Annotated in this window: 53 protein-coding genes and 1 other RNA gene (1 of these 54 only partly in view); 25 read left to right on the forward strand and 29 right to left on the reverse strand. The window is 33.9% G+C overall.

The window, feature by feature from the left end; translation table 11 throughout:
• Positions 1-233 precede the first annotated feature (233 nt).
• Together J3U23_RS06155 and J3U23_RS06160 are read right to left on the reverse strand one after the other, a co-directional pair.
• The gene (locus tag J3U23_RS06155) at positions 234-1,211 is read right to left on the reverse strand and encodes a hypothetical protein (protein ID WP_267338799.1); all 978 of its coding nucleotides are present in this window, start codon (positions 1,209-1,211) and stop codon (positions 234-236) included.
• A gap of 109 nt (positions 1,212-1,320) precedes the next feature.
• Positions 1,321-2,043 carry a hypothetical protein gene (locus J3U23_RS06160; RefSeq protein ID WP_267338801.1) on the reverse strand — a complete coding sequence of 241 codons (723 nt, stop codon included), beginning with the start codon at positions 2,041-2,043 and terminating at the stop codon, positions 1,321-1,323.
• 109 nt (positions 2,044-2,152) lie between these two features.
• Here J3U23_RS06160 and J3U23_RS06165 point away from each other — a divergent pair, with 109 nt between their 5' ends.
• The 6 genes from J3U23_RS06165 (at position 2,153) to J3U23_RS06190 (ending at position 4,292) form a co-directional block, all read left to right on the forward strand.
• A complete protein-coding gene (locus tag J3U23_RS06165) occupies positions 2,153-2,488 on the forward strand; it encodes a polymorphic toxin-type HINT domain-containing protein (protein WP_267338803.1) in 336 nt (111 codons plus the stop codon).
• A gap of 88 nt (positions 2,489-2,576) precedes the next feature.
• The gene (locus J3U23_RS06170; RefSeq protein WP_416379934.1) at positions 2,577-2,756 is read left to right on the forward strand and encodes a hypothetical protein; all 180 of its coding nucleotides are present in this window, start codon (positions 2,577-2,579) and stop codon (positions 2,754-2,756) included.
• 15 nt (positions 2,757-2,771) lie between these two features.
• Positions 2,772-3,209, forward strand: coding sequence for a hypothetical protein (locus J3U23_RS06175; protein WP_267330409.1), 438 nt, complete (start codon positions 2,772-2,774; stop codon positions 3,207-3,209).
• A gap of 144 nt (positions 3,210-3,353) precedes the next feature.
• Positions 3,354-3,638: a hypothetical protein gene (locus J3U23_RS06180; protein ID WP_267338804.1), complete on the forward strand. Its 285-nt coding sequence runs from the start codon at positions 3,354-3,356 to the stop codon at positions 3,636-3,638.
• Positions 3,639-3,802: 164 nt separating this feature from the next.
• On the forward strand, positions 3,803-4,087 hold the full coding sequence (locus J3U23_RS06185; RefSeq protein WP_267330411.1) for a hypothetical protein: 285 nt from the start codon (positions 3,803-3,805) through the stop codon (positions 4,085-4,087).
• 31 nt (positions 4,088-4,118) lie between these two features.
• A complete protein-coding gene (locus tag J3U23_RS06190) occupies positions 4,119-4,292 on the forward strand; it encodes a hypothetical protein (RefSeq protein ID WP_267337119.1) in 174 nt (57 codons plus the stop codon).
• Between the two features lie 150 nt (positions 4,293-4,442).
• On the opposite strand, the gene J3U23_RS06195 is transcribed toward J3U23_RS06190, so the two are convergent.
• The 3 genes from J3U23_RS06195 to J3U23_RS06205 are packed head-to-tail and all read right to left on the reverse strand — an operon-like array spanning position 4,443 to position 5,914.
• Positions 4,443-5,069 carry a hypothetical protein gene (locus tag J3U23_RS06195; RefSeq protein ID WP_267338805.1) on the reverse strand — a complete coding sequence of 209 codons (627 nt, stop codon included), beginning with the start codon at positions 5,067-5,069 and terminating at the stop codon, positions 4,443-4,445.
• Between the two features lie 23 nt (positions 5,070-5,092).
• The gene (locus J3U23_RS06200) at positions 5,093-5,629 is read right to left on the reverse strand and encodes a hypothetical protein (protein WP_267330414.1); all 537 of its coding nucleotides are present in this window, start codon (positions 5,627-5,629) and stop codon (positions 5,093-5,095) included.
• A 6-nt stretch (positions 5,630-5,635) separates the two neighbouring features.
• Positions 5,636-5,914, reverse strand: a complete 279-nt coding sequence (locus J3U23_RS06205) for a hypothetical protein (RefSeq protein ID WP_267338806.1) — start codon at positions 5,912-5,914, stop codon at positions 5,636-5,638.
• 323 nt (positions 5,915-6,237) lie between these two features.
• Here J3U23_RS06205 and J3U23_RS06210 point away from each other — a divergent pair, with 323 nt between their 5' ends.
• Positions 6,238-6,975 carry a carbonic anhydrase gene (locus J3U23_RS06210; RefSeq protein WP_267338807.1) on the forward strand — a complete coding sequence of 246 codons (738 nt, stop codon included), beginning with the start codon at positions 6,238-6,240 and terminating at the stop codon, positions 6,973-6,975.
• Positions 6,976-7,337: 362 nt separating this feature from the next.
• Here J3U23_RS06210 and ssrA read toward each other — a convergent pair.
• The 3 genes from ssrA to J3U23_RS06225 all read right to left on the reverse strand — a co-directional run bounded on the left by ssrA (position 7,338) and on the right by J3U23_RS06225 (position 10,913).
• Positions 7,338-7,702: a transfer-messenger RNA gene (gene ssrA, locus J3U23_RS06215) on the reverse strand.
• Between the two features lie 274 nt (positions 7,703-7,976).
• Positions 7,977-9,365 (reverse strand): MFS transporter, encoded by a 1,389-nt coding sequence (locus tag J3U23_RS06220; RefSeq protein WP_081303387.1) that lies wholly within the window; start codon positions 9,363-9,365, stop codon positions 7,977-7,979.
• Between the two features lie 144 nt (positions 9,366-9,509).
• Complete coding sequence (locus J3U23_RS06225) at positions 9,510-10,913, reverse strand: hypothetical protein (protein WP_267338808.1); 1,404 nt, start codon at positions 10,911-10,913, stop codon at positions 9,510-9,512.
• A gap of 278 nt (positions 10,914-11,191) precedes the next feature.
• On the opposite strand from J3U23_RS06225, the gene J3U23_RS06230 reads away from it, so the two are divergent.
• Positions 11,192-12,178 carry a LacI family DNA-binding transcriptional regulator gene (locus J3U23_RS06230; RefSeq protein ID WP_065734732.1) on the forward strand — a complete coding sequence of 329 codons (987 nt, stop codon included), beginning with the start codon at positions 11,192-11,194 and terminating at the stop codon, positions 12,176-12,178.
• Positions 12,179-12,623: 445 nt separating this feature from the next.
• A complete protein-coding gene (locus tag J3U23_RS06235; protein WP_267338809.1) occupies positions 12,624-13,520 on the forward strand; it encodes a DMT family transporter in 897 nt (298 codons plus the stop codon).
• A gap of 54 nt (positions 13,521-13,574) precedes the next feature.
• On the opposite strand, the gene J3U23_RS06240 is transcribed toward J3U23_RS06235, so the two are convergent.
• Both J3U23_RS06240 and mprF read right to left on the reverse strand, forming a co-directional pair.
• Positions 13,575-14,855: a virulence factor family protein gene (locus J3U23_RS06240; protein WP_267330425.1), complete on the reverse strand. Its 1,281-nt coding sequence runs from the start codon at positions 14,853-14,855 to the stop codon at positions 13,575-13,577.
• A gap of 1 nt (position 14,856) precedes the next feature.
• On the reverse strand, positions 14,857-17,460 hold the full coding sequence (mprF, locus tag J3U23_RS06245; protein WP_267338810.1) for a bifunctional lysylphosphatidylglycerol flippase/synthetase MprF: 2,604 nt from the start codon (positions 17,458-17,460) through the stop codon (positions 14,857-14,859).
• Positions 17,461-17,797: 337 nt separating this feature from the next.
• Between mprF and J3U23_RS06250 the strand changes: the two genes are divergently transcribed.
• Positions 17,798-18,454: an HD domain-containing protein gene (locus tag J3U23_RS06250; protein WP_220225657.1), complete on the forward strand. Its 657-nt coding sequence runs from the start codon at positions 17,798-17,800 to the stop codon at positions 18,452-18,454.
• Between the two features lie 23 nt (positions 18,455-18,477).
• Here J3U23_RS06250 and J3U23_RS06255 read toward each other — a convergent pair whose 3' ends face one another.
• The 5 genes from J3U23_RS06255 to J3U23_RS06275 all read right to left on the reverse strand — a co-directional run bounded on the left by J3U23_RS06255 (position 18,478) and on the right by J3U23_RS06275 (position 28,335).
• Entirely contained in the window at positions 18,478-19,401 is a 924-nt protein-coding gene (locus J3U23_RS06255) for an AEC family transporter (RefSeq protein WP_267338811.1), read from the reverse strand.
• A 19-nt stretch (positions 19,402-19,420) separates the two neighbouring features.
• Positions 19,421-22,105 carry a bifunctional uridylyltransferase/uridylyl-removing protein GlnD gene (gene glnD, locus J3U23_RS06260; RefSeq protein ID WP_267338812.1) on the reverse strand — a complete coding sequence of 895 codons (2,685 nt, stop codon included), beginning with the start codon at positions 22,103-22,105 and terminating at the stop codon, positions 19,421-19,423.
• A 737-nt stretch (positions 22,106-22,842) separates the two neighbouring features.
• Positions 22,843-23,973 carry a class Ia ribonucleoside-diphosphate reductase subunit beta gene (gene nrdB / locus J3U23_RS06265; RefSeq protein WP_065563756.1) on the reverse strand — a complete coding sequence of 377 codons (1,131 nt, stop codon included), beginning with the start codon at positions 23,971-23,973 and terminating at the stop codon, positions 22,843-22,845.
• 117 nt (positions 23,974-24,090) lie between these two features.
• Positions 24,091-26,376: a class 1a ribonucleoside-diphosphate reductase subunit alpha gene (gene nrdA / locus J3U23_RS06270; RefSeq protein WP_267338813.1), complete on the reverse strand. Its 2,286-nt coding sequence runs from the start codon at positions 26,374-26,376 to the stop codon at positions 24,091-24,093.
• Between the two features lie 624 nt (positions 26,377-27,000).
• Positions 27,001-28,335, reverse strand: coding sequence for a replication-associated recombination protein A (locus J3U23_RS06275; protein WP_065563670.1), 1,335 nt, complete (start codon positions 28,333-28,335; stop codon positions 27,001-27,003).
• Between the two features lie 168 nt (positions 28,336-28,503).
• On the opposite strand from J3U23_RS06275, the gene lolA reads away from it, so the two are divergent.
• On the forward strand, positions 28,504-29,097 hold the full coding sequence (lolA, locus tag J3U23_RS06280) for an outer membrane lipoprotein chaperone LolA (protein ID WP_220225662.1): 594 nt from the start codon (positions 28,504-28,506) through the stop codon (positions 29,095-29,097).
• 85 nt (positions 29,098-29,182) lie between these two features.
• Here the strand turns inward: lolA and exuR are convergent, their stop codons facing one another.
• The gene (gene exuR, locus J3U23_RS06285) at positions 29,183-29,956 is read right to left on the reverse strand and encodes a transcriptional regulator ExuR (protein WP_065734724.1); all 774 of its coding nucleotides are present in this window, start codon (positions 29,954-29,956) and stop codon (positions 29,183-29,185) included.
• 243 nt (positions 29,957-30,199) lie between these two features.
• Between exuR and J3U23_RS06290 the strand changes: the two genes are divergently transcribed.
• The 6 genes from J3U23_RS06290 to J3U23_RS06315 all read left to right on the forward strand — a co-directional run bounded on the left by J3U23_RS06290 (position 30,200) and on the right by J3U23_RS06315 (position 39,009).
• Positions 30,200-31,465, forward strand: a complete 1,266-nt coding sequence (locus J3U23_RS06290) for an MFS transporter (RefSeq protein WP_065734723.1) — start codon at positions 30,200-30,202, stop codon at positions 31,463-31,465.
• Positions 31,466-31,541: 76 nt separating this feature from the next.
• Positions 31,542-32,954 (forward strand): glucuronate isomerase, encoded by a 1,413-nt coding sequence (gene uxaC / locus J3U23_RS06295; protein WP_065734722.1) that lies wholly within the window; start codon positions 31,542-31,544, stop codon positions 32,952-32,954.
• A gap of 48 nt (positions 32,955-33,002) precedes the next feature.
• The gene (locus J3U23_RS06300; protein ID WP_267338814.1) at positions 33,003-34,466 is read left to right on the forward strand and encodes a tagaturonate reductase; all 1,464 of its coding nucleotides are present in this window, start codon (positions 33,003-33,005) and stop codon (positions 34,464-34,466) included.
• A 13-nt stretch (positions 34,467-34,479) separates the two neighbouring features.
• Entirely contained in the window at positions 34,480-35,979 is a 1,500-nt protein-coding gene (locus J3U23_RS06305) for a UxaA family hydrolase (protein ID WP_065734743.1), read from the forward strand.
• 90 nt (positions 35,980-36,069) lie between these two features.
• Positions 36,070-37,584: an MFS transporter gene (locus J3U23_RS06310; protein WP_267338815.1), complete on the forward strand. Its 1,515-nt coding sequence runs from the start codon at positions 36,070-36,072 to the stop codon at positions 37,582-37,584.
• A gap of 99 nt (positions 37,585-37,683) precedes the next feature.
• The gene (locus J3U23_RS06315) at positions 37,684-39,009 is read left to right on the forward strand and encodes a glycoside hydrolase family 28 protein (RefSeq protein ID WP_267338816.1); all 1,326 of its coding nucleotides are present in this window, start codon (positions 37,684-37,686) and stop codon (positions 39,007-39,009) included.
• 167 nt (positions 39,010-39,176) lie between these two features.
• Here the strand turns inward: J3U23_RS06315 and J3U23_RS06320 are convergent, their stop codons facing one another.
• The 5 genes from J3U23_RS06320 to J3U23_RS06340 all read right to left on the reverse strand — a co-directional run bounded on the left by J3U23_RS06320 (position 39,177) and on the right by J3U23_RS06340 (position 45,648).
• Entirely contained in the window at positions 39,177-40,694 is a 1,518-nt protein-coding gene (locus J3U23_RS06320) for a UxaA family hydrolase (protein ID WP_267338817.1), read from the reverse strand.
• 69 nt (positions 40,695-40,763) lie between these two features.
• Positions 40,764-41,780, reverse strand: coding sequence for a zinc-binding alcohol dehydrogenase family protein (locus tag J3U23_RS06325; protein WP_065734742.1), 1,017 nt, complete (start codon positions 41,778-41,780; stop codon positions 40,764-40,766).
• 27 nt (positions 41,781-41,807) lie between these two features.
• Entirely contained in the window at positions 41,808-43,247 is a 1,440-nt protein-coding gene (locus tag J3U23_RS06330) for a tagaturonate reductase (protein WP_267330435.1), read from the reverse strand.
• Between the two features lie 112 nt (positions 43,248-43,359).
• On the reverse strand, positions 43,360-44,277 hold the full coding sequence (locus J3U23_RS06335) for a GntR family transcriptional regulator (protein WP_267338818.1): 918 nt from the start codon (positions 44,275-44,277) through the stop codon (positions 43,360-43,362).
• Between the two features lie 93 nt (positions 44,278-44,370).
• Positions 44,371-45,648 carry an MFS transporter gene (locus J3U23_RS06340; RefSeq protein ID WP_267330437.1) on the reverse strand — a complete coding sequence of 426 codons (1,278 nt, stop codon included), beginning with the start codon at positions 45,646-45,648 and terminating at the stop codon, positions 44,371-44,373.
• Positions 45,649-46,004: 356 nt separating this feature from the next.
• On the opposite strand from J3U23_RS06340, the gene J3U23_RS06345 reads away from it, so the two are divergent.
• Genes J3U23_RS06345 through J3U23_RS06355 form a run of 3 tightly spaced genes read left to right on the forward strand, consistent with a single transcriptional unit; the run spans position 46,005 to position 49,439 of the window.
• Positions 46,005-47,249, forward strand: coding sequence for an oligosaccharide MFS transporter (locus J3U23_RS06345; protein WP_065563662.1), 1,245 nt, complete (start codon positions 46,005-46,007; stop codon positions 47,247-47,249).
• 58 nt (positions 47,250-47,307) lie between these two features.
• Positions 47,308-48,426 (forward strand): glycoside hydrolase family 172 protein, encoded by a 1,119-nt coding sequence (locus J3U23_RS06350; protein ID WP_065563661.1) that lies wholly within the window; start codon positions 47,308-47,310, stop codon positions 48,424-48,426.
• Between the two features lie 14 nt (positions 48,427-48,440).
• Positions 48,441-49,439: a LacI family DNA-binding transcriptional regulator gene (locus J3U23_RS06355; RefSeq protein WP_267338819.1), complete on the forward strand. Its 999-nt coding sequence runs from the start codon at positions 48,441-48,443 to the stop codon at positions 49,437-49,439.
• 14 nt (positions 49,440-49,453) lie between these two features.
• Here J3U23_RS06355 and smpB read toward each other — a convergent pair whose 3' ends face one another.
• Complete coding sequence (gene smpB / locus J3U23_RS06360) at positions 49,454-49,936, reverse strand: SsrA-binding protein SmpB (protein ID WP_065563659.1); 483 nt, start codon at positions 49,934-49,936, stop codon at positions 49,454-49,456.
• Positions 49,937-50,004: 68 nt separating this feature from the next.
• Here smpB and J3U23_RS06365 point away from each other — a divergent pair, with 68 nt between their 5' ends.
• The 5 genes from J3U23_RS06365 to J3U23_RS06385 are packed head-to-tail and all read left to right on the forward strand — an operon-like array spanning position 50,005 to position 51,902.
• Positions 50,005-50,433 (forward strand): type II toxin-antitoxin system RatA family toxin, encoded by a 429-nt coding sequence (locus J3U23_RS06365; protein ID WP_065563658.1) that lies wholly within the window; start codon positions 50,005-50,007, stop codon positions 50,431-50,433.
• A gap of 1 nt (position 50,434) precedes the next feature.
• On the forward strand, positions 50,435-50,707 hold the full coding sequence (locus J3U23_RS06370; protein WP_065563657.1) for an RnfH family protein: 273 nt from the start codon (positions 50,435-50,437) through the stop codon (positions 50,705-50,707).
• A gap of 27 nt (positions 50,708-50,734) precedes the next feature.
• A complete protein-coding gene (gene zur / locus J3U23_RS06375; RefSeq protein WP_065734711.1) occupies positions 50,735-51,169 on the forward strand; it encodes a zinc uptake transcriptional repressor Zur in 435 nt (144 codons plus the stop codon).
• Positions 51,157-51,513 (forward strand): EamA family transporter, encoded by a 357-nt coding sequence (locus tag J3U23_RS06380; RefSeq protein ID WP_065563655.1) that lies wholly within the window; start codon positions 51,157-51,159, stop codon positions 51,511-51,513. Before zur ends, J3U23_RS06380 begins: the two co-directional genes overlap by 13 nt.
• A complete protein-coding gene (locus J3U23_RS06385; RefSeq protein WP_065563654.1) occupies positions 51,513-51,902 on the forward strand; it encodes a DMT family transporter in 390 nt (129 codons plus the stop codon). Before J3U23_RS06380 ends, J3U23_RS06385 begins: the two co-directional genes overlap by 1 nt.
• 78 nt (positions 51,903-51,980) lie before the next feature.
• On the opposite strand, the gene J3U23_RS06390 is transcribed toward J3U23_RS06385, so the two are convergent.
• From J3U23_RS06390 to rpe, 7 genes are all read right to left on the reverse strand, one after another.
• Positions 51,981-52,205 (reverse strand): DUF4177 domain-containing protein, encoded by a 225-nt coding sequence (locus tag J3U23_RS06390; RefSeq protein ID WP_267338820.1) that lies wholly within the window; start codon positions 52,203-52,205, stop codon positions 51,981-51,983.
• A gap of 41 nt (positions 52,206-52,246) precedes the next feature.
• Complete coding sequence (mutT, locus tag J3U23_RS06395) at positions 52,247-52,651, reverse strand: 8-oxo-dGTP diphosphatase MutT (protein ID WP_065563652.1); 405 nt, start codon at positions 52,649-52,651, stop codon at positions 52,247-52,249.
• Between the two features lie 113 nt (positions 52,652-52,764).
• A complete protein-coding gene (gene secA / locus J3U23_RS06400; RefSeq protein WP_267338821.1) occupies positions 52,765-55,488 on the reverse strand; it encodes a preprotein translocase subunit SecA in 2,724 nt (907 codons plus the stop codon).
• An 85-nt stretch (positions 55,489-55,573) separates the two neighbouring features.
• Entirely contained in the window at positions 55,574-55,918 is a 345-nt protein-coding gene (locus J3U23_RS06405) for a hypothetical protein (RefSeq protein WP_267338822.1), read from the reverse strand.
• Positions 55,919-56,134: 216 nt separating this feature from the next.
• On the reverse strand, positions 56,135-56,674 hold the full coding sequence (gene hxlB / locus J3U23_RS06410) for a 6-phospho-3-hexuloisomerase (protein ID WP_267337090.1): 540 nt from the start codon (positions 56,672-56,674) through the stop codon (positions 56,135-56,137).
• A gap of 14 nt (positions 56,675-56,688) precedes the next feature.
• Entirely contained in the window at positions 56,689-57,444 is a 756-nt protein-coding gene (locus J3U23_RS06415) for an SDR family NAD(P)-dependent oxidoreductase (RefSeq protein ID WP_267337088.1), read from the reverse strand.
• An 18-nt stretch (positions 57,445-57,462) separates the two neighbouring features.
• Positions 57,463-57,671: the final stretch of a ribulose-phosphate 3-epimerase gene (gene rpe, locus J3U23_RS06420; RefSeq protein WP_267338824.1), read on the reverse strand. 448 nt of this gene lie beyond the right edge of the window; the window shows 209 of its 657 coding nt (coding positions 449-657); its start codon lies beyond the right edge, outside the window; its stop codon occupies positions 57,463-57,465.

The raw sequence follows: 57,671 nt of genomic DNA on the forward strand, positions 1-57,671 counted from the left end.
TAGAGTAGTGATAATCAATTTATTATTTAGGGATATCATCATAAAAAACACTCTAGTTACATATCTTTTGTTATCGGACTCTTGTTATTAAATTTCAAAAAAACTAACGCCATTATAATGATTAGTTTTGAATGATTATTCTTTTTAATTTACTCATTTATATCGGTTTACTTACCACCGTTCATAATTATGAGAGTGATAAGCATAATAATCGTTTGTTTACTACACAACCTTTAATTCAATTCATCAATTTGTTTATCCACAAATTTGCGTTCGACAAGCTCACCGTCTTTATAGGTTTCTGTGTACAAAAGTTTGCCTTTTTTAGCAGAAGAATAGGGAACATAATAGGGAATAGAGCCGTCTTTTAACTTATATTCTAATTTATAAAACTTGCCTTCACCCTGTATTAACCCATTTTTATATTCGGCTTCAAAATATGAAGTACCAATTAAATGGTTTACTTTCTTCTCAATCCATAAACCTTCGCGAGTATGGTTTTTAACTAAACCTTGCTCTTGATTATCTTTATAGTTACCATTTTTAGGATAGTAACGAATAAATTTGCCTTCGTCATTTAGTTGATATTGATAAAACGGTGTTTGTGTTATTCCGTCCTCAGTAAAGGAATAGTCTCGGGTGGAAATGATCAGGTTTTCATCTATATAAAAAATTTTACCATCTGTAAAACCCATTTCTCCTGAGCGATTATAATAAATTCTTCTAGAATCAACCTGTACTCCATTTTTTAAGGATAACAGATATATAGATAGATTTAGATAACTGTTAGATTCTGATTTTTGTATTGCTAATTTTAAGATTTTATCGCCTTTTTTGAGGTATTTGAATGAAATAATAAAAGGTATCGCTTCTTCTTTATATAAATTATATCTGCTAAAAACCTCATCAGAATCTGAATATTCTATTTTAAAAAGTTTAGGATTATAATTTACGGTTTCCTCACAACCAAGTAAGGAACAAAAGCTATCCCTACTCCCATATCTATGAACAAAATTATTGTACAACTCTGCAATTGAATCTTCGTTTTTTGCTTTATGGAGTATTGCCCGCTGCCCTAATGGTGGTGATATAAGTGCACCTGACAAATCTTTTGCTGTGTCGGGAGTGGCAGGTGTATAAGTTATTGTCGGTTGCCCATACGAACAACCCAACCATAGAGTCAATGTAAGTAAAATAATTATTTTATGCATAGATATTAGGGATTTCTCGAAAGTTATAAATAGATAAATGAATATTATATACGGTATGTATTTTATTTCTATTTAGTTAAACTAATACAATCCGCATAATCACTCATTTTTATTCAGGAACAAAATCACTAATATTATTAAAGACGATATGATAACCATCACCCATGTTTAACTTTATTTTTTTATAGGTAAATTCAACAAACAGGCTTTGTAATGAGTGAAAATCACGCTCTTTTTTAGATAAAAACTTTTTTGCATATTCAATATACTCAGGGCAACAATCCTTATATTTTTCTGGGTTATCGATTATTTCATTCTGATAGAACTGTTTTTGAACCAAATAAGACTCTTTTCGGATCTCATCAAAATATCTTTCATGGCAAATGGCTTCTAGCTGTGATGTAGTTTTAATCGCTGTTGATAAAATAAATTTACCTTTATTGTTATGTAGCAGTATATCTTCTTTAAAAGAAAATGGTAAAAATACATTTCCCCTATCAATATCATCAATTAAGTTTTGAGAAACCGCATATTCTATTTCACCAGTTAATAGGAAATCTTGATCCTTGTTATCTATAAATTCTATTTGGAGATCATCTATACCCAGATACAGCTTTTTAATGATAAAAAGCGTCTTACCTTTTTGTACCAGTGAAAAGTCTTCAGGGTTTAATCCTTTTAATGCTAATTTTTTACTGCCTAACTGAATTAAAACAGGATCATGGTCTAACACAATGACTTTGCTAGAGTTTATGCTTGTTTTTTCCTCTTTATGCGTATAAGCACAAGAAGTCAAAAAGCTAATGAGTAAAAGTATAGCTATCGTCTTCATTATTTTCCTAATTAAATAGTAGTATGTATAAAATCTATATTAAATCCCTAATGTTCATGATCATAATGATTTTGAACACCAGAGTTTAAACCGGAAAACTCTGCCAAAGTTGTCGGAACGCCTATTCACACGCAGTAAGGCATTAGAAAAATGGAACAAATTCGCGAGGGCGATCTGGTTTGGTCGCAGCACGAAACCATTGAAACCACCGCCGCCCCCCCCTTTTTACACCAAAGAAGGCTGGAAAGACGCCGCCGACCTTACCAAACAATACCACATACAAACCAAAAATAAAAAATGGTATTGTGTAAAAGGACAAAATTTTCTTTATACTAAGAAAAAAGTCTATAATTTTGAAGTTGAAGATTGGCATACCTACTTTGTCGGCAAACTCGCTTACCCGGTAAAAACAGCAAAATCGGCAGGGAGGTATTTGAAAGGATGATGCAAGGATTAGAAAGGCAGGAAATCAGCGAATTAAAGAATTTTGGGATAAACATTCTAATAAGTGGAGAAATATAAAAGATGCGGATATGTCCCATATAGAAGATGCCGTAAGTTGGTGGAACAGAGAAGGACGAAAATTTGGCCCCAAAAGCAAAGAAGTACGCGAATGGATGCTTGATAGTAATAATTATGAATTAGAATATTATAAAATTAACCGCAGCAGGGGTGGAAAGCTAAACGAAACGTATAAACCTCCGCTAAAATAAAAACAGAGATAAAATATGGCAAGTATAGAATTACCGGAAGAACTACAAAGTAAAATTAATACATTAGTTTTAAAAGCAAGAGATAGCATACAAAAGAAACACTATTCAGAATTTATCAAATTTCAATATGAAAAGTGGGATCTATTACCTGAACCTAAAAGTCAATGGGAAGAAAGTTATAGAATAGCAAAAACAATGATTACATTTTTCATAAAATATAATATTAATTTTTCAGAAGCTAAAAAATGGTTAATGACGTTAAAAAAACTAGATGATATCCAAAAACAACATCCAGGTGAATTTTTTTTAATGAAAGGTAAAATTGAATATGAGGAAAAAAAATATGATGAAGCTTTTGAATCTTTTTCTATTGCTTTTACAAAATCAGAAGGTCATTGTTTTGGACAAGAAGATAAAATTTATCAAGAGTTTTATTTAGAATACAAGAAGTAGTAACAAATATACCTACAAACCTCCGCTAAAATAAAATATCGATTTTTTAAAAATTTTTCCTTAAAAGAAGTTCGTAAATTAAAAAATATAAATATTTATGTCGATGTGGGATGTGATGCTTTTACATTCTATGAAAATGACGAAATGAACGAGCAACTTCAATCCATATTCGGAAGCAATTATAAAAACTATGTTACTGTTGCCAAAACAGAATTTTCAGAAAACGAAAGAATTAATGCCGATTATTTATCAATTAAATCTAGTAAAATATTGGGATATCCTCAACCAGAAGACTTAGATGGAAATGATGAATTGGAAAAATTTCCTTTTAATGTTTTTCCTTATTTAAATAACGTATTTGAAATAACAAAAAAAGTGAAAATTTTGGAATTATTAGAGGAAAGCAAATTGGAAGTATCTCATTATTAAGCGAACCTAAATGGAATAAAAAAGGTATAGGAACAATATATTGGCTTGAAGATACATTTTTTACTACACCTTCAATTTATGAAAATATATTTAAACCACTAAATATACAAAGCAAAAGTGTAATTGGGTATGGTAATCAAAAACCTCTAGTTACAGTAGTTCAATTGTTACCACAAGGAATATCCTCATCTAAATTAAATATAAATGATAATAATATAGATGAGAAAACACATATCCCAGAGTGGGAAATTACTAGGTTTCATTTAAACAATAAAGGATTTTTTCCGTCTTTTGAAAATCATCCTGGAAATTTTGATTTTTTTGTATCTCAAGAAAATTTTGGTTCCGGTCATGCAAATTATAAAGAAGTCTTTGTATCGCAAAAGCTATATCAACTTTTAAAAAATAATAATATAAAAGGACTAGATTATTACCCAATAAAGAAGTAATAAACCGAAAATTCCACCGTTAGGGAAAGTAATGGAGAAAACCGTGAAAAATTATATTGATAATACTGCAAAATATTCCAACGCAAAACTAAACGGAGCAGAACTTTCAGAAGAAATTTTCCTTCAAGTTCAAAATATGAAAGGAGTTTTCCAAAAAGTATTAGACTATGCCAAAAAGAAAAACGTGACTATTATTTTTTGCTAGTTAAGCTTTTAAGTAAAATATTTTCAGACTTAAAAGCATAGCAATGAATAAGAACAACATTATCCAGTAAACATTTTTGTGGTTGTTTTGATGATGTGTTTCTCATTTAATTCATTACATGGATTAGAAATATGTGATATCTCTTTCCTCTTATTCTTTCCAATTAAATTTTTCACCCGACTGTTTTTTTTGTAAACACTCTTCAGTAGTATATTGTTGTGGGCAGGCAAAGCAGTCTTTTGTATTTTCATTGGTAAAATTTAAATCATCAGGGATTTTTATGATGCCATTTATTGGTTTTATCTCTTGACTTAAGCAGATCAAATTTGCATTTGTATTATCATAATCATCTTTTGCTATTTCAAATTTATAAGATATACGATCCCAACCAGTTTGTTTGAAAATTTCCAACTTATTATTTCTTTCTCGAATAAATAGCTCATAGGCGCTAACACCAATTCTGTTTTGTATTTCGACAATGACATAATCCAATTTATTTATCAAAGAAATTTCAAATACTTGATCATAGGTATTTAGATAATCTATAAAAAAAACTTCGGATTGCAAAATTAATTTCTGTGAAAAAACATTGAAAATATCTAAAATATAAGTATTTCCGAAATTATCTTTAATAATGGGTGACTTTGTATTAGCTGTTTCATTTATATTCTTTTTTTCATTAATGAAACCAACTTCCGAATTTTCGTTATTTGATTGTTTATTACTACAACTACATAGTAATACTATAATAAAAAAGTAACTTATTTTATTTTTCATCACGTTATCCATCTTATTAAGTATCATATTTCATCGATACTTTTTATATCATTAATCGCCAGTAAATTATATCTAGCTCCGTTTGAATAAACCTTTAATAAAAATGCGTTATTTCGTGTTCGTATATTTGTTTTACTACAATATTTTGTAATTATTTCATGGTTAGTAACGGTTAAGTAAAGATTTGCATTATCTTGTTTAAAGTTAAATGCAGTGGGTTCTGTATTATTTTTTTTATATTGATAATAAAGGATAAATTTGAGTTTTTTAGGTAAAAAACCATCCATTTTTTCTTCATCATATATATAGTTTCCTTTCCCACAATAATCAGATAATGTTGCTTCAAATTGCACATTATCCACTTGTATAGAATCTATATTGTTAGGTATAGCATATATATTTGATAATGAGATTTTTTCACCATTAATTAGGGTGAGGGAATTACTAAGAATGAAGTTTACTTCTTCTGATTCTATATTTTTTTTAATGGCGTTAGACACATTTCCTTTGCTGCAATTAGCGATAAAGGGAACAAGTAAACAGAGAGCTATTATTTTCATTTTCTTTTAGATTTTCTTATTTGGGATACTATATATTTTTTTATATCCGGTTGGTGAAAAATAAGTATTTCTTTTATTAGCTACACCTTCAACTTTATATTTTTTGCATATAAAATACAATTTATTTTCATTGAAGGCACCTACGTTTTTATTTCCAATAGCATTATCATAAAATAATAAATATTTTCTAGCTGAATCATTCCTCATTCTCACTATTACAATAAAATGATCGGTGGTTTCATCCTTAATAAGAGAGCTAGGGTGATTATTAACTCGGTATTTCATTTTTAATTGAATCTTTACTTCATAAATACATGCATCAAGCTAAAACTATTTACCTTTTGGGTTTAGCCATACATTTTTCCAGTATTATTTTCATCTACAATTTTGATATTTTGATAAGACTTGCTCATTTTGATGAAATAAAATAAGAATATCTGCACTATCAATCACACTTAATTTATTGAAAATTAGCGGGAATAATACAAGAAGTATGTTCAAGGCTTTTTATTTAGATTTCGAGGCAAAAAAATATATTTTATTGAGACATCTTTATAAATGAGGTATAAAATTTATACACTGAAATTTAATTCTCATTGAAGGCAAACATGAAACGTAACGCAATTATCGCAATATTTATGCTAGCAAGCTTATCTTGCGCCGCAGCAGAACATCACCCACATTGGGGGTATGAAGGACAGGAAAAACCAGAAAACTGGGGAAAACTTTCACCGGAATATTCAACTTGTGAAAATGGTAAAAATCAATCGCCAATCAATATTGATCATGTATTAAAAACAGAACATAGCAAGCTTAAACTTACTTTTGAAGCCGGTCAGCAAAATATTATTAACAACGGCCATACTATTGAGATCGATGTTTCCGGAAATAACCAATTAGAAATAGACGATGAAATATTCACATTACAACAATTTCATTTCCATACACCGAGTGAAAACACCATTAAAGGCAAATATTTCCCAATGGCAGCACACTTTGTTTATAAAAACAAAGATAATGAATTGGCCGTAATCGCATTAATGTTTAATAAAGGTGAGGCTAATTCAGAATTAGCAAAAGCATGGCAACAAATGCCGACAGAATCAGGAAAAAGCGCCATTTTAGCAAACGCCGTTGATATTAAGGCGTTATTCCCAAAGGAATTGAATTATTACCGTTTTAGCGGATCGTTAACAACACCTCCATGTACAGAAGGGGTAAGATGGATCGTGTTACAGCAACAATCCCAAGCTTCAGCAGAACAAATCGAAAAATTCCACTCGATCATGCACCATGATAATAATCGCCCAATTCAGCCATTACATGGACGGGTTATTGTTGATTAAATAAAACTTTTTCTGCTCTAATAGATAATAAGTCAATGGGCTTTACTGACATTTTGAACACCATAATTAAGTTAGTTTAGCCCTTTAAGTATTATCAGAAATCGATAAAGTATTTGCGACATCTACTTCCCTATCATTCACATAATATATAAATTCATTTCTTATTTTCTTCTTTAGATATTTCTTACGGTAAGCAATCTATATAATTTAAATTAGTTTTACTTATTTGAATGCAGGCATATGTGAAGTTTGACATTAACATATGTAGATTTAGTCATATGATTAAAAGTTTTACTCAGATAATAGAGCATTTATGAAGTGATAAAATGATTTTAGGGATTTAATATTGATTAAAATTAAATTGGTGGAGCTGGCGGGAGTTGAACCCGCGTCCGAAATCTCTACATCCTTGGTACTACATGCGTAGTTTGTCTTTAAATTTCGCCTACCTGCTGCGGACAAACACGCTACCGATAGACTAGCTTGATTAAGTTTAATGCTTCCGCCCCAAGCAAGGCTTCCACACGATCTCGTTTGGGTTTGACTCCTCTTTATCCCCGTCCTACGAGCGGAGGCTAGGGAGAGAAGGCTCTATGCAGGTTATTAAGCTGCTAGTGCGTAGTTTTCGTCGTTTGCGACTATTTTTTTGCGGTTTATTTACGAGGCCTACCGCACCTCGGCATGCACCTTGGGTTTCGCAAATCCCGTCGAATCCAGAATCAGCCCCAATTGTGGTATAAGTAATATTAGGGCATTATAGGTGAATTCAAGTAGTAATACAAGTTAACCTATTTCTGGATTTATCTATCTTTCCATTGGTCTTGCAGGTTTTAAAATAGCGATATTAATGGTATGCTTTTTTTGTTTTCTCTGAATTGAATAGTTAATATCAAATAGTGAAAACTGTATATTATTTTGATTTAGGATTGTTTTTAAATATTTAGCCAATCGATGAAGTAGAGGGAATAATAACAGATTTATCAATCCCTCCGTTTAGCTGGTTAATAGACATTATGTGTTCTTTGAGCTAGTTCTTTGATGATATCAGGATAAATTTTTTCTAAGGTATAAAACCGTAATAATATAATGGTGATTGCGCTTAATACTAAGGGTGCATAAATAAATAATACTTGTAAAGTAGTTAATACACTTTCAGGTTGATTAGCAATATCTGTCGCAATATATCCTGCCATTCCTAATATCCAACCAATTCCTCCGGAAGCAATACCACTGCCTAATATCGCGCTAAAGCTTCCTCCACTATAGACTAGGCCATCATTTCTAATGCCAAATTTCCATTCGCCATAATCGATGGTATTGGCTAGCATAGAATATGCATTTCCCATAATAGGTGCAAAACCTGCTCCTCGTAAGATAGTTCCAATTATTGCAATATAGGTATCATGAGGTGCAATTGCCATGATAATACTACCTAATATAATGGTTGCCATACCAACAATTATAAATGTTAAACGGCTCATTATTTTTAAAATATAAGCTGAGCACATTAATACTACAACTAACGGTAGTGCAAAAGCCATATTGATTAAACCGATAAGTTGGCTATCGGCCAAAAGATATTTTGCGTAGTAAACACCCACACCATTGATTAGTCCTAAAATACTAAAACTTACTAACATGGTGAAGAACATTGTGACCCAATACTTATTTGCTAAAAGAGTTTTTAATGAAACACCAAGTGATGGCGCATTGTACTTAAATTGGTTAATTGGTTTAATCCGCTCTTTAGTATTAAAAAAAGTATAGAAAAAGGTAAAAATTAAAATTGCGGCATAAATTATCATGGTAAACTGCCAACCGCGTTCACCTCCACCAAAAAATTCGACTAAAGGTAGTGTAATATACGGAATGATTAACATGCTTGCAAAATAGCAAAGCATACGATAAGTATTTAATCGACTGCGTTGGTAAGAGTTTTGGGTCATTAATGCTGCTAGCGTGCCATAAGGGATATTGCTTGAAGTGTAAATAATCCAATGTATATTGAGCGTAATGGCAGCAAAAATTAATAATGCAAATTCACTCCAATTTTCTGGTGCACTAAATACCATTATCAAAGATAAACCAAATGGAATTGTCGACCATAAAATCCATGCTCTAGCTTTGCCATGTTTGCTTTTTGTTCTATCAACAATAAAACCCATAACGACATTAATCACAGCATCAAAAACACGTGAAAATAGTAGTACAGCTCCTAGTAAAGTAGCTGAAACTCCCACAATATCGGTATAATAGTAAAGCGCAAAGGTTCCAACGGTAACACCCGAAAAGCCTGTTGCAAAATCACCTAGTCCATAAGCGAGTTTTTCTTTAAATGAGATGTCATGGTCAGCCATATGACCATTGTTATCAATTACTGTTGTATTCATTATGATATCTCCAATGAATTTTCCATATTTAAATTACTGAAGATAATCGCCTATCTAAATTAAGGCTTTGATCATAAATAGTTGATGAAAGCCTTGATCATGATGATCATCTAACCTGATAGTTAAATGACCTGATAGGCACGATTACCATTTTTCTGGAAAACATCCTTCATTTGAAAAAGTATTATTTTTACAGCTTAAAGTTCCATCACTGACGGCGATTGCCAAGCTATTTCCTAATTGATCATAACCACGAACATTTAGCGCAGTACCATCTATGTATAAAGTAAATAGCGTATCATCAGCGATAATCTGTAACTCATATTCACGATCCGCTTCAAGATGAATAGGGCGCTCTAAACCTTTATTCATCACGCGATACCAAGGATAACAAGGGGTTTTATCGAAAGTTAATCGGTTATCAACAAGCGAAAAAATAAAATCATATGATTCGCCAGTATGTTTATCTTTCATCAAACGGATGGAAAAATCTCGAGTACCTTTACTGAATTTAACTGTCGTTGAAAAACGGAATGTTTTGCCTGTATTTTCAATTAATAATTGTTCTTGACGTGCGTAAGGAGAATTAATTGAAAAATCATCAATTTTTTTGGGATGAATAAAAGCATTCCATAAACTATCCACTACTTTTACACCAAGTGTATGATCAGCTTTTTGATAAACTTCATGAGGTACAAAAGTTCCTGCCCATTGGAAATTTTTTAAATCATCATTATCTTCTTTTGTTGGTACCCAACCAAAAAGAATACGGCGTTTACCGTCAAAAGCGGTTCTTGCTGCATAGTAAGCTCGCCCATCAAAGGCATCGTCGTTAGGGGTGATCCATGGACCTTCTAAAGATTGGCTCATGACGTAGCGAGTTTTACTTTGATCACTATATTCGGTATAAATCAAATACCACCAATTTCCAATTTTGAATAAGTCAGGCATTTCAATCATGGTATATTTACCCGCTACCCAAAAATCACCTTGGAATTGCCAATTTTTTAAATCTTTTGATGTAAAAGCAACAACTCGACCCGATTGTTCTGTTTTCGGTCCTTTTAATCTTGCGCCTAGAATCAATAAATATTCTTGCTTTTCATCATTCCAAATTACCCAGGGATCTCGCCAATCACTAATGTCATAACCAGGTTGTGGTGTTAGTGTTATAAGTTGCGAGGATTTATGCCATGTTTTAAAATCGTCGCTCCAAGCATGTAATAATACTTGTGATGTTTTTCCCTCTTTCTCCCAATTGCGGTTGTAACCTGTATAAAAAGCATGTCCTTTACCTTCTGCTTCGAAGACACATCCAGCATAGATAAATTGATCGACATCTTGTTCACCACCTTTTTTAATAGAATCTCCCAAATTTTGGTAATTAACAAAATCAGTCGTAGTGGCAAGTGACCATCCAAACGGTTCACCAAAAGGGCAAGGGTTGCGATTGTCGCGTTGATCATAAAGATAAAAAACCCCGTCTTTTCCAAATGGCATAATATCGCCAACCCAGAAGCCTTTTGGTTGATAATGTAATTTTTGCATTTTTTACTCCTTTTATTTATATGTGAATAAATGACATTTCTTTGTCATTCACTTTTGAATAATTTATTTCATTTCATGTCAACCGCGTTCATATGTCAACCGCGTCCACAATTAGAATGCAAAATTTGTGAGGGATATCACTTATTCCGAAGTGATTTTGTGATGAATGTCACTAAAAAATTTGATCTTAAAATTACAAATCAACTGAATGATTTACGTCATTATAAAAAGCATTATAATTATCTCGTTATAATATTAATGATAGTTAAAGGATGATTATGAAATTAAGCAGAGATGATGTTGCTAAACTAGCGGGTGTTTCCGCTACTACTGTTTCACGGGTATTAAATAATCGTGGATATATTAGTGCAACAACTCGTCAACGTGTGCAAGAAGCAATGGAAACGTTAGGATACTATCCTAATGAATTAGCACGTTCATTATCAAATAATAAAAGTAATTTAATAGGCTTGATTTTTCCAAGTTTAACTAATCCATTCCAAATGGAATTAATCAGTTATTTAGAAAGAATATTATCTCGCCAAGGTTATAAAATATTAATTTGCAACAGTCATCATAATCAAGAAGAGGAAAAAAATTTTTTATCGATGCTAAGGCGTCATCAGGTTGAAGGAGTCATAGTTAACTCTATGAATGAAAATTTAGCTGATTACCTAATACCCGATCTGAATATCGTCTCGATAGATCGAAAAATAAATGAAAAAATACCTGTTATTTCATGTGACAACTATGCTGGAGGACTTCTAGCTAGCCAACATTTAATAAAAAATGGTTGTAAGAAAATTCTTTATATTGGTTCGATTACAAATGATAAACAAGTTGATATGGATGCTAATAAACGGTATCAAGCTTACAAAGATAGCATTCAAGTTGCAGGTCTTAAGTCAATTACACTTGATATGGATTTTTCAATTAGCTATGAAGAAAAATATCAGTTAATTAAAAAACGGTTACAGTCCCAAACTATTGATGGAGTATTAGCTGATGATTCATCAGCGATTGCAACAATTAATGCTGCGCGAGATTGTGGATTATCTTTACCTTCGCAATTACAAGTAGTTGGATTTGATGGTGCTGAATTAACTCTACAACATATGCCGTTTTTAACTACAATCCGTCAACCAATTCTACAAATTGCCCAAAATGCAGTATCGATACTGTTAGCAATGATTAATGGTGAACCCTATCAAAGCATAACTAATTTACCAATTAGCTTGTATCAAGGTTATGATAATTCATTTTAAGTGATTTTATATATAAAAAAAATCAACAAATAAATATTTATAAATCAATTGCATACAATAATTTATATAAAAACTTTAAATTTTTTTGAAATTATTTGGAACTTTTTATGATTTAGTCTGTCTATATATTCAGATTACGTTAATTCATTTTTTGCCTTCCACTCAATTTTTGAGTGGATTTTTTTTATCTACTGCTTTTACAAATTCAATTGCACGCTTTTCTAATATTCAAATAATCTGCATAAATAATTGATGTATGGAAACATATTGAAAAAAGATTAGCAGCAAGTTAATCTAGCCGATCTTAAATTTCTATTAAAATAGTGATATTTTTATCATGATCAAGCCTTTTTCCTATATTTTTATTTTTTGTATGTCCAATCTGACAACCAAATGATAGGGAAATGATTAACATATAAATTGTAGATGGAGAGTAAGAACTTAAATGCTATTTTCATTGAGGACAAGAGGGCATCTGATTGCTTTAATGACAGTGTTTCTTTGGGGAACCACTTTTATTGCCACCAAAGTATTGTTAATCGATTTTAAACCTATTGAAATCTTATTTTACCGGTTTGGGTTGGGTTATTTAACTCTTTGGATTTTAGCGCCACGGATCTTTGCTTGGCAAGGTTTAAAACAAGAGTTGATGTTTTTGTGTGCCGGGTTTTGTGGTGTAACCTGCTATTTTTTATGTGAGAATATTGCCTTAACTTATACTACCGCCTCAAACGTAGGAGTGATTACCACATTATCGCCCGTGTTTACCGCACTTTTATCGATCTTCTTTTTAAAAACTGAACGGCCAGCTAAGCGATTTTATATCGGGTGTTTATTTGCAATCTTCGGCGTTGGATTAATAAGTTTAAATGGTAAATTTGTACTGTCACTTAATCCGTTGGGTGATCTGCTTGCGGTAGGTGCCTGCTTGTTTTGGGCATGTTATTCAATTTTGACTAAAAAATGCAGTCATTATGGATACAATACGATTTTATTAACACGACGCTTCTTTTTTTATGGTTTAGTGATGATGTTACCAGCGTTGTATCTGTTTGATTTCAAATGGGGACCGGATCGCTTCTCGCACACGGCTAATCTTTTTAATATTCTATTCTTAGGCGTTGGGGCTTCGGCTATCTGTTTTGCTTCCTGGAATTATGCGGTGAAATTAGTTGGTGCAGTAAAAATTAGTATCTATCTGTATTTAGTTCCAATTTTAACCATTATTGCTGCAGTCGTTATTTTAAATGAGCCTTTTACTTGGATCGCTGCTATCGGTACGTTATCAACCCTCATTGGGGTATTGTTATCAGAAGGAAAAATCAGAATCAGCAAGCATTGATCTTATAAATCAAGTGAATCACTAAAAGGGGCTATTGCCCCTTTTTTGCTTATTTTAAGGTGTTATACGTTTATCGATCGCTTCCATAATGATTTGACCGAGATGCGTATAGTTTTCATCAAAATGGTGACCACCAGGTAATTTATAAGCCTCTCCTTTCATCTCTGGTTGTAGACAACCGGTATCTTCTTTTTCTTCTTCACCATAGATGCAAAATAATTTATTTGCTGGAATCTGATTTACTTCCGGCGCGGTTTTCATTTCATCGCCAGATTGACCAAGCCAGCCACTGACTTCTATTTCGAAATTAGCGTCTTTTGAAAAGGCAATCATAATTAAAGCTTGTACACTTTCTTGATCGTCTTTGGATAATCGATTGTATAGTGCAGGTAAGATATCACCACCAAATGAATAGCCAGCTAAAATAAATTTATTAACGCCCCATTTATCCCGATATTCTTGCATTAAATGAGTAAGATCTTTAGCACTACGTTCAACGGAACGATGTTGCCAAAATAGTTTTAGTGCATCGACACCAACGACAGAATAACCATGAGAAGCCATATACTCTGCCGAAACCTTGTCTAAATCTCGCCAACCGCCATCACCTGAATAATAAAAAGTAACACTATTGGGATGCGATTGTTTACCTTTAGCGGGTAATTCTATTACTGGTAATGGTTCATGCTCACCAAATAAAATAGATGGTAAATGTAAACTTAACAGTTCAATTGGTGATGCTTGATATTCGCCAATTTTGGTGGTTACTTTAATCTGCTTTTGTTGTCGAGGAAAAATGGCAACTTGTTCATCTGGTGGATTATTCCAAATTACTTGCCATTCTCCATGGTTAGCCTGAGCGGGTAAAGGTGCATCACAATCTTTATGATCTAATGTAAATTCAATCGATAAAGCTTTGGCATCATCATTTTGTTGGGTTAACCACCGATAAGCAAAGGCGGCACCTTCTTGCATACCAGCAACAACAAACTTATCTTCATTTAAGACTTTTTGTGCTTGCTCAAAACGAGTTTGCTGTTTTTCACAACTTCCTTGCGGTTCTAATTCAAACTGTACTAATTTAGCGCCTGTTGATTCAGATAAACTTAATAATTGATCAGCCGTAAAATGATTATCTTTAGTGGCAACAATTATAGCAGCAGCCTCAGCTGATTGTTTTGGGGTAGCCGATAAAATAGAAAAGTTTTGATTAATGGCTATGGTATTTACAGAAGCGGTTCGTTGGTTTTTATAAAAATACCAACCTACGACTATGCAAACAGCAATGAATACTAAAATCATAAAGAATAAAATATAACGTATGATATTTTTCATCTCATTTGTTCTTATTGTGAGTTAAATTCGTTTTACCGCCAGAAATTAACATAGTGGTGTCAATCAAGGCGACCAAAGGATCAAGTCCATTGGGAACCGCCATATAACGTGGTTCCCAATGAGTAGCAAATTTTTCTTTAAAGCGACGTAAACCTTGGAAGTTATAAAAACGTCCACCACGTCGAAAAACTAACGCCCCTAAGCGTTGGATCATTGGCGCACCACGTCGCCTTTGCATACCCGCAAGCGGGACCATCCCTAAACTAAAGTACTGATAGCCTTTTTCCTGATAATGTAGAATCAATCCTACCATCAAAAATTCCATAGTGGATTTAGGAATATCTTGTAAAACTCGCATTAAATCAATGGTTGCACTGTAGTTTTGATTGGTTTCAAGTAAATTCACAAAAGCAATAATTTTGCCTTGGTATTCAATAACTGCAATGGTGAAATTATCTAAATAAGATTTGGAAAAAGCGCCTAACGAAAATTTCTTTTCTTTTGAGTGTTTGTTTTTTAACCATGCATCCGAGACTATTTTTAGCTCATCAAGCGGTGCAGTACCTGGTGGATAAAATTTTAAACTAAGTCCATCACGTTGCCCGCGATTCCAAGTATATCGAAGATCTTTATAACCTTTTGATGTTAAATCAAATTCATTTAAATTAACTAACGCTTCTTCACCAAGTTTGACCACTCTAAGCCCTATATCCATATAGAATGGTAAATTGTTTGCTCTAACTTGGTAAAAAACTGGGCGTAAATGGTGTTGATCACAAAGATCCCTAAATTCCCATATTAAATCTGCGCGCGCACTATCATTACCAATCGGATCATAAAGCGCAACCATACTTCTTCCTCGCCTTGCATACATGATAAAAGCGGTTTTTGATTGATTGAAAAGTAATGATTTATCACCACTCATCACTAATCCGCCTTCAGGTTGCTTCGAGTTGAGGATGATTTGATGAGCTTCGCTCAATTCTTCTTTAGTGGGAATGGTTAAGATGGGTAATGCCGGTTTGAAAGACCAAAATAACATCACACCACTTAATAATATAAAACTCCCTAATGCTGCACGCAAGGCTCGAGGAACACGGCTATCTAATTCAAATTGCCACCATAAATTGTGACTATAAGGAATATCTTGATAAATAAATAAAATTAGCCAAACAAATAGAATAAGTAAGCCAAATGTGATCACAAAGGATTTTAACGAAAAGGGCAAAATACTTAGTCGGCTTTTACGATAAAAGGCGTGTCTAAAATAGAACAATGATATTGCTATCGATAATAAAGTAAAGGCTTCAATCCAATGTAAACCTCTTAATAATGAGCAGATACTACCTAATATCAACAAGATAACGGACAATCCCCAAGCAGAATAAAGTCGGCGACGTAATCCCATCGCTAGTAATAAACATAAAACACCAATTAAGCTGGCAGTTAAATGGGCAAAATTGACGATTTTGTTAGGAATGAAGGTACTGACAAAATGATGATTGAATCCAGGGATGACACTTGAAAACATCATCACTACGCCAGCAAAGAATACCGAGGTGGCCATAATTGTTGCAGCAATGCCAGTATCGGTTTCTTTTACTTGTGGAACAGAAAGAAAGTTTTTACCTTCATTAATTAACAGCAAAATTCCTGCGGGAATGAGTGGTAATATAATATAAATTAATCGATAAATAACTAAAGCAATAGTTAATGATGCCGCACCAATTTGAGATGAAAAAGCGGCTAATATAATTGCTTCAAATATACCAACACCACCCGGAACATGACTAAGCACCCCTGCTACTAAAGCAAGAATATAAATCATGATAAAAACAATAAAATTTGGCTTATTTGGTAATAAGAAATAGAGGATCGCACCAGCTAAAATAGCATCTAGTAAGGTAATTAAAAATTGACTACTAGCTAAACGCCAGTTAGGTAAACGAATTTTCCAATGAAAAAATTGGTATAAATGCGTATCTTTATTAGGTTTTTCAGACAATCGATGAGCATGTAAAAATAATAATACACTGGCATAAATGATAAATACTGCACTACATATTAACTCGATACTGATTGCTGAAGTATGTAGTGCTATTGTGGTCTTTTCAATATGAATTAGTGCCGCGATTGATGCTAATAAAGGTAAGGTAAAGCCTAATGAAAGAGTAACAAAAATTGACATCCTTGCTGCATCTATAGTGGTTAATCCATATTTGAAATAGAGCCGACAACGAATGGCGCCACCTGATAATGCTGATAATCCGACAGCATTACCAATCGCCGAAGCACAAATGCCGCCGACCGCAATTGTTGATAATTTTAGCTTAACACCTGCATAACGTGCGGCTGACCATTCATAGCAGATAAGCATAATATAACTAGCTAATGCTGATAAACACGAAAGTAAAATTGCATGGTAAGGAAGTTGGTGTAGAGCTGACCTTAAATCATTAATATTGATGGTTTTTAATAAATGCCAACACACTACCAGTGCAATACAAAAAATAGATAGTCCAAATAGTAGAGCGATGAATTGACGATATCGAGTGAAGCATTCTATAAGTTGCCATGGCAAAACTTTACGTGTTGATATTTTCACTTAATCAACTCCAGTTAGTTGCACTGATTATGAATTTTGATTAGCGCATTCTACCTCTCGGAATTAGTGAAAACAATCGAAAGAAATTAAAAAAAATATAAAAAAAACATTAAATACTAGGCATTTTTTAGTAAATGAGGCCAAACAGTCATTAATTATGATACCAATTTAGGATTAATGATTTTTTTTAATTGATTTTATTCATTTTTTATAATTAATTTCTTTGTCATAATTATTAATTAAAAGGATAAATAGCGGTTGAGTTTTAACTGCGGTAATATAAACAATATTCAGGTTTTAATAAAATCTTACACTAAATTTTAATAAGCATAATAAAATGACTATATCACCCCAAACCACTCTTAATAACGTTAAAATGTATGTAAAGCAAAAGCTCTCCCATGATTTTTCTGGTCATGATATGGCGCATATTGAGCGAGTGGTTAAATTAGCCCAAAAAATTCTTAACCACCAGCCACAAGCAAATGCTTTTATTGTGTTGATGAGTGCTTATTTACATGATGTTATTGATGAAAAAGTTACGGAAGATGTTGATAGTGCCATAATTGAATTAAAAGAGTATTTACGCAGTTTGAAATTAACATCAGCCGAAATTAGCGCTATTTTCGATATTATTGAAAATATGTCCTATCGAAAAAATCTTTCACAAAAAGCCACATTATCGCTCGAAGGGCAAATTGTTCAAGACGCGGATCGCCTTGATGCAATTGGCGCTATTGGCATTGGGCGCACTTTTTATTATGGTGGTAATAAACACAATATCATGCATGATCCCAATGTCCCACCTCGAATTAAACTTGATGAAAACAATTATAAACAGACAAATACAGTAATTAATCACTTCTATGAAAAATTATTTTTACTTAAAGATATGATGAATACTGACACCGCTAAACAAATGGCCGAACAGCGCCATGAAATATTGGTAAAATTTGTCAATCAATTTGAACAAGAATGGCTTGGCATCGATTGATTTTATCCATCTATTATTTTTATTTAGATAGGTATTGGCGCACCAATTATTGAAAGAACAATAGGTAATGTAATTAAACTTAACAAAGTACTCACCAAGGTTGCACTAGATACCAGTTCAGGATGAGTATCAAATTGTACTGACATTAAGGTCGTATTGGCTGCACTTGGCATTGCGGCTAAAACGATAAGAATTTGTTTATACATGGGTGACAGTGGCATAAAATAAACCATCGCAAAAGCCACTATTGGTGATATAACCATTCTTGCAGTTAAAGCAAATGAGAGCTTTGGGTAATCAAGTTGGGTAATTTTTATTTTAGCCAGCTGCATTCCGAGAATAATCATAATGATGACAATAGATGAGTCACCGATCATTCCAATTGAAGTCATAATAGATTTTGACAGTGGAATGTGGCAAAGCTGGAAAATAATTCCGGCAAAAGCACCATAGGCAACTGGCATTCTAATCACTTTTTTTATTACATCTTTTTGACTCACAATATCACTTTGTGCACTGCCTTTAGCCGCATAATAAATACCAACGGTGCTCATAACAAATTGTTGTAACACCATCATAATGACACCTAAATCGAATCCAAGCGATCCAAAAAACACCAGTAATACTGGGGTGCCATAATTACCATTGTTCATAAAGCATGAACTTAAAATCAACGCACAACGCTCTTTTACCGAATAGCGCATAGCAATTGACCACATGCTGACAATAAATACCAAAGAAAAGCAGAGTCCAAAGATATAGGCAATATAGATAAAATAGTCACTGGTTAAGGTATGTGTGTAAAACGTTTTAAAAGCCAAAAAAGGTGAAAGCACATACAGCGACATTTTGGAAAGATTGGCGACATCAAACTTCAGAACTTTTTGGGCAATAAATCCTACAATAAAAATAGAAAAAATAGGAAATAAAATAATAAAAAATTGCATTGTGTTAACTTTTCGATAATTAGTTTATTGAATCTATAGCCAATACTATCGATTCGCGTAGTTTTTGACAGGTGTTATCATCAAGGGCTTTATTGTGTTTATCTGTTAGAATAAACAGATCTTCAATATGCTCACCAATTGTCGCTATTTTAGCACTACTCAACGATAAGTCTAACTTTGCAAAGACTTCACCAACACAAGCAAGTAATCCCGGTTTATCAAGTGCGATTAATTCCATATAAGTATCGTTAATTGAAGAGACAAAGTTAACTTGAGTCGGAACAGAAAATGATCGTAATCTTTGTTTAGTCGGCTTAATCGTCACACCTTTATAAACTGATTGATGAAGAACTTTATTTAAAGTTTGAATGATATCCTGGTGACGATTTTCAGGCACCACTTGCCCATTAGGTTCAAGTACAATAAAAGTATCAAGCGCAAATCCATTTTTATTGGTAATAATTAAAGCATCATGAATACTTAAATTTAGCATACTTAAAGCATTACATGCCGCTGCAAATAGGAAAGGTCTATCTGATGAGTAGATAATTATTTCCGTACCACCATGATAAGGATTTGGATTAATTGAAACGAGTGTTTGATTCAATTCATGGTTCAATAGAAGCTGTACATGCCAAGTAATCTGTTCGGCGGTATATCGCAAAAAGTAGTCAACACGATAGCTTTGCCAAAAATGTTTAATGGATTGTTCATCGTAATTTTGTGCAAGCAATTGAGCTAATGCTTGCTGTTTATGTTGACGTGCAATACTGCGTTGTTCTGGTATTTGATGAATGCCAGAATCAAGCGAGCGCTTCGCTGTTAGATAAAGCTCACGCATTAAGCTCTGTTTCCAGCTATTCCACAAGGTTTCATTGGTTGCACAAACATCGGCAACCGTTAAACAAAGCAAATATTGTAATCGTCGTTTGCTTTTAACCAGTTGAACAAATTCACGAATAACTTCCGGATCTTGCAGATCACGGTTTTGGGCTGTTACTGACATCAATAAATGATAACGAACTAACCAGACAATCAAATCAGTATCTTTCGCATCTAATTCATGTAATTGACAGAAAGATTCCACTAATTTTGCGCCAATTTCCGAATGATCGCCATGCCGTCCTTTGCCAATATCATGAAATAATCCGGTAATAATAAGCAATTCAGGTTTTGATAATTTAGCCAATGCCATTGAACTATTTGGATGTTTTTGTTTGCCATCTTCTGAACGTAAAAGATCCAGTTCTAGCAATAAACGGATAGTATGTTCATCTACGGTATAAGCATGAAATAAATCAAACTGCATCATTCCTGAAATCTGTTGCCAACCGGGAATATAAACCGCCAGAATACCATATTGATGCATGGGTAAAATGGCTTTTTTGATCGCATCAGGATGTTTGATGATCTTCATAAACAACGTTCTTGCCTCTGGCTTTTCACATAATAAATACGTGAGTTTTCGCCTTGCAGAACGGAGTTGTCTAATGGTATTAGAGTAAAGTCCGGTAATTTGAGGATTAAGTAAAAGCGTATAGAACAGCTTAAGAATCGTTACCGGATCATCAGTAAAAACACTATTATGTTTAACATCAATAAGGTTATCTCTACTTTGGAAATGCTCATCGATATCATAAGTTTTATATTGTGAGTAACTTTTCAATATTGATTCATCAAATAACTGTAAAAGCATTTGATTGAGTTCGGTAATATTATGTGCTACCCGATAATAATCATGCATCATGTTTTCAACCGGGGCATTTCCTTCTCCACTATAACCTAACATTTTAGCGATGCTTAACTGGCGATCGAATAGTAGGCGGTTGTCATAGCGGTTAATAACACAATGCAGGGCAAAACGCATCCGCCATAAAAATTTGCGACAGGCTTTGAATTCTTCGACTTCCTCGGGTGTGAGATAATCAAAATGTCCAATTTTTTGCAAAAACTCTCCCCCAAAATGGCGAATAGCTAACCATTGGATAATTTGCATATCACGCAAGCCACCAGGACTATTTTTTAAATCGGGCTCTAAATTATAGGTAGTGCTATGATATTGCTGATGTCTTTCTTGTTGTTCCTTGATTTTTGCGCGATAAAACGCTGGCGAAGGCCAAATTTTATCGCTAAAAATTTGTGTTTGGAGCTCCTTAAGTAATGACTCACTTCCTGCAATCAATCTTGATTCAATTAAGTTTGTCATAATTGTGATATCATTTTTAGCTTCTTGCAGGCAGGTCTTTAATGTTCTGACGCTGTGACCAATATCAAGATGAAGATCCCAAAGTAAACGAACTAGATCACCTATCTGTTTTTCAAGCTCTTTGGTGAGTGAGTTATCACTTAGTATCAAAATATCGATATCAGACAAAGGATGCAGTTCACAACGGCCATAACCACCAACAGCAATAAGTGCAATCCGATTTTTTTTAAATAGCGATGAAATTTGTTCTGGAATTTGATAGTAATGCCATAAACGTTCAAGTAGCTGATCGATAAATTGACTACGCAGGTGTACTAAATCATCAATATCAGCATTATTTTCGAATTGAGTAATCGACCATTGTTGAAACGCATTGAGTTGCTGTTTTATATAAGGAACTGTGATTTGGTTATCACTAAAATTAAGCGGAGAGACAGAATAAAACAAATGCGCATTAGTCATAGTCATCATATCAAATTGAGATAATTCAATTGTCATATCGTCTCCCGATTTTAAAAGAGTGTCAAGTTAGAATACCTTTACTTTTAATTAAAGAGCATTTGCACCTTTTAAAATTGATTTTTGATTTTTTTGTTAAAATAATTGAGGAGTGTATACCGCTTAATAATATTTATTGAGGATACATTCACCTAATACAAATCCTTTGTTACTCAGAATAAGTATTAATAAATCATGACTTGGTTCATTTCATACTTTATGAATAAGGTGATTGGATACTTTGTGTAAAAATAATTGAGGAGTGTATACCATTTGATAATATTTATTAAAGACACATTCACCTAAAAACAAATCCTTTGTTACTCAGAATAAGTATTAATAAATCATAACTTGGTTCATTTCATACTTTATGAATAAGGTAATTTAATACTTTGTGTAAAAATAATTGAGGAGTGTATACCGTTTTATAATATTTATTGAGGATACATTCACCTAATACAAATCCTTTGTTACTTAGAATAAGTATTAATAAATCATGACTTGGTTCATTTCATACTTTATGAATAAGGTAATTTGATACTTTGTGTAAAAATAATTGAGGAGTCTATACCATTTGCTGATATTTTATTTAATCTTAAGAATAGGGTAGATAAATTTGGAAGAACTAAATTACTTAAATTTATCAAAATGATAAATGTTTAGTTTGGCACTGATTGCGAATAATTAAACATAGCTTGCACAGTTTTATTTTTTCAATCCATGCAAGCTACTATCAATTATAATTTGAAATCACTTAAATCATCTTCGCTGATTTCTGAGTCAATCTGACCAACAAGATATGAGCTCATTTCTGCTTCTTGTGGTGCGACTTGTACGTTATCGGAAACAAGCCAATTGTTGATCCAAGGAATTGGGTTGGATTTTACTTCAAATGGTAATTTAAGCCCAACAGCTTGCATACGAATATTGGTGATGTATTCAACATATTGGCAAAGGATATCTTTATTTAATCCAATCATTGAACCACCTTCAAATAGGTATTCTGCCCACTCTTTTTCTTGATTGGCTGCTTGTAAGAACAGATCATAACAATCTTGTTCGCACTCTTTGGCGATTTCGGCCATTTCAGGATCGTCTTCACCACTTCTTAGGGTGTTGATCATAAATTGGGTACCAGTTAAATGAAGCGCTTCATCACGAGCTATCAACTTGATTATTTTTGCATTACCTTCCATTAATTCTCGTTCTGCAAAGGCAAATGAGCAAGCAAAACTCACATAAAAACGAATAGCTTCAAGGGCATTAACGCTCATTAAGCAGAGATAAAGTCGTCTTTTAAGTTCACGCAAGTCGATAGTGACGGTTCGATTATTGATAGTGTGTTTACCTTCACCAAATAGGTTGTAATAACTTGCGTAGCTAATTAGGTCATCGTAGTAACCCGCAATATCACCAGCTCTTTTTTGGATTTCTTTATTGGTAACAATATCATCAAACACTACAGAGGGATCATTGACGATGTTGCGGATGATATGCGTATAAGAACGTGAATGGATAGTTTCTGAGAACGACCAAGTCTCTACCCATGTTTCTAGTTCAGGGATAGATATTAGGGGAAGTAAGGCAACATTGGGGCTTCGTCCTTGTATTGAATCAAGCAATGTTTGATATTTTAAATTGCTAATAAAGATATGTTTTTCATGTTCAGGTAAAGCCGCATAGTCGATACGATCTTGTGAAACGTCGACTTCTTCAGGGCGCCAAAAGAAAGAAAGTTGTTTTTCTATTAATTTTTCGAACATTTCATATTTTTGCTGATCATAACGAGCAACATTCACCGGTTGACCAAGAAACATTGGTTCTTTAAGTTGATCATTATGGACGTGTGAGAAGGTGCTGTAATTCATACTCATAGTCGAACTCCTAATTTTGTTTACTTTTTCACTAAATATTTGGAAAAAGTAGGAATAGTAAGGATAACTTATCGTTACCCTATACTTTTGTTATAGTGCTAAACAGGGCAATTAAATTTTACATGCTCCGCCTTCACAACCATCATCACTTGATGTGAGTTCAATATCACCTTGAATATCTTCAGCACCATCACGTGTATTATGATAATAAAGGGTTTTTACACCGTATTTATAAGCTGTTAGTAAATCAGCTAAAAGTTGTTTCATTGGTACTTTGTCATTCGGAAATTTGGTTGGATCGTAATTAGTATTTGCCGAAATTGATTGGTCAATGAACTTCTGCATAATGCCTACTAAATGCAGATAACCTGTATTATTTGGAATTTGCCAAAGTAATTCATATAAATCTTTTAATTTATTATATTCAGGTACAACTTGTTTTAAGATGCCATCTTTGGACGCTTTAATGCTGATATAACCACGTGGAGGTTCAATACCGTTAGTGGCATTGGAGATTTGGGATGATGTTTCAGAAGGCATTAATGCTGATAAAGTTGAATTACGTAAACCATGAGTTTTTATTGATTCACGTAAAGACTCCCAATCATAATGTAATGGTTCTTTAGTGATTGTATCGAGATCTTGTTTATAGGTATCAATAGGTAAGATCCCTTGTGAATAAGTCGTCTCATTGAATAGTGGGCAGGCGCCTTTTTCTTTGGCTAAGTTATTCGATGCTTTTAATAGATAATATTGCATCGCTTCAAAAGTACGATGCGTTAGATTATTAGCACTACCGTCTGAATATTTAACACCGTGTTTCGCTAAATAATAAGCATAATTAATCACACCAATACCAAGCGTACGGCGATTAAGCGATGCGTTTTTAGCTGCAGGGACAGGATAATCTTGATAATCAAGTAATGCATCAAGAGCTCGAACAGTTAAGTCGGCAAGTTCTTCAAAATCGTCAAGCGATTCGATTTTACCTAAATTGAAGGCAGATAGGGTGCAAAGTGCGATTTCCCCTTTATCGTCATTGACATTATTAAGTGGTTTGGTTGGTAACGCAATTTCCATACATAAGTTAGATTGATGTACCGGCGCAAGTTGTGCATTAAACGGACTATGCGTGTTACAGTGATCAACGTTTTGTATATAAATTCGACCAGTCGATGCGCGTTCTTGCATTAATAATGAGAAGAGTTCTACTGCTTTTACTACGCGTTTTCTGATATTAACATCTTGTTCATATTGATGATAAAGCGCTTCAAATTTGTCTTGATCAGCGAAAAACGCATCATAAAGCCCTGGTACATCTGATGGGCTAAATAGTGTAATGTTTTCGTTTTTAATGAGGCGTTGATACATTAATTTATTGATTTGTACACCATAATCCAGATGTCGAACGCGGTTTTCTTCAACACCTCGGTTGTTACGTAATACTAATAAACTTTCAACCTCTAAATGCCATATTGGATAAAATACGGTAGCGGCACCACCACGAACACCACCTTGTGAACAAGATTTAACCGCGGTTTGGAAATACTTATAAAATGGGATACAGCCAGTATGGAATGCTTCGCCACCACGAATAGAGCTACCTAATGCCCGAATTCGACCCGCGTTAATACCGATACCAGCTCGTTGAGAAACATATTTTACGATAGCACTTGCGGTGGCATTGATGGAATCTAAACTGTCATCACATTCAATTAGCACACAAGAACTAAATTGACGAGTCGGGGTACGAACACCCGCCATGATTGGCGTGGGTAGTGAGATTTTAAATGTCGAAACGGCATCATAGAATCGTTTGATATAATCTAGTCGACTATTTTTAGGGTAATTCGCAAATAGACATGCTGCCACTAAGATATATAGGAATTGGGCGCTTTCGTAAATTTCCCCAGTGACTCGATTTTGAACTAAATATTTACCTTCAAGTTGTTTAACCGCTGCATAAGAGAAGTTCATGTCACGCCAGTGATCGATAATTTTATCCATTTGTTCAAACTCTTCTTGGCTATAATCTTCAAGAAGATGCTTGTCATAACGTTCGCTGGCAACAAGTTTTTTTACATGTTCATAAAGCGGTGGGGGGGTAAATTGGTTATAGGCTTTTTTACGTAAATGGAATATCGCTAATCGAGCAGCTAAGTATTGGTAATCTGGTGCATCTTGAGAGATGAGATCTGCTGCTGCACGAATGATTGTTTCATGAATGTCGGAAGTGCGAATACCATCATAAAACTGAATATGTGAACGTAATTCAACTTGAGAAACCGAAACATTATCTAATCCTTCAGCAGCCCATGTAATGACTTTATGGATTTTGTCTAGGTTTATAGGTTCTTTTTTTCCATCACGTTTTGTGACTAGTATTGATTTATTCATTTTCCATCCATTTTTGTGGTTTTTAATGGTGATTATAATAATTGATATTTATCAAAATATACAATATATAGTGCCTATTAATCATTTTATTACTATATATAGTGTATTTAATAAGCGGTGATCTTTAATTTATTGACGAAAATCAATGACTACGGGTGATATTTAGAAATATGAACTTTTTTTGTCAAAAAAGGCAATGATAGGTAGTTACTTACTAAATGAGATATTGGGGAATGATAAGATCTACCTATCTATAATTACAACTCGAAATTCATATCATAAATATGAATCTATTTCGTTTATTGAGCTATATATATTTAGCAATATATTATTCATTTTTATCTTGAGATTTGCTTTTATAATGCTATTTAGCTTTATAAGGATATAAAGCATAATAGCTGTTTAAGGCTATCTCCCAAATATAATTTTAATTAAATATGCTCAAGAATTAGGATAAGCCTTTGCTAAGGATCTCTCATTTACCTATCAGTGAATCAATTTTTTAGGTATTTACAAATTTACCAAAAACTTTGCTTAAACATGCATGATTTAGTTTGATCAATTTAATATCAGTCAACATGTTTGCTCAAGCAAGAACTTTTGTTAACTATTAATATATTCAATCTAATTCTTTTTGTAGCGCTGATTTGTGCTAGCTTTATTTTGTGCTTCCAACCAAGCCAGTTTCTCCGAGTAATTTTTCTCAGCACCCCGTTGTGTTGGGTGGTAATATTTGCTGTCGGCCATTTCTGGAGGAAAGTAGTTTTCACCAGCTGCATAGGCATTAGGTTCATCATGTGCATAACGATATTGTGCACCATAACCTAAATTTTTCATTAAACTGGTTGGCGCATTGCGTAGGTGTTCTGGAACATCATAGTCAGGTTTGGATGTTGCATCTTTCATCGCTTGGTTAAATGCAAGATAAACCGCATTACTTTTAGGTGCACATGCTAGGTAAACAATTGCTTGTGCGATAGCTCGTTCGCCTTCTGCTGGTCCAACTCGAGTAAAACAGTCCCATGCTGCTAAAGCGACTTGCATTGCTCTTGGGTCGGCATTACCGATATCTTCTGATGCAATAGCCAATAATCGACGAGCGACATATAGCGGATCTCCACCGGCGGAAATGATTCTTGCATACCAATAAAGTGCTGCATCAGGTGCAGATCCTCTAATTGATTTATGAACCGCCGAGATTAGGTCATAATAACGGTCACCTTGATTATCAAATCTTGCACTACGTTCGCCGATGACTTCTTTTAGTAATTCAGGCGTTAATGGTTTTCCATCAGACATATCAACCAGCAATTCAAGCGTGTTGAGTGCGCGTCTTGCATCACCACCAACAAATTCGGCAATCTGTTTTCTGGTTTCCTCAAGTAGCGTAATTTTTTGGTTGCCATAACCACGTTCCGGATCATCCATCGCTTGTTGTAAAATTTGCTCAATATCTTCATTAGTTAATGATTTAAGCAGATAGACTCTGGCACGGGATAGTAGTGCTGAATTTAACTCAAAAGAGGGGTTTTCAGTGGTAGCGCCAATAAAGGTTACAGTACCATTTTCGACATAAGGTAAAAAAGCATCTTGTTGGCTTTTATTAAAACGATGAACTTCATCAACAAATAAAATGGTTCTTACTCCGGATTGTTGATTAATTTTGGCGCGTTCAATCGCTTCGCGAATATCTTTAATCCCTGAAGTTACTGCTGAAATTCGTTCTACTTTGGCATTAGCATGATGCGCAATAATTTCTGCTAAAGTGGTTTTGCCGGTTCCAGGTGGTCCCCAAAGGATCATAGAATGTAAATGACCTGCTTCAATTGCTTTAGGCAGGGGTTTATCTTTACCAAGTAGTTGGCTTTGACCTATATATTCAGATAAATTACGTGGACGCATCCTTGCCGCTAAAGGTTTAAATTCATCTGACCCAAATTCAAAAGAGAGACTAGGCATGCTACACCATCCAAATTTACAAAATACAGTTATTATATACTGCTTAACTGATAAGTGAAAAAGAAAAGAAAATATCTTTCACAGCTAACAGAAAAACGGTAATATTTTGAACTAAATTAAAATGATTGTTTAATTTATTGTATTAAACAAAATGCATAAGGATTGGTAATGAAGAAGTTTTTAATTTTAATTGGGTTAATTACAAGCTGTGCAGCATGGGCTGGTGATAAAGAGGTGTTGCAAGAGCGATTAGCTAAAATTGATGGGTTTTATGCTCGATTTTCACAAGATGTGAAAACAGCCGATAAACAACCAGTTCAACAAGGTAAAGGTGATTTGTGGGTAACAAGGCCTTATTACTTTAATTGGACAATGACTGAGCCAGACGAGACGTCAATCATTTCAGATGGGCGTAACATGTGGGTCTATACTCCTGCCGTTGAACAAGTTAGTGTAATGAGCTTAAAAAAATCGGTGGATAATCGTTTAATGCTTTTGATTACGGATAGTCATAATCCTATTTGGAATGCATATACTGTTACACGTAAACAAGACTCTTTTACATTGAAACCAACTGATGGTTCTAACCAAGATTTTGTTATTTCTGTTTTGCCTACTGGGATGATTTCAAATTTTACGATTATCGAGGAAGATGGTCAGCGTAGTTTTTATGATTTATCTCGTCAAACCCTAGGTAAGGTAGCACTTGATAAGTTTAAGTTTACTCCACCAGCTGGAGTAACGGTTGATGATCAGCGTTAATAGTTTAAACAATAGTTAATTATTTAACTTTTGCGAATTAATACACTTTGCGCAATGGCGCAAAGTGTATTGCCTTTAATAGAATCTACTCATTTTCATTAATACTAATAACGGGGTTATCTGAAAATAGATAGTGATCTCGTTTTGTTTCAAAATCTTCGCTAGCAGCATCAAATAACATTTTTTTTGTGTTCTCTAGATGTTGCCACATGGCTAACTTAGCCGCTTTGGGATCACGATTAATTAGCGCATCTAATATTTTGTCATGTTCATCCCACCAGCTTTCAATGTCTTGTTGTTGTACATGTTCATGAAGTTTTTTCCATAATGGGTTTAATGTTCTTTGTTGCCAAGCTTCTTGAACGATGGTAATTAAAGCGGTATTCCGTGTGATCATGGCAATCTGTGTATGGAATTTTAGATCCCAATCAGAATCACGATAATGATCTTCTTTTTTAGCATTATGTTGAATTTCTAATAATTTGACGATGTCGTCTTTAGTAATTTGTGTTGCTGCAAATTCGGCAATGTTACTTTCAATAAGTTGTCGGGCTTGCAATAATTCAAAAGGCCCTGTCGTAGAAAAATTTAATCCTTTCTGTGAGGTTAGAATATTGGTCTGTAAACTATTTGCTATAACATGAATTCCAGAGCCTTTTCTTGCATCAACATAACCTTCAACTTCAAGCATAATAATAGCTTCACGGACAACTGAACGACTTACTTTTAGTTCTTCACATATCAATCTTTCAGATGGTAATTTGCTTCCTACTGGATAAATGCCGTCAATAATTCGGTTTTTAAGTTCAGTTGCGATAACTTGATAAAGTCTTTGATACTCGTGCTGTTCTTGGGTCATGATGAATTTTGCATAAATCCTTTAAGTTTTTTTAGACTTTTAAAATAACATCTAATTGCTTCAAATTAAATAATGTTGTTCCAATTTTTTTAATTAAATTTTTTAGTTACAAACTTTTTAGTTTAAAAAATATCCCTTTAATTATTAGGGATATAGTTCATTTTTGTGATGTATGTCAACTTTTTTAGTTGTCAGGCATGTTATTATGCGCCAAAATATCTATATATTTAGGAGCAATTAAAGATGTACAAAACGATAAAAAACCTACGATGGTATATGATAGCACTAGTCACTGTAGGCACAATTCTTGGTTATCTTACGCGAAATTCGATAGCGGTAGCCGCCCCGGTTCTTAATGAAGTAATGGGATTAACAACGCAGCAATATTCATATGTGGTAGCTTCTTATTCAGCTTGTTATACCATTATGCAACCAGTTGCCGGATATATTTTGGACTTGTTAGGCACGAGAGCGGGATATGCGGTTTTTGCTATTTTGTGGTCAGTATTTTGTGTTAGTACCGCATTTTCAGGTAGTTGGATCGGACTGGCTTTTGCTCGAGGTGCTGTTGGTGCAACAGAAGCCGCAATGATTCCTGCGGGACTTAAAGCGACTAGTGAATGGTTTCCGGCAAAAGAAAGGTCGATCGCGGTTGGTTGGTTTAATTTAGGTTCATCAGTGGGCGCCATGATCGCACCACCATTAGTTGCATGGGCAATTTGGTTCCATAGCTGGCAATGGGCATTTATATTGTGTGGTTTATTAAGTTTTATTTGGGGAATTTTTTGGTTAATCCTTTATCGTCACCCTACAAAACAGAAACGTCTTTCTGAAGAAGAGAAAAAATATATTTTATCTGGTCAAGAAGCAAGTCATCAAACTTCAAATAATGAAAAATTACCAGCGAGTAAAATTTTAACCAGCCGCCGTTTTTGGGGAATTGCTTTACCAAGATTTTTAGCAGAGCCTGCATGGGGTACCTTTAATGCGTGGATTCCATTATTCATGTTCACAGCTTATGGTTTTGATTTGAAACAAATCGCTATTTTTGCTTGGATGCCAATGCTTTTTGCTGATGTTGGATGTGTTCTTGGTGGTTATATGTCACCATTTTTCCAAAAACATTTTAAAGTAAGCTTAATTAATTCAAGAAAAATGGTAGTGACGGTTGGTGGTGTGCTTATGATTGCACCTGGTCTGATAGGTCTATTTTCAAGTCCTTATGTTGCTATCTTTTTATTCTGTATTGGTGGTTTTGCTCACCAAGCATTATCAGGAGCATTAATTACTTTATCGTCTGATGTATTTGGCCGTAATGAAGTGGCAACAGCGAATGGATTTACCGGCATGGCTGCATGGCTAGCTAGTACTATTTTTGCACTTATTGTTGGTGCACTTGCTGATACTGTTGGCTTTAGTCCTTTATTTGTAATTTTATCTTGTTTAGATCTTTTAGCTGCCTTAGCGGTTTGGACTATTTTGAAAGAACCATCATCAGATCAAAATTAATCAATAAATTAATAAGATTACAGGATGTATTTTCCTGTAATCTTTTAATAGTTAACTACTATTTATGGAGAATAAAATGAGTTTTTTAACTGAAAACTTTTTACTAGATACCGAATTTTCTCGTCAGCTTTATCATGATTTTGCTGCTGATCAGCCAATTTTTGATTATCACTGCCATTTACCACCGGAACAAATTGCTAAAGATTATCAATTCAAGAATTTATACGATATTTGGTTAAAAGGTGATCATTATAAATGGCGTGCAATGCGTACCAATGGTGTTGCAGAAAAATTCTGTACTGGTACTGATATTAGTGATTTAGACAAATTCAAGGCTTGGGCAGAAACTGTTCCTCATACTATTGGTAATCCTTTATATCATTGGACTCATTTAGAGCTTCGTCGTCCTTTCGGTATTGATAACGTTCTATTATCACCTTCTACAGCAGAGCAAATTTGGAATACTTGTAATGAGATGTTAGCGACTCCAGAGTTTACAGCTCGTAGCATCATGAAAAAAATGAATGTTAAGATGGCAGGTACAACAGATGATCCTATTGATGATTTAGCTCATCATAAAACTATTGCAGAAGATAGTTCATTTGATGTTAAAGTTTTACCAAGCTGGCGTCCAGATAAAGCATTCAATATTGATTCAGAATTCTTTGCGGCATATATGGAAAAACTTTCTGCAGTAGCCGATGTTGAAATTTCATCATTCCAAGCGCTTTGTCAGGCTTTATCAAAACGTATGGATCATTTTGCTGCTCATGGTTGTAAGATTTCTGACCATGCATTAGATACAGTTGTTTATGAAGAAGCTACTGAAAAAGAGTTAGATACCATTTTAACTAAACGTTTATCTGGCGAAGTTTTAACCGCTAAAGAAGTTGCTCAATTTAAAACTGCTGTACTTATTTTCTTAGGTGTTGAATACAACAAACGTGAATGGGTTCAACAATATCATATAGGTGCATTGCGTAATAATAATTCAAGAATGTTTAATTTAATGGGGCCTGATGTTGGGTTCGATTCTATTAATGATTCACCTATTGCTCAACCACTTTCTCGTCTATTAGATGCTCAAGCAAAACAAGATGCATTGCCAAAAACGATTTTGTATTGTTTAAACCCTTCTGATAATGAAATTCTTGGTACGATGATTGGTAACTTCCAAGGAGCAGGTATTCAAGGAAAAATGCAATTTGGTTCAGGATGGTGGTTTAATGATCAAAAAGACGGCATGATTCGTCAAATGACACAGCTTGCTCAACTTGGATTATTAAGCCGTTTTGTTGGTATGTTAACCGATAGTCGTAGTTTCTTATCTTACACTCGCCATGAATATTTTAGACGTATTTTATGTCGAATGATTGGACGCTGGGTTGAAGATGGCGAAGCACCACGTGATATCCAATTATTAGGTCAAATGGTTAAAAATATTAGTTTTGATAATGCTAAAAACTATTTTGGTATTGAACTAAGCTAAAAAGCATTAAGTCGTTGTGATTAGATTAATTAAAGAAGAGTTAGAGTAATGAAAACATTAAACAGAAATGATTTTCCGGGTGCAAAATATACGACACGTGTTGTTCAGTTTGGCGAAGGTAATTTTTTACGTGCATTTTTAGATTGGCAGTTAGATATTCTTAATGAAAAAACTGATCTTGATGCTGGTATTGTTGTGGTTCGTCCGTTAAATACGGACTTCCCACCATCATTAAGTATTCAAGATGGGTTGTATACAACGCTTGTTCGTGGTTTAAATGAACAAAATGAAACAGTGAAAGAGTTTAGATTGATTCGTTCAGTTAATAACGAAATCAATGTATATACTCAATATGATGAATATCTTGAGTTAGCTAAAGATCCGAATATTCAGTTTATTTTTTCAAATACTACCGAAGCTGGTATTAGTTATGTTGAAAGTGACAAATTAACAGATAAACCTGCAACGAGTTATCCAGCAAAATTGACTGCATTTTTATATGAAAGATTTGTTCACTTTGCCGGCAGTAAAGAAAGTGGTTTGATTATTATTCCTTGTGAATTAATTGATTATAACGGCGATGCACTTAAAAAATTAGTACTTAAATATGCGAATCAGTGGAACTTGTCAGACCAATTTATCAATTGGCTTGAAAATGATAATTTATTCTGCTCAACTTTAGTAGATAGAATTGTTCCAGGATACCCAAAAGCACAAATCGCTGAGCTTGAGACTGAATTAGGTTATAAAGATAACTTTATTGATTCAGCGGAATATTTTTATCTATTTGTTATTCAAGGACCGCAATGGCTAGCTGAAAAATTATGCCTTGATAAATGCAATATGAACATCAAAATTGTTGATGATATTAAACCGTATAAAGAGCGTAAAGTAGCTATTTTAAATGGTGCTCATACTGCATTAGTTCCTGTTGCTTATTTATCAGGTATTGATACTGTTGGCGAATCAATGAATGACGCTCAGATTTTATCTTATATAAAAGAAACCATTTTTGATGAAATTATCCCTGTTTTAGATTTACCTCATCAAGAATTGGTTGATTTTGCTCAATCAGTTATTAGTCGTTTTAAAAATCCATTTATTGAACATCAGTTGATGTCAATTGCTTTAAACAGTATGACTAAGTTTAAAACACGTATTCTTCCTCAATTAATTAATTATCAGAAAGAAAAAGGAACATTGCCTAAACATTTGGTGTTCTCTTTTGCTGCATTGATCGCATTTTATCGTGGTGTGCGTAATGGACAAAGTTATCCGTTACAAGATGACGCAATCTGGTTAGAACGCTTCAGTAATAGTTGGGCAGCCATTGCAGAAGGGAAAAGCTCATTAGAGGATTTAATCAAAGTTGTTTTAGGAGATACGGCTCATTGGGAGCATGATCTATTAACTATTCCTCAATTAGCGCAAACGTTAACACAATATTTAACCGTCATAACCGAAGAGGGAATGCGTCAAGCAATTGAAAAATGTGTTAATGGTAGCAAATAACATGAGTGATTCAATGGTTAAATATATAAAAATAAACAATAAAGATAATGTCGGTGTGGCATTATCTGATTTAGAAGCACATGAAGAAAATATCGTCGTTGATGGACAGATAATTGATCTAAAAGATCCTATTAAACAAGGGCATAAATTTGCCCTTATCGATATTGAGCAAGATGAAAATATTATTAAATATGGCTTACCAATTGGTCATGCTACTCGTTTAATTAAAGCTGGAGAGCATATTCATTCTCATAATTTAAAAACCAATTTAAGTGATATTAATGATTACAAATATCAACCTACTTTATCGAAAAATGATCTGTTACATGAGATTGCCGATAAGGAAGTACAAATTTATCGACGTAAAAATGGTGAAGTTGGTATTCGTAATGAACTCTGGATTATTCCAACTGTAACTTGTATAAACGGGATAGCAGAACAAATTGTTAAACAGTTTTGTGATGAGTTAAATAATCAATTAGAAATTGATGGTATAACTGTACTTGAACATCCTTATGGCTGCTCTCAGCTTGGACAAGATCATCAAAATACTAAGACAATTTTACAAAATTTAGTTAAACATCCTAATGCTGGTGCTGTATTGGTCATCGGACTTGGTTGTGAAAATAATCAGGTTTCAGAATTTAAGGCTAGTTTAGGTGAATATGATGAATCTCGAGTTAGATTTTTAATCGCTCAGCAAGAAACCGATGAAGTTGAATCAGCATTGGTTCATTTAAGAGAACTTTATGCCATTATGAAGCAGGATAAACGTGAAGTAGGGCATTTAAGTGAATTGAAATTTGGATTGGAGTGTGGTGGTTCTGATGGTTTTTCAGGTATTACAGCTAATCCAATGCTTGGTCTGTTTTCTGATTATGTTATTGCTCATGGTGGAACAAGTGTTCTTACTGAAGTACCAGAAATGTTTGGTGCTGAGAACATTTTGATGTCACATTGTATTGATGAGTCGACTTTCGACAAGACTGTACACATGATCAATGATTTTAAACAATATTTTATTTCAAATAATCAACCAATCTATGAAAACCCTTCTCCTGGGAATAAGGCTGGTGGCATTACAACTTTAGAGGAAAAATCTTTAGGTTGTACGCAAAAAGCGGGTGGTAGTGAAGTTATTGATGTTCTTAAATACGGTGAAATGTTAACTAGACATGGATTAAATTTACTAAGCGCACCTGGTAATGATGCAGTAGCTACTGGTGCTTTATCAGCAGCTGGATGTCATATGGTGCTTTTCACCACAGGAAGAGGCACTCCATACGGCGGCATTGTGCCAACAGTCAAAATTGCGACTAATACACAATTAGCTGATAAGAAAGCCAATTGGATCGATTTTAATGCCGGTAAACTTATACAAGGAGTTTCTATGCAATCTTTGTTGATAGAGTTTATTGACTATATCGTTCTTATTGCTAGCGGGAAAAAAACTCGTAACGAAATTAACAACTTTAGAAATTTAGCCATTTTGAAAAGTGGCGTAACTCTATAGATAAAAATCCAAGAATAAATATCCACGTCATTAAGTCCTTCGGGACTTGATGCGAGGGATCGTTTTTTTTAAATATTATAGGTATCTTTTATGAGTAAGGAAAAAAAGAATAAAATTACATGGTTAGTAAGATTTTCTTATGGCAGTGGTAATTTAATTGGTAGTGGTGCATTAGCAATTAGTGGTGCTTGGCTTCTCTATTTTTATACCACTTTTTGTGGATTAAGTGTGGTGCAAGCTGCGTTGATTTTTTCCATCGCTACTTATTTGGATGTCATACTGAATCCATTGATGGGCTTTATTACAGATAATTTCTATCAAACTAAAATAGGGCAACGCTTTGGGCGACGTCGATTTTTTATTTTGATTGGTATTCCGTTAATGGTCATTTATCCTATGTTATGGATTGATGGTATGGGATTTTGGTATTACTTAGTAACATATATTTTATTTGAGATTATTTATACCAGCATCATGATTCCATTTAATACGTTACCTGTAGAAATGACATCTAACTTTTCAGAACGTACTTATTTAACTGGTTCAAAAGCAATGTTTGGTAAAGTAGCTAATTTCTTAGGTGCGGCAATACCTGGCGTATTCTTTTATTTCTATAGTAAGGAATCAGCAACTCCATTTTTATTAACTGGGATCACATATGCCTCTATCATGATGTTAGCTTTGATTTTGCTTTATTGTAATAGTTGGGAAAAACCTAAAGAAGAAGTAAAAGATGAATCTGTACATAGCTTTTTTGAAGCAATTAAAAAGCTTTTTATCGATATCTTGTCAACATTCCGTGTTAAAACTTTTAGAACGCATTTAGGAATGTATCTATTTGGATTTGGTGCTGAATGGTTATTTACAGCGGTATTTACCTATTTCATCGTATTTAGTTTAGGTGAACCTCGTTCATTTGTTGCTTCAATGAATTCATTAAGTAGTATTTGTCAGTTGGTTTCAACCGCATTTTTTATGATGTATTGTGCTAAGAAGGGCTTCAAAAAACCATTTATTATCGCATTACTCATCGTTATTTCATCGATGATTGGTTATGTCGGTATTTATTACTTTAATCTGCCTCATATCACTTGGATTGTAGTGGGTATTACAATTTGGTTTGGTTTGGGTACTGGTGGTGTTTACTATATTCCTTGGAGTGTATATGTATTCTTAGCTGATGTAGATGAGGTTGTAACTAATCGACGTCGTGAAGGGGTATATGCAGGAGCTATGACCATGGCAGGTAAACTAGTTCGTGCTTCAATTGTTTTTGTGCTTGGTATGATATTAAGTGCTTATGGCTTTGAATCGAAATCACATATACAGCCACAAAGCGCAATTGATGCTATTAATGGTATTATTTTATACGGCGTTGTAGGAATGGCATTAATTGGGGCATTTTTTGCTTGGAGAATGAAGCTCGATCACTCTACCCATTCTATTATTATCAATGAAGTTGCTCGCATTCGACAAGGTGGCAAAATGGAAGATGTTACGCCTGAAACACGAAAAGTGGTTGAGGAATTATCTGGTATCGCTTACGAAAAATGTTTTGGCAATAATAACATTGGATTTAAGCAAAAAGAGACCACAACTAATTAAAGAAAAATATTTATTAGGATCAGTATGCTGATCCTGTAACCTAAAGCTGCAAACATTAGAGTAAATTAAAAGGTTTGTAATAATATAAAGGATAAACTCATGACGACTGTATCTGTAACAGATTTTGGCGCTATTGGTGACGGAAAATCAATAAATACTCAAGCTTTTGAAAAAGCAATTCAACATATCGATCAACTAGGTGGTGGAACGTTAATTGTTCCTGTTGGTACCTATTTTACTGGGGCAATTAAACTTTGTAGCAACATAACGTTTGTTATTGAGCAAGGAGCGACTTTATTATTTTCTGATGATGCTAAAGATTATCCTGTTGTTAATTCTCGTTGGGAAGGCGTTAAACAGGATGTGTATATGCCTTGTATATATGGCCAACATATTGAAAATGTGGTTATAACTGGAAATGGTAAAATTGATGGTAATGGTCAAAAATGGTGGCATACATTCCGTCATGATCGAAGCAATCTTAAATATCCAAGACCTTATTTAATTGGTTTTGATTTTTGTGAACGAGTTACGATTGAAAAAGTTTTTCTAACTCAATCACCTAGCTGGACTGTTCATCCGATGGAATCAAATAATGTCGTTGTCGATAATATTTCAATTCTTAATCCAGCTGATTCACCGAATACCGATGGTATTAACCCTGAATCATGTCGTAATGTGAGAATTTCAAATTGTTATATTGATGTTGGCGATGATTGTATTGCAATAAAAGCAGGCACTGAAGAAACAGCCGAAAAAAGTCCATGTGAGAATATTTTAATTACTAATTGTAATATGATTCATGGTCATGGTGCGGTGGTTCTTGGTAGTGAGATGAGTGGTTGCATTCGTAATGTAACTATTACAAATTGTGTATTCCAAAAAACCGATCGAGGTGTAAGATTCAAAACTCGTCGAGGTCGAGGAGGAACTATTTCTGATATCACATTTAGTAATATTGTAATGGATGAAGTTTTATCGGCATTTGTTATGAACTACTATTATTATTGTGGTCCAAAAGGAAATGATCCAATTGTTTGGAATAAAGATGCTCTACCCGTTAATGAGTTTACACCAGCATGCCACAATATTAGCTTTTCAAACATTATTGCTAAAAATGTTCGTGCTTATGCCGGCTTTTTATATGGTATTCCAGAATCTCCTATTTCTAATATCTCTTTTGATAATATCCGTGTTTCAATGCAACAAAATGCCCAAGCAGGCGAGGTTGATATGTTTAAAGATGTCAAACCGGAGGCTGGTAAAGGGTTCTTTATTGAGAATGCGAATAGTATTTTGTTTAATAATGTGATTATTGATAATGTACTAAGTGATCCACTTTGTATTAAAAATAGTAATGACGTGCATGTAACACAATCTTTTGTTAAACAAAATGGTCAATTATTTGGACTTAAAACTGAATAATGTGTTTGAAAATAACCGCTAAGTAGCGGTTATTTTTTATTGATGAATATTAATTCAATATGACCTTATTTTATACATTACTTTGATAAGAAAAAATTATTTTTATCAAAATGTTGTTATATTTTATGATTATTTTATTTTTCCAAATTTGGACTTTTCAAGAAAAATTATTCAGTTACTCCATTTTTAAATATTGATAGGTCACGAAATTCATTTATTTCATTACAGGTTTGTTTACCGTTTGCAAGCTGCACAATTAAATTAATAAATTGCTCTAAAAGTTTCTCCATCGGTGTTCCATTAACTAATTGCCCCGCATCAAAATCGATCCAGTGTTTCTTTTTTTGGGCAAGTGTTGAGTTAGTTGAAATTTTTACAGTTGGTACAACGCCACCATATGGGGTGCCTCTTCCGGTTGAAAATAATACCATTTGACAACCAGAAGCAGCTAATGCACCTGTAGCAACTGCGTCATTTCCCGGAGCTGATAATAAATTTAAACCTGATTTTTGGAGTCTTTCACCGTATTCTAATACATCAATAACATTACTATTACCTGCTTTTTGGGTGCAGCCCAATGATTTGTCTTCAAGTGTTGTAATTCCTCCTGCTTTATTACCTGGAGAAGGATTTTCGTAAATAGGTTGATTATATGTCATAAAATATCTTTTAAAATTGTTAACCATATTTACTGTTTTTTCAAAAATTTGTGAATTAATACAATGAGACATTAGGATTGTTTCTGCTCCAAACATTTCGGGAACTTCGGTTAAAACGCTAGTTCCGCCATTGGCAATTACATAATCAGAAAACTTGCCTAATAATGGGTTTGCTGTGATGCCAGATAATCCATCGGATCCCCCACACTCAAGTCCAAATTTAAGTTCACTAAGCTTACCAGTTTGGCGACGATCTAATTTCATTACTTGATATATTTCGAGTAAATACTTCACACCTTGTTGAATCTCATCTTCCACTTCTTGTGAAATCATAAAACGGACTCGCTCATGATCATATTCACCAAGGCTTTCTTTAAATGCTGAGAGTTGATTATTTTCACATCCTAAACCAATAACTAATACTCCACCAGCATTAGGATGTTTGACCATATCTTGTAATATAGTTTTAGTTGTTTGATGATCTGCTCCTAATTGCGAACAACCATAGGGATGTGAAAGTAGATGGACACCATCAAAAAAAGCGTGATCTAACTCAATGTCTTTCGCTATTTCTGATAAAAATCGTTTACGAATTTGTTCCGCGATACCATTAACGCAACTAACGGTTGGGATAATCCAAAGTTCATTACGAATACCAACATCACCATTTTTTCGGCGATAAAGATTCACATCTCTATCCGGTAGTGATGATGAAATATGACTAGCAACAGGTTCATATTGATACTCATCAAGCTCACCAAGATTGGTTTTAACATTATGAGTATGTACGTGTTCACCAACTTGAATAGCTTGCGATGCATGACCAATGGGAAAACCATATTTAATGATGTTTTCACCTTGTAAAATCGGTTTAATCGCTATTTTATGACCTGAAGGAATTTCTTGTAAAACAGTAATTTGTTGATTATCTTTTAATAGCTCACTATTTATTTTATCGCCTGGGTATAATGTTTCTAATGCAATAATAACATTATCGTTACCATTGATTTTAATTATTTTTTTCATGAACTCTTTCCTAAAAATACACTTTCCGCTACTTGTTAGTAGCGGAATAATTGAGAGATAATTATTTAGTTAACCTATCTTTATTACTGATTTAAGTCGATTACTTGGATCATCTCGCATTTCTTTAAAAGCATTTTCGGCATTATTCAATTCGTATATGTCGGTAATGATTTTTTTAACATCACATTTTCCAGAACTAACTAAATCAATCAATTCGATAAAGTCTTTTTTTAGTGCATTACGTGAACCAAAAATATCTAACTCTTTAGTTTGAATTTGTGTAAAAGCAAAATCTAATTTTTGTTTACTTACTCCAACTAGACCTACACGACCACGGTAAGCTGCTGCATCAATACAATTTTGGAAAGTTTGTGGTAATCCAACGCATTCGATACAAACATCAAAACCATCACCTTGGGTAATCTCTTTTACTCTTTCTTCAAAATTCTCTTTATCTGTTCTGATAACACCTTTTGCACCTAATGATAATGCTTTATCTAATCTTGATTGCATGACGTCACTTACATATACGTCAGCCTCTTTTAATACTGCAGCCATGACTGCAAATAAACCAATAGGTCCTGCACCAACGACTAATACTTTATCGCCTTTTTTTACTGACGTTCGTTGAATTGAATGATAGCTAATACAAAATGGTTCAATCATTGATAGCGTTAATGCATCTAATCCTTTACCATCATAAATACGTTCAATTGGCATACTATAATATTCTCTGAAAATACCATCACGTTGTGCGCCAAGAGTTTGATTGCCAGTACAGCAGTTAACAAAACCGCGTCGACAAGAATAACATTTACCACAGTTAAAATAAGGATTGGCGGTAACAATCATTCCTTTTTTGATACCGTAATCATTTTCATCTATTTCAACCACTTCGGCTGAAAATTCATGACCAGGGATTCGTGGATAGCTTGCATAAAGAAAAGTTCCTTTATACGTTCCCATGTCAGAACCGCAAATACCACCATATAATACTTTTAGGATTGCTTCACCTTTTTGTAAGGTTGGTTTTTCCATTTCTTTGACTTCAACTTTTCCTGGTTCTGGAATAACAATATATTTCATTTTAGTCATATGTTTGACTCCTGCTGTTTAGTTGTTTGGAATATAATTTTTAATATCTTGAGCTAAAATGTTTTCCAGATTTTTAGTCACTAAATCAGTTAATCCGGTAACATTATTGAGATCTTGTCCCCAATGATCAGTCATTTTTAATACGTTAGAGACGAGTGTTTTTACGTCGTTTTGATAAAGTGGTTGCCACTCTTTAAACTTCTCTAGTAAATGAGCATCATCAGTTAATGAAATAGCTTGACCTTGGTATTGGCCACGATAAAAAGCAATAAGAGCAGCTAAGGAAAACGAAATATACTTTGGTGGTTTGTTAAATCGTTGACTATATGTTAGTAATTGTGGCAGTAGTCGAGTTTTAAATTTTGTTAATGAATTTAATGAAATTGACATTAACTCGTGTTTAATGAATGGATTTCTAAAGCGTTTTAAAACCTCATCGGCAAATTGTACTAATTGTTCTTTGTCTAAAGATAAAGTTGGAATCACCTCTTGATTAATTAAATTTTTAACGAATGTTTCAATCTGCGGATCATCCATGCTTTCGCCAACGGTTTTCAACCCAGCAAGGTAAGCAACAGGCACCATCGCAGTATGAGCACCATTTAAAATACCTACTTTTCTTTCTTTATAAGGTTTAATATCATCAACAACTAAAATATTTAGGTCGACTTGATCTAATTTTAATTTCTGTTTTAACCATTGTGGACCTTGAATAACAAACAGATAAAAATACTCAGCTGTATCTAAAAAACGATCTTGATAACCAAGTTGTTGTTCAAGTTGTATTGCTTCATCTTTTGGATAGCCTGTCACAATACGGTCAACTAAAGTTGAGCAAAAGGTATTACACTCATTGATCCATATTGTAAAATCATGATCTAATTGCCATAATTTAGCATATTCCAGAACCAATTCTTTCAGTTTTTCTCCATTATAATCAATAAGTTCACATGGAATGATAATCAAGCCTTTATCTTTTTGGCCTTTAAAAAATTTAAAACGATGGTGTAAAAAGCAGGTTAATTTTGCAGGAAAAGTTGCTGGAGGTAGATCTGTAGCTTTATCTTTATCACTAAATGCAATACCTGCTTCAGTAGTATTTGAAAAAATAAATTCCAACTCAGGATTTTCAGCACAAGCTAAATAGGATTGATAGTCTTGATATATTAGTATTTCTCGATTAACCGAATAAATAATTCGCGGTGTAGCAATTGTGCAACCTTGTTCATTCAGTCCCCGAATAATAGTCGTGTAAAGTCCATCTTGTTCATTGATAGATGGTTGATGTGTATCAATAGGTCTAACAATAGTAACACCACTATTGAAATTTGTTTTTTCATTTAGATTATCAATAATCCAATCTATAAATGCTCTTAAAAAATTTCCTTCACCAAATTGAAGTATTTTTTCAGGGTAAATTGGACCAGGAAAGTTGGATCTATTTAATTGTTTTGTCATATGATTGTTCTCTTTAATTATTGGTAGTAAGTAAAGAGAACTATAGAAGAAGATAAAAAGTAGTATGTTTTTTTTTTGTAGTTTCGTGTTGAATATATAATTTTTTTGTTTTTTATCTGTTTTTTATTGCTAATGCGCGTCCAATTGACTCTTGCATTGACCTTTTAGCTGTATTTAAATGACGACACAACGCTGCAATGGCGAGTGGTTCGTTTTTTTGTAGAATTGCAGTTAATATTGCAATATGTTCTGATACAGCAATACTGTTTCTTTCTTTAAGATCACTACTGTCCCACTGGTAATGGAAATGAAATATAACGGAAATTAAATCAAATGATTGTAAAAAAAAACGATTTTCTTTACACGATAAAATGAGTTCATGGAAATCACGGTCAAGTGTTGAAAAAAGTTTATATTCATCTTGTATATTTTGTTGAAGAATTTTGTGCCGTTGTAGTAACTCTCGTGCTTTTATCCAATTAATATGATTGTCAGATTGGGCCATAAATGCTTTTAGTGCAAAAATTTCTAAAACACTTCTAAATTCATATAGTTTTTCGGCATAGTTTTTATCGAATGTAGCTAACTCCCATTCTCCTTTTTTAACATTATCAATAAGTCCATAATGTAAAAAACGTAGTAGAAACTCACGAACCACAATGGGACTAACGTTAATTTCTTTTGCGAGTTGAATTTCATTAAAATGATCACCTGGTAATAATTTTTTGCTATTAATTAAGTGGTAAAAATAAGTTTCAACTTTTTTATCTTGTATAGATCTTTTTTCGAAAATACAGGCAATTTTATCCTTTTGCGTTGGTTCACGTGCTAAATGGTATTGATTATTATCAAACAGTAAAATGCCTATTTGACATAAATAGTTTAATACTGCGCGAATGGTTGTTCGACTAACATTGAAAGCTTCTGCTAGAATTGAAATAGAAGGTAAAGGAAAAGATAATATATTATTGTTGATGCAATCAATAAATTGATTAATAGTATTTTGTCTTAATGTTTGACTTCTACTCATCTTACGTTTCTCAGTAATTTAATTATAACAAACTAACTTGTTGAAAATTCTATCAAAGTTTTTGATAGAATTTTCTAACGAAATTTATAGTTATTAAATAGATGGATTCGCTGTAATAGGTTTGATATCTTTTAATACAAGTAAGTATACAAGTGCACCAATAGCACAAGCACAACCAGAAACGACTAGGGCATACATAAATGAACCTGTTGCACCAATAATATATCCCGTTACGATTGGACCTAAAATACCACCACAATTTGAGACAGTATTTTGGATGCCGCCTAAGACAGACGTCATATTTCGTGGAGCAATATCGCCAGGAAGACACCAAATGGCTGAGCCAGAAAAAGCAAGCCCAATATATGAAATACAAAGTAGCATCATCATTACAGTAATTGAATCAACTAACCCAGCAAGCGAAATGGAAGTCGCAATTAACATTCCACCGACTAAATTTATTTTTCTAGCTAGATTAATATTATTGGTTTTAATGTAGATGAAATCAGTTAACCATCCACCAATCCATTGACCAATTATGCCGCATAATGGTGGTAGCATAGCTAAAAATCCCATTTCGGTTAAACTTAAACCGCGTTCTTTCATTAAATAAGTTGGAAACCAAGTGATGAAAAAATAAACAGCATAGTTAAGCATGAAAAAGCCTATACACATCGCTATCACATTACGGTATTTTAGTAATTGATACCATTTCATTGGTTGTACTTTATCGATTCCTTCTTTTTTTATTTGGCCGTCACGGATATATTTCAATTCTGTAGGACTTATACTAGGATGTTGTTCAGGATCTTGATAAACACATAACCACCAAATAACCCAAACAAGACCTAATGCACCACAAATGAAAAATGCTGCATGCCATCCTAATGAAGCTATAATCCAAACCACAAGTGGCATAGCAAATGCTGTACCAAATCGAGAGCCACTATCAAATAAAGCTGTTACACGACCTCGTTCTCTATCGGGAAACCATTTCGCGGTAATGCCTCCGTTACAAGGATATGCAGCAGCTTCACCAATTCCCATAAATACACGAGCAAAGATGAAACCGATAGGGGAGGTTGCTAGTGCTGTTGCACCCGTTGCTAACGACCACCAAGTCACTGAACCTGCGAGTGTTTTCCTTTGACCAAAACGATCAGCAATAAAGCCAGCAGGAATTTGACAAAGAGCATAACTTAAGAAAAACGCTGACATTATCCAGCCCATTGCTTCAGGAGAAATATTTAAATCAGTAGCAATAATTGGAGCAGCAGCGGACATTACTGTTCTATCCAAATAATTAATTACAATAGCAAATAACATCAGTATGGCTATATGGAATCGAATACGACTATTTTTTTTAGGCATAAAAAAACCTCTTTTTATAAATTATTTAATAATATATTCATTTAGTTATCTTAATTTAATATTGAAACTTTTAATTAAGGTAATAAGTGAATAAGTAACTTCTATTTCATTCAAACGGCATATTGATAGTAGTGAAAAAATTCATTCAGATAAGGAATTGTTTGTTTGATTGTGGTAGGGATAATATTTTTCTGTTTTTTATTTGTTTTTAATCTTTAATGCCATTTCTTATTGAACATCATCATTACCTATTAAAATAATTTTGATGTAGATCACATTTATCTAATAAAGCCGTTAAAGCTAAATTTTTAGCTATTCATACTCAAAACAGTGCTTAACTCTTTATAGGATAAATTATGACAAGTGCATTTTATAAAAAACCAACTTATTGGTTTGCTTCGTTTTATAGCATTATGTATTACGCGGCGGGTAGTTTTGTTTTTTCTTTTTATGCAATATGGCTTAGTAAAGAGATTGGTTTAACAGCAAAACAGACGGGTATTATCTATTCTTTTAACTATTTTATTTCGTTAATTATCATGATTATTTATGGTGTTTATCAAGATAAATTAGTCTTAAAAAAACATCTAATTTGGTTTCAAAGTGTCATCATAACATGTGCTGCACCTGCATTAATCTATGTTTACGAGCCACTTTTAAGACATAATTTTTATGTTGGTGTTATCTTTGGCAGTTTCTTCTTAGGTTTTGGTTGGGTTGCCGGTATGGGCTTGATCGATTCTTACTGTGAAAAAATCAGCCGTGCTTTCGATTTTGAATTTGGACAATGCCGGACTTGGGGCTGTATTGCTTACGCAGTGGGTACCTTTATCGCTGGTATTTTAATTAGTATCAATCCTCATCTTAACTTTTGGGCTGCTTCAGTGGTCGGTATCTGTTTTATGATACTCAATCTGAATTTCAAACCAGATTTAAGTAAATCATCGGCAGCAGTATTTCAGAAGAAAGATAAACTAAGTTTTAATGAAATTGTTTCAGTCTTTGGACTGAAAAAGTTTTGGATATTTGTTGTTTATGTACTTGGTACTTATAGCTTGTACAACATTTATGACCAACAATTATTTCCTGTCTTTTTTACTCAGCAATTTACCGATGTAAATGATGGTTATCGTTTATATGGTATTTTAAATTCATTTCAAGTCTTTTTAGAAGCAGCTGTTATGTTTTGTGTGCCATTCGTGGTTAACAAAGTTGGTGCAAAAAATGCATTAATCTTTGCTGCATTCATATCTGCAACTCGAATATTTTTAACTGGCCATGTGGAAAGTATTGCAATTATTTCCGTAATCAAACTTATGCACTGTTTAGAGATCTCAACTATTTTAGTCTCAGTATTTAAATATATTGATAACAATTTCAATGCACGCTTGTCAGCTACAGTATTTTTGATCGGTTATCAAGTAGCCGGTTCAGTAGGCGTAATATTATTTTCTACCTTTGTCGGTAATTTTTATGACACTGAAGGTGCTGCTACTACGTTTAATTATTTAGGCTTAGTTGTTTTAGGCTTCATGATATTTGCTATGGCCTTCTTAAGTCGTGATAGAAAGTCAGACAAAATTGAAAATGAAAGTAATTAAGCAAACAAGATTTATATTTTAATTAATAATATTTGTTAAAACTTATTAAGGACACAAAATGAATATATTTGATTCAGTAACACAGTTTCACTTCGAACAAACAAGAACTATTTCACCTGAAAATTTGACTGGTGAAAAGGGTAAATCGTGTATGAAAGCTAGTGCTTTAGGTCCATGTAGAAAAGGACAAGGTTTTATATCCATTCCTGCTGGTGAAAAAGTGACTATTGCTGAAATTACTGGCCCAGGGGAAATTCGTCATATGTGGTTTACTTTAACTGATAAAACACATCGTGGAAGCTTTGTATTACGTGATGTTGTGATTCGAATTTATTGGGATGATGAAACAGTTCCTTCAGTGGAAAGCCCTATTGGTGACTTTTTCTGTAATGGTTTTGGCGCGAGATGTGATATTAATTCTATGCCAATAGTGGTTAATCCAACAGGTGGTTTTAATAGTTATTTTAGAATGCCATTTAATAAAAAAGCTAGAGTTGAAATTCACAATGAACATGAAGCTGATTTGCAACATTTCTTCTTTGCTATTAATTATGCGTTGATGCCAAAACCATTTGAAAATCCACTTTACTTTCATGCTCAATGGCGTCGTCAACGTGTAACTAATCATGCACAAGATTATGTCATATTAGATAACGTTCAAGGTTATGGTTATTATGTAGGTACTTACTTAGCCCTTACAGCTTTAGAGCGTTATTGGTGGGGAGAAGGGGAGTTTAAATTCTATCTTGATGATGATAGCGATTATCCAACACAACATTCAACTGGTTCAGAAGATTACTTTGGTGGAGCTTGGGCATTCCATAACCGTGATAGCCAAGGTCGTCCAAAAGCGAAATGTTTCCAAACAATGTTTATGGGATATCCATATCAAACAAACCGTGATGCAACTCGTGACTTTTTCCAAACTGGAGATTCTAATCCAGTACATGGTTTTGGTGATGATGGTTTGCCTTCACATGGTTTATATCGTTGGCATCTTCCAGATCCAATTGCATTTCACAAAAATATCAAATTAGCGTTTCAACAAATCGGTAATGATGATATAAGACTATATGAACGTTGTGATGATATTGCGAGTGTTGCTTATTGGTATCAAAGTCCATCGGTGAACCACAATCCAGTGTTCCCGAATAAACAACAACGTACTCCACGTTAGTATTAAGGTGATCTATGGCGAGTAATAAACTAAAAATTAATGATATTGCTCGTTTGGCTGGCGTGTCGGCAACGACCGTCAGTCATATATTTAACAAACGAGATAAAAAATATCGTATTTCTCCACAAACTCGGCAAAGAGTCTTATCGATCGCGGAGAAATATAGCGATCAACCCCATATTCGTCAATATTTGGTGAAAGCTAACAGCACCAATACGATTGGTGTTATTGTCCCCGATATGTCAAATTCATTTTTTTCTATGTTTTTGCATCATCTTGAATCATCTTTTCGGCAAAAAAACATCCAATTATTAATTACTTGTAGTCACTATAATAAAGAGGTTGAAATCAAAGTAGCTCAAAACTTAGTAGAGCGAAAAGTTGACGCGATGATCGTTGTAACCTCATTAGACAGTGATAAATTGTATGTAGATATTAATCAAAATACACCGGTACTACTTTTTGACCGTTATCTCAAAGATACCGTGTTACCCTTTATTACAAGTGAATCATTACAGTCTGTAAGTGATTTAATTAAGCCTTATGCAAAGAATTTAGACGAATTTTATTTTATTGGTTGTGATATTCAGTTAACTTCGATATGTGCAAGACTTGAGGGTTTTAGGCGTGGCTTAGAAAGTGTGGGATTAACTGTAAAACCAGAATGGATTGTGAGTGATGATTATTCTCCTAATAAAGGTTTTGAATTACTTAAAGGTGTTCATGAAAGATTAGGCCGAATGCCAAAAGCTATTTTTACACCATCAGGTAATTTATTGGAAGAGGTCTTAGGTTATTTGGTTACAGCTAGAATTGATCCAGAGCAGGTGTATTTGTGTTCTTATGATTACAATAACTATCTTGGCTATACGTATTATCCGATAGATGCTATTGTGCAAGATATCGAAAATATGGCGCTAACCTGTGTAGATGTGGTTGATGATTTGCTAAATTTTAAAGAATTAAAACATCAAGAATTTTTTATTGAGCCACAAATTATACGCCATCGTTGATTTAAACTTTATAATTAGCGATTTGCATTTTTCATTATACGTGCTTTATCAACTTGCCATTGGCGTTCTTTAATATCAGTACGTTTGTCGTATTCTTTTTTACCTTTTGCAACGCCAATTTTTACTTTTGCCCATGCATTTTTCCAATACAATGAAAGTGCAACAACAGTGTAACCTTGACGATTTATTTGCCCAAAAAGCGAGTTCAATTCTCGTTCATTTAGCAGTAATTTTCGTGTGCGTATAGGGTCACACACTACGTGTGTAGAAGCAACACTCAATGGAGTTATAGTTGCACCAAATAGCCATGCTTCGCCATTTTTAAGCAACACATAACTGTCACTGATATTAGCTTTGCCAGCTCGCAGTGATTTAACTTCCCAACCTTGTAGGGATAAACCTGCTTCAATTTCCTCTTCAATAAAGTACTCATGACGCGCACGTTTATTTAATGCAATGGTAGCCGAACCAGGCTTATGTGATTTTTTCTTAGTCATAATGTGCGTTATTATAGAGTTACATGATACTATATGCCACTAATTTTAACTTTTAATTTTTTATTATTATGGCACATGTTTTTCACGAAGTGATCGAGCCTTATTCAATCCAACAAATGTTTGCGTTGGTAAATGATATAGCTAGATACCCTGAGTTTGTTCCTGATTGTATCGCAACTGGGATTATTAGCAAACAAGATAACCTTTTAACTGCATTTATTGAGGTTGAAAAATTGGGATTTAAAAAATCTTTTACCACCATAAATCAGATTAACGAGCCTAATTCAATTGATATGGCATTGATAGATGGTCCATTTAAACATTTAAAGGGGCGATGGGAATTTACTGAAATTGATGAGCAAAAAAGTAAAATCAGCTTAAATTTAAACTTTGAGTTTAATAATAAATTAATGAGTGCTGTTTTTACGCCAATATTTAAGGAGGTGATGACCAACATGGTTAATGCATTTTCTCAAAGAGCAAGGCAGATATATTAATATGATAAATATTCAAGTTGTCTATGCGCTACCTAATCAACCTACGATTATTGATTGCGCAGTTGATGAGCAAACTAATGTCTTGCAAGCCATTACAAAATCCAATATCTTATCAATATGTAAAATTCGATTAGATGAACATCTTGTTGGAATTTATGGAAAACGTTGTGAACTGAATGAACAAGTAAAAGACGGCGATCGTATAGAAATATATCGAGCTTTAATCAATGACCCAAAAGAAATTAGAAGAAAAAAAGCGGCATTGAAAAAGTAACAAATAAAGTGAAGGGAACTTAACTGAATGCATAATATGCTGATTGAGAAAATTGAAACTTTATGCAAAAAACGTGGCATTAAGCTGACAACTCAGCGTAAAACCGTTTTAGATATCATGCTTAAAGCGAATAAAGCTATGAGCGCATATGATCTTTTAGATCTCTTAAAAGTTAGTGAGCCACAAGCAAAACCGCCAACGATTTATCGAGCTCTTGAGTTTCTACTTGAGCAAGGTTTTATTCATAAAGTTGAGTCAACCAATTGCTATATCATTTGCCCTCATTTTCAGGATCCTCAGCATATATCAATCTTATTTATTTGTGATAATTGTCAGCAAATTATCGAAAAACATTCTGAGAATATCGAGTCGCAACTTAAACAACTTGCTAGCCAAAGTCAATTCTTAATAAAGCATAGTGTGCTTGAAATTCATGGAATTTGTCACTCATGTCAACCTTAATCTTTTTTTTATGGTTAATTAATATTGCTTGTGACACGGTAGGGCAGATTGCATTCAAATATGCTGCTATTACTTCTAATGATGAGAAGGGTTTAAATTATTGGCAGAAATTATTTGGTAACATGTGGTTATGGTTAGGTTTTGGAGCTTACTTCATCGGTTTTGTATTTTGGTTGGCTTTTTTGAGTGAAGTTTCTTTGTCTAAAAGCATACTATTAGGCTCTTTTAATATTATTACAGTAATGATTGCTGGGCGTGTTTTATTTAAAGAACATTTAACGCCATTTCGTTTAATTGGTATTTTTTTTATAACTCTTGGGGTAGTACTAGTAGGATTAACTTAATGAAAAAGTTCTATATTATTGGTTTTATTTTACTACTTTTTTTTGATACTTTTGGGCAAACCAGCTTTAAACTTACTGCTATTTCAGCGTTGCCATTTGAACCAGATATTGCTTGGTTGTTAAGAGTTTTTAGTCATGGTTGGGCATATTTAGTTATGATTGGGTATGCAGGTGCATTTATAACATGGATGGTATTATTGCAAAAAGCACCAGTTGGTCCAGCTTTTGCTGCTTCTCACCTACAAGTGGTAACAGTAATGATAGTGTCGGTCATTGCTTTTAACGAACAAATTACCATTTCACGATTATTAGGTGCTTTATCTATTATTGTTGGGATTATCTTTCTTGCGTTGGCTGAACAAAGAATACACAATAAATCTTCGAGTTAAATTATTTTAATGATTTTATAAAATCATTAAATAGCTATTTACGAAGTGATTATTAATTCTAAAATAGAAAACGTGTTTTTATTTCACCTGTTCTCTATCTCGCTCCATCACAATTAGATAGGCTTCACGTTGCCAGAATAAAAATAAGCGACGGATATCTTTTTGCATTGTAATTACGCGCCAGCTTTCTTGGGCAATATTATTTAAAAAAGCGGAAAATTTGTCAGCATTTGAATTAGCTGTACCGAAAACTAATGAAGACAAAGCCCCTTCTTGATAAATGACAACTTTATATTCTTTCATTGTTTTTATAGAGTCTAATTAAAATTAAATAAGGAAATAACTTAGATCTGTTTGTCTAGGTTCTTAAGCATTTCGATAATCGGTCTGTTAGCATCTGGAAATTCATCTGCATTTAGATCTTCCTGATCTATCCAACGGCTTGGTTGTCCTTCTTTTGCAAAAGGAACACCATCCCACTCTTCTACTAGGTAAGCATGAATAGTGATATCACGATCATCATAACTATGTTCAAAAGTTTTTAAAAATTGTGATTGATGAATATGAATATCAACTTCTTCTGCTATTTCACGCTCTAAAGTTTGATAAGGTGTTTCGCCGGCTTCGATTTTTCCCCCAGGAAATTCCCAAAAACCAGCAAGATGAGAGTCTTCACCGCGTTGGGTGATAAAGATTTGGCAATCTTGCGAACGAATGATACCTACAGCAATTTCAGTATGTTTTCTCATGATCCAATTTGTATGTGATTAAAGTTTGGGAAAGCAACTGCTTTCCCATTTGTTTTTTTACCTTAATTGGTTATTTAAACATCAATGATTATTTATCATACTAAATTTTTGATTTAATTAACAGCACCATGACAATGTTTATATTTTTTGCCTGATCCACAAGGACAAGGATCGTTACGTCCAACTTTTGCCTGAGCACGTACAACAGGTTGTTGTGAGTTTGCTGATTGTTCATCATTGCCCATGCCACCCATTGATTCATGATTAGCTTGCTGCTTAGCCATTAATTTTTCGACTTCAGCTTGGCGTTGGCGTTCTGCTTCTTCAACTTCCTCTTGTGAACGAATTTGTACTCGGCTTAATATACCAATTACGTCATATTTCAATGTATCTAACATGCTTGCAAACATGTTGAAAGATTCTCGTTTATATTCTTGTTTAGGATCTTTCTGTGCATAGCCTCGTAAGTGAATACCTTGGCGTAAGTAGTCCATTGCTGCTAAATGTTCTTTCCACAATGTATCAAGTGTTTGCAACATAACACTTTTTTCAAACTGTCTGAAGGCTTCAGAACCCGCAATATTTTCTTTTTCAAGATATTTATTTTGTGCAAGTTGTATAATACGTTCACGTAAAGTTTCTTCATGAAGATTTTGTTCTTCATCAAGCCATTTTGCAATTGGTAAATCTAAATCAAAGTCACTTTTTAATGCTGCTTCAAGTCCAGGAATATCCCACATTTCTTCAATAGATTGTGGTGGAATATATTGATCAATAACAGTGGTAAATACATCTCCATGTATAGAATCAATAGTTTCTTTTATATCTACGTTATCTAATAAATCATTACGTTGGCTATATATAGCTTTACGTTGATCATTTGCAACATCATCATATTCAAGTAATTGTTTACGAATATCGAAATTGCGGCTTTCAACTTTTTTCTGAGCATTAGCAATAGCTTTAGTGATCCATGGATGTTCGATTGCTTCACCTTCTTTCATACCCAATTTACGCATCATGTTACCAACACGCTCTGATGCAAAAATACGCATAAGTGGATCTTCTAATGATAAGTAAAAACGTGAAACACCTGGATCACCTTGACGGCCAGCACGTCCACGTAATTGGTTATCAATACGACGAGATTCATGACGTTCAGTACCTAAAATATAAAGCCCACCAAGTTGAATGACTTCTTCATGTTTAATTTGCCATGCTTGTTTAGCTTTCTGGATATCATCATCAGTTGGATTTTCTAATTTCGCAACTTCACTTTGCCAATTACCACCAAGCATAATATCGGTACCACGACCTGCCATATTTGTTGCAATAGTTACAGCGCCTTTACTACCTGCATCAGCAATAATTTCAGCTTCTTGAGCATGGAATTTAGCATTAAGTACATTATGTTTAATCCCTGCTTTTTTAAATGCATGAGAGACAAGTTCGGATTTCTCAATTGAAGCAGTACCTACTAAGACTGGCTGTCCTCGTTTGACACAATCTTGCACATCAGCAACGATTGCATTAATTTTCTCTTTTTCTGTCATATAGACAAGATCAGGTAAATCTTTCCTAACCATTGGACGGTTGGTTGGAATAACAATGGTATCTAAGCCATAGATTTGATTAAATTCAAAGGCTTCAGTATCAGCTGTACCGGTCATACCAGCTAATTTTTCGTATAAACGGAAATAATTCTGGAAGGTAATAGAAGCTAACGTTTGATTTTCATTTTGAATTTTTACGTGTTCTTTAGCTTCTACTGCTTGATGTAAACCATCCGACCAACGGCGACCATCCATTGTACGGCCTGTATGTTCATCAACTATAATGATTTCATTATCCCTAACAATATAATCTACGTCACGGTGGAATAAATGATGAGCTCGAAGAGCTGCATTGACATGGTGCATCAACACAATATTACTTGGTGCATAAAGTGATTCATCACCTTTCATAATTCCTTGTTTTATTAATAGTTCTTCAACTTTAATTAAACCTCGTTCAGTAAGATTTACTTGGCGTGATTTTTCATCAATTGAGAAATCTCCATCTCCTTGAAATTGCTCTGAATCTTCTTTTTCTTGTTTAATAAGATGAGGGATGATTTTATCAATACTGATATATTTATCTGAACTATCTTCAGCCTGACCTGAGATAATTAATGGAGTTCTTGCTTCATCTATTAAAATTGAGTCAACCTCATCGACTAAAGCATAGTGTAACGGTCGTTGAACACGTGATTCTTTGTTAAACACCATATTATCGCGTAGATAATCAAATCCATATTCATTATTCGTACCATAAGTGATATCAGCATTATAAGCATCACGTTTTATTTCTGGAGGCATGTTAGGTAAATTGATACCAACTGTTAAGCCCAAAAATTCAAATAGAGGGCGGTTATTTTCTGCATCACGCTGAGCTAAATAATCATTAACAGTTACAACATGTACACCTTTACCGGTTAATGCATTTAAATAGGCAGGTAATGTAGCTGTTAATGTTTTACCTTCACCAGTACGCATCTCGGCAATACAGCGCTCATTTAGCACCATGCCCCCAATGAGTTGGACATCAAAATGGCGCATACCAAATACACGCTTACTTGCTTCACGAACTACTGCAAATGCTTCTTCTAATATGTCATCTAACTTAGTACCATTTGCAATCTTCTGCTTAAATTCATTGGTTTTTGCTTTAAGTTCATCATCGGTTAGCGCTTCCATAGATGGTTCAAGAGCATTAATATTTTCAACACGTTTACGCATAGATCTTAGAACGCGTTCATTACGGCTACCAAATACTTTTGTTAATAATTTTAATAACATAACTGTTCTCTTATTCTTTTTTTATAATGGGACTAATAAGGAATAAACCTTATTTAATAAATTAATTTAATTATATAAAAACACGTTAAGCAGTAGCTTGAGGACCCGCTCTTATTCCATTATATGGTGATAATCGAATAACGGTATTTGGAGTAACTTCATCATAATTGAGTGAGATAATTTGCTTATCGTAATGCTCTTCTTTTAACAAAGATGAAGTTTGAGATTTTGTTCTTATTGGTGCTTGGTGATCTTGTACTATTGCTGTTATAGCAATAATACCAACCTGTGTAGAAGATGATTGAACTGGTAATGCATTTTCCTCATATAAACCGAACCCAGCAGCGATTACACCTAATAATAAGTGCGATAGGGCTGTTTTGATGATGAGGCGTTTGTGAAGTTTTTTACAATAGCTAATCACATTCATAGTGGCAACATTCTAGCATTTTTTCCCAAAATTAAAACAATTATTACATCAATGTCATTGAGTCATTTTAATGGCTGAAGAGAAATCGATTAACGTCTTTGATTCAGAAGATAGTCAATTGAATGTTAAATTAATAAAATAATGAATATTCACTAAGATATTATCCACTTGCCGTATTATAACCAACAAGTGGACAAGCGCTGTACTTATTTCATACTATTCTAAACTAGCATGACGATGAGCCATATTATTATTACTCTCTTTTTCTTGTTTACTCATTGCCAGAATAACGGTATCAAAGATAATTAATAGCATTTGCTCAAAAAGACTACCAAGCGGTTGTTGACTGACTTGCGATTGGGAAAATTTAGTCCCTGATTGTAACACTATATCCGGCGTTTGAATTTTGGCTAGGGTTGAATCGGTTGATGCACTGATAATAAACAGATCAATATCTTGTTTAATTGCTGATTCAGCCATCATGTTAACACTGTCAGTTTCGCCTGATGCTGAAGCAACAATCAAAAGGTCACCTTTTTGCACTGAAGGTGTGGTTGTTTCACCTACTACAAACGAATTTAGCCCTAGCTGCATGAGTCTCATCGCAAAGGCTTTTAACATAAGCCCGGAGCGTCCGGTCCCGTAAACAAATATACGTTTATGCTGTTTTATATTTTCGATTAAATCGGTGATGTTTTGCTCAGTTAATGTTTTTACTGAATGGCTCAATTCATTAATAATTAATTCTGATAGCATGGTATTTACTCCTTTTAAGCAATAGTTCTGCCACCGTCTAATAAGATGGTTTGCCCTTGAATGTATGAATTATCTTTATCTGCTAAGAACAACGTCAAGTTAGCGACATCTTCAACGGTACCTAGGCGTCTAACCGGTATTTTTTCTAATACCGTATCTAAACTCTCTTGAGTGGGGTAATTGACACGCATCATTTTGCCTGAGTCGATTAATCGTGGCGCAATCGAATTAACATTAACGCCTTTGGGACCTAGCTCTTTTGCTAACCCACGCATTAACCCTTCTCCGCCTGCTTTTGAGGCTGGATAAGATACACCGCCGCCTGTACCACTTAACGCTGATCCTGAACTGATATAAACAATCGATCCCTTATTGGTTAAGAAGTCGTTGTAAAATGATTTAACGGTATTAAAAAGACCGCTTAAGTTGATATTAAGGGTTTTATGCCACTCCTCATAAGAGATATCATTGACTTTGTTAGCAAAAGCAACACCAGCATTTAATACCAAAATATCAATACGCCCAAAATGATTAAATGTCTCTTCTCTTACTTTTTGCATATCATTTGCGTTAGACACATCGGCTTGAATAAAGATAGACTGCTGTTGATAATCACGGGTTATCTGTTGAGCTGTTTCAAGCCCTAGCTCATGATTGAAATCGACAATAACGGTTTTAGCCCCAGCGTTAGCAAATTTTTCTGCAATAGCTTTACCTATTCCATGTGCCGCACCGGTTACTAGGGCAACTTTTCCGGTAAATTTACTCATTTTTAGATCCTCTCTTTGTTATTCTGCCAATGCAGCTTTTAATTTGGTGATGTTGTCGGTGATATTGCCATTGAATAGATATCCTCCAGATACAAAAACATTTGCACCTGCTGCATGGCAATACTTAATTGTTTTGTCATCAATGCTACCGTCTACCTCAATATCGATATTACGATTGTCGATCATCGCTTTAACTCGTTTGATTTTTTCAACCACCGACATTAAAA

The organism is Gilliamella sp. B3367 (assembly GCF_026536825.1).
Taxonomy (GTDB): Bacteria; Pseudomonadota; Gammaproteobacteria; order Enterobacterales; family Orbaceae; genus Gilliamella; species Gilliamella apicola_E.

Bases quoted from the DNA above. Each gene is read 5' to 3' on its own strand.
- J3U23_RS06205 (WP_267338806.1), bottom strand. From the start codon at position 5,914: ATGAAATACCGAGTTAATAATCACCCTAGCTCTCTTATTAAGGATGAA.
- J3U23_RS06255 (WP_267338811.1), bottom strand. From the start codon at position 19,401: ATGCAATTTTTTATTATTTTATTTCCTATTTTTTCTATTTTTATTGTA.
- J3U23_RS06275 (WP_065563670.1), bottom strand. From the start codon at position 28,335: ATGCCTAGTCTCTCTTTTGAATTTGGGTCAGATGAATTTAAACCTTTA.
- J3U23_RS06385 (WP_065563654.1), top strand. From the start codon at position 51,513: ATGAAAAAGTTCTATATTATTGGTTTTATTTTACTACTTTTTTTTGAT.
- J3U23_RS06240 (WP_267330425.1), bottom strand. From the start codon at position 14,855: ATGAAAAATATCATACGTTATATTTTATTCTTTATGATTTTAGTATTC.
- J3U23_RS06290 (WP_065734723.1), top strand. From the start codon at position 30,200: ATGTACAAAACGATAAAAAACCTACGATGGTATATGATAGCACTAGTC.
- J3U23_RS06200 (WP_267330414.1), bottom strand. From the start codon at position 5,629: ATGAAAATAATAGCTCTCTGTTTACTTGTTCCCTTTATCGCTAATTGC.
- lolA (WP_220225662.1), top strand. From the start codon at position 28,504: ATGAAGAAGTTTTTAATTTTAATTGGGTTAATTACAAGCTGTGCAGCA.
- J3U23_RS06190 (WP_267337119.1), top strand. From the start codon at position 4,119: ATGGAGAAAACCGTGAAAAATTATATTGATAATACTGCAAAATATTCC.
- J3U23_RS06355 (WP_267338819.1), top strand. From the start codon at position 48,441: ATGGCGAGTAATAAACTAAAAATTAATGATATTGCTCGTTTGGCTGGC.
- glnD (WP_267338812.1), bottom strand. From the start codon at position 22,105: ATGACAATTGAATTATCTCAATTTGATATGATGACTATGACTAATGCG.
- nrdB (WP_065563756.1), bottom strand. From the start codon at position 23,973: ATGAATTACAGCACCTTCTCACACGTCCATAATGATCAACTTAAAGAA.
- J3U23_RS06415 (WP_267337088.1), bottom strand. From the start codon at position 57,444: ATGAGTAAATTTACCGGAAAAGTTGCCCTAGTAACCGGTGCGGCACAT.
- uxaC (WP_065734722.1), top strand. From the start codon at position 31,542: ATGAGTTTTTTAACTGAAAACTTTTTACTAGATACCGAATTTTCTCGT.
- J3U23_RS06220 (WP_081303387.1), bottom strand. From the start codon at position 9,365: ATGAATACAACAGTAATTGATAACAATGGTCATATGGCTGACCATGAC.
- J3U23_RS06330 (WP_267330435.1), bottom strand. From the start codon at position 43,247: ATGACAAAACAATTAAATAGATCCAACTTTCCTGGTCCAATTTACCCT.
- J3U23_RS06225 (WP_267338808.1), bottom strand. From the start codon at position 10,913: ATGCAAAAATTACATTATCAACCAAAAGGCTTCTGGGTTGGCGATATT.
- J3U23_RS06335 (WP_267338818.1), bottom strand. From the start codon at position 44,277: ATGAGTAGAAGTCAAACATTAAGACAAAATACTATTAATCAATTTATT.
- secA (WP_267338821.1), bottom strand. From the start codon at position 55,488: ATGTTATTAAAATTATTAACAAAAGTATTTGGTAGCCGTAATGAACGC.
- J3U23_RS06305 (WP_065734743.1), top strand. From the start codon at position 34,480: ATGGTTAAATATATAAAAATAAACAATAAAGATAATGTCGGTGTGGCA.
- J3U23_RS06300 (WP_267338814.1), top strand. From the start codon at position 33,003: ATGAAAACATTAAACAGAAATGATTTTCCGGGTGCAAAATATACGACA.
- J3U23_RS06310 (WP_267338815.1), top strand. From the start codon at position 36,070: ATGAGTAAGGAAAAAAAGAATAAAATTACATGGTTAGTAAGATTTTCT.
- J3U23_RS06365 (WP_065563658.1), top strand. From the start codon at position 50,005: ATGGCACATGTTTTTCACGAAGTGATCGAGCCTTATTCAATCCAACAA.
- nrdA (WP_267338813.1), bottom strand. From the start codon at position 26,376: ATGAATAAATCAATACTAGTCACAAAACGTGATGGAAAAAAAGAACCT.
- J3U23_RS06195 (WP_267338805.1), bottom strand. From the start codon at position 5,069: ATGAAAAATAAAATAAGTTACTTTTTTATTATAGTATTACTATGTAGT.
- smpB (WP_065563659.1), bottom strand. From the start codon at position 49,936: ATGACTAAGAAAAAATCACATAAGCCTGGTTCGGCTACCATTGCATTA.
- J3U23_RS06390 (WP_267338820.1), bottom strand. From the start codon at position 52,205: ATGAAAGAATATAAAGTTGTCATTTATCAAGAAGGGGCTTTGTCTTCA.
- mutT (WP_065563652.1), bottom strand. From the start codon at position 52,651: ATGAGAAAACATACTGAAATTGCTGTAGGTATCATTCGTTCGCAAGAT.
- J3U23_RS06235 (WP_267338809.1), top strand. From the start codon at position 12,624: ATGCTATTTTCATTGAGGACAAGAGGGCATCTGATTGCTTTAATGACA.
- hxlB (WP_267337090.1), bottom strand. From the start codon at position 56,674: ATGCTATCAGAATTAATTATTAATGAATTGAGCCATTCAGTAAAAACA.
- J3U23_RS06405 (WP_267338822.1), bottom strand. From the start codon at position 55,918: ATGAATGTGATTAGCTATTGTAAAAAACTTCACAAACGCCTCATCATC.
- J3U23_RS06210 (WP_267338807.1), top strand. From the start codon at position 6,238: ATGAAACGTAACGCAATTATCGCAATATTTATGCTAGCAAGCTTATCT.
- J3U23_RS06325 (WP_065734742.1), bottom strand. From the start codon at position 41,780: ATGAAATATATTGTTATTCCAGAACCAGGAAAAGTTGAAGTCAAAGAA.
- J3U23_RS06250 (WP_220225657.1), top strand. From the start codon at position 17,798: ATGACTATATCACCCCAAACCACTCTTAATAACGTTAAAATGTATGTA.
- J3U23_RS06175 (WP_267330409.1), top strand. From the start codon at position 2,772: ATGGCAAGTATAGAATTACCGGAAGAACTACAAAGTAAAATTAATACA.
- zur (WP_065734711.1), top strand. From the start codon at position 50,735: ATGCATAATATGCTGATTGAGAAAATTGAAACTTTATGCAAAAAACGT.
- exuR (WP_065734724.1), bottom strand. From the start codon at position 29,956: ATGACCCAAGAACAGCACGAGTATCAAAGACTTTATCAAGTTATCGCA.
- J3U23_RS06370 (WP_065563657.1), top strand. From the start codon at position 50,435: ATGATAAATATTCAAGTTGTCTATGCGCTACCTAATCAACCTACGATT.
- J3U23_RS06350 (WP_065563661.1), top strand. From the start codon at position 47,308: ATGAATATATTTGATTCAGTAACACAGTTTCACTTCGAACAAACAAGA.
- J3U23_RS06345 (WP_065563662.1), top strand. From the start codon at position 46,005: ATGACAAGTGCATTTTATAAAAAACCAACTTATTGGTTTGCTTCGTTT.
- J3U23_RS06380 (WP_065563655.1), top strand. From the start codon at position 51,157: ATGTCAACCTTAATCTTTTTTTTATGGTTAATTAATATTGCTTGTGAC.
- J3U23_RS06160 (WP_267338801.1), bottom strand. From the start codon at position 2,043: ATGAAGACGATAGCTATACTTTTACTCATTAGCTTTTTGACTTCTTGT.
- J3U23_RS06155 (WP_267338799.1), bottom strand. From the start codon at position 1,211: ATGCATAAAATAATTATTTTACTTACATTGACTCTATGGTTGGGTTGT.
- J3U23_RS06180 (WP_267338804.1), top strand. From the start codon at position 3,354: ATGAACGAGCAACTTCAATCCATATTCGGAAGCAATTATAAAAACTAT.
- J3U23_RS06170 (WP_416379934.1), top strand. From the start codon at position 2,577: ATGTCCCATATAGAAGATGCCGTAAGTTGGTGGAACAGAGAAGGACGA.
- J3U23_RS06320 (WP_267338817.1), bottom strand. From the start codon at position 40,694: ATGAAAAAAATAATTAAAATCAATGGTAACGATAATGTTATTATTGCA.
- J3U23_RS06315 (WP_267338816.1), top strand. From the start codon at position 37,684: ATGACGACTGTATCTGTAACAGATTTTGGCGCTATTGGTGACGGAAAA.
- J3U23_RS06230 (WP_065734732.1), top strand. From the start codon at position 11,192: ATGAAATTAAGCAGAGATGATGTTGCTAAACTAGCGGGTGTTTCCGCT.
- J3U23_RS06340 (WP_267330437.1), bottom strand. From the start codon at position 45,648: ATGCCTAAAAAAAATAGTCGTATTCGATTCCATATAGCCATACTGATG.